Annotated in this window: 51 protein-coding genes, 1 tRNA gene and 2 pseudogenes; 11 read left to right on the top strand and 43 right to left on the bottom strand. The window is 72.2% G+C overall.

The window, feature by feature from the left end; all coding sequences use genetic code 11:
* Positions 1-154: 154 nt before the first annotated feature.
* Positions 155-1,072, bottom strand: a complete 918-nt coding sequence (locus tag MXD60_RS16365) for a tetratricopeptide repeat protein (protein WP_248820085.1) — start codon at positions 1,070-1,072, stop codon at positions 155-157.
* Positions 1,073-1,246: 174 nt separating this feature from the next.
* Positions 1,247-1,543, bottom strand: a complete 297-nt coding sequence (locus MXD60_RS16360; protein WP_248820082.1) for an MTH1187 family thiamine-binding protein — start codon at positions 1,541-1,543, stop codon at positions 1,247-1,249.
* A 227-nt stretch (positions 1,544-1,770) separates the two neighbouring features.
* Here MXD60_RS16360 and MXD60_RS16355 point away from each other — a divergent pair, with 227 nt between their 5' ends.
* A complete protein-coding gene (locus tag MXD60_RS16355) occupies positions 1,771-3,468 on the top strand; it encodes an ATP-binding response regulator (RefSeq protein WP_248820080.1) in 1,698 nt (565 codons plus the stop codon).
* A 292-nt stretch (positions 3,469-3,760) separates the two neighbouring features.
* Here the strand turns inward: MXD60_RS16355 and MXD60_RS16350 are convergent, their stop codons facing one another.
* From MXD60_RS16350 to MXD60_RS16330, 5 genes are all read right to left on the bottom strand, one after another.
* Positions 3,761-4,228 carry a cupin domain-containing protein gene (locus MXD60_RS16350; protein ID WP_248820078.1) on the bottom strand — a complete coding sequence of 156 codons (468 nt, stop codon included), beginning with the start codon at positions 4,226-4,228 and terminating at the stop codon, positions 3,761-3,763.
* 64 nt (positions 4,229-4,292) lie between these two features.
* The gene (gene meaB, locus MXD60_RS16345) at positions 4,293-5,291 is read right to left on the bottom strand and encodes a methylmalonyl Co-A mutase-associated GTPase MeaB (protein WP_248820077.1); all 999 of its coding nucleotides are present in this window, start codon (positions 5,289-5,291) and stop codon (positions 4,293-4,295) included.
* 44 nt (positions 5,292-5,335) lie between these two features.
* The gene (locus MXD60_RS16340; RefSeq protein WP_248820076.1) at positions 5,336-6,520 is read right to left on the bottom strand and encodes an acetyl-CoA C-acetyltransferase; all 1,185 of its coding nucleotides are present in this window, start codon (positions 6,518-6,520) and stop codon (positions 5,336-5,338) included.
* 69 nt (positions 6,521-6,589) lie between these two features.
* Positions 6,590-7,591 (bottom strand): FG-GAP repeat domain-containing protein, encoded by a 1,002-nt coding sequence (locus MXD60_RS16335; RefSeq protein ID WP_248820075.1) that lies wholly within the window; start codon positions 7,589-7,591, stop codon positions 6,590-6,592.
* Complete coding sequence (locus MXD60_RS16330) at positions 7,588-8,145, bottom strand: SigE family RNA polymerase sigma factor (protein WP_044886710.1); 558 nt, start codon at positions 8,143-8,145, stop codon at positions 7,588-7,590. Before MXD60_RS16330 ends, MXD60_RS16335 begins: the two co-directional genes overlap by 4 nt.
* A gap of 175 nt (positions 8,146-8,320) precedes the next feature.
* Here MXD60_RS16330 and ccrA point away from each other — a divergent pair, with 175 nt between their 5' ends.
* The gene (ccrA, locus tag MXD60_RS16325) at positions 8,321-9,670 is read left to right on the top strand and encodes a crotonyl-CoA carboxylase/reductase (RefSeq protein WP_248820074.1); all 1,350 of its coding nucleotides are present in this window, start codon (positions 8,321-8,323) and stop codon (positions 9,668-9,670) included.
* 74 nt (positions 9,671-9,744) lie between these two features.
* The gene (locus tag MXD60_RS16320; protein WP_248820073.1) at positions 9,745-10,464 is read left to right on the top strand and encodes an ATP synthase subunit B family protein; all 720 of its coding nucleotides are present in this window, start codon (positions 9,745-9,747) and stop codon (positions 10,462-10,464) included.
* A gap of 25 nt (positions 10,465-10,489) precedes the next feature.
* Here MXD60_RS16320 and MXD60_RS16315 read toward each other — a convergent pair whose 3' ends face one another.
* The 3 genes from MXD60_RS16315 to MXD60_RS16305 form a co-directional block, all read right to left on the bottom strand.
* A complete protein-coding gene (locus MXD60_RS16315; protein WP_248820084.1) occupies positions 10,490-10,729 on the bottom strand; it encodes an Rv1322 family protein in 240 nt (79 codons plus the stop codon).
* A gap of 35 nt (positions 10,730-10,764) precedes the next feature.
* Positions 10,765-11,349, bottom strand: a complete 585-nt coding sequence (locus MXD60_RS16310) for a YkvA family protein (protein ID WP_248820072.1) — start codon at positions 11,347-11,349, stop codon at positions 10,765-10,767.
* 171 nt (positions 11,350-11,520) lie between these two features.
* Complete coding sequence (locus MXD60_RS16305) at positions 11,521-13,281, bottom strand: 3-hydroxyacyl-CoA dehydrogenase family protein (protein WP_248820071.1); 1,761 nt, start codon at positions 13,279-13,281, stop codon at positions 11,521-11,523.
* On the opposite strand from MXD60_RS16305, the gene MXD60_RS16300 reads away from it, so the two are divergent.
* On the top strand, positions 13,246-13,680 hold the full coding sequence (locus MXD60_RS16300; RefSeq protein WP_248820070.1) for a hypothetical protein: 435 nt from the start codon (positions 13,246-13,248) through the stop codon (positions 13,678-13,680). The two genes, MXD60_RS16305 and MXD60_RS16300, sit on opposite strands and share 36 nt — an antisense overlap.
* A 63-nt stretch (positions 13,681-13,743) precedes the next feature.
* Here MXD60_RS16300 and nucS read toward each other — a convergent pair whose 3' ends face one another.
* The 5 genes from nucS to MXD60_RS16275 all read right to left on the bottom strand — a co-directional run bounded on the left by nucS (position 13,744) and on the right by MXD60_RS16275 (position 18,509).
* A complete protein-coding gene (gene nucS, locus MXD60_RS16295) occupies positions 13,744-14,406 on the bottom strand; it encodes an endonuclease NucS (protein WP_248820068.1) in 663 nt (220 codons plus the stop codon).
* Between the two features lie 222 nt (positions 14,407-14,628).
* Positions 14,629-15,153, bottom strand: a complete 525-nt coding sequence (locus tag MXD60_RS16290) for an HD domain-containing protein (RefSeq protein ID WP_248820066.1) — start codon at positions 15,151-15,153, stop codon at positions 14,629-14,631.
* A complete protein-coding gene (locus tag MXD60_RS16285) occupies positions 15,134-17,158 on the bottom strand; it encodes an ethylmalonyl-CoA mutase (protein WP_248820065.1) in 2,025 nt (674 codons plus the stop codon). The genes MXD60_RS16290 and MXD60_RS16285 overlap by 20 nt, the downstream gene beginning before the upstream one ends.
* A 74-nt stretch (positions 17,159-17,232) precedes the next feature.
* Entirely contained in the window at positions 17,233-17,991 is a 759-nt protein-coding gene (locus MXD60_RS16280) for a hypothetical protein (RefSeq protein WP_248820059.1), read from the bottom strand.
* Between the two features lie 152 nt (positions 17,992-18,143).
* Positions 18,144-18,509, bottom strand: coding sequence for an STAS domain-containing protein (locus MXD60_RS16275; protein WP_248820057.1), 366 nt, complete (start codon positions 18,507-18,509; stop codon positions 18,144-18,146).
* A gap of 294 nt (positions 18,510-18,803) precedes the next feature.
* Here MXD60_RS16275 and MXD60_RS16270 point away from each other — a divergent pair, with 294 nt between their 5' ends.
* Positions 18,804-19,157 (top strand): hypothetical protein, encoded by a 354-nt coding sequence (locus MXD60_RS16270; protein ID WP_248820056.1) that lies wholly within the window; start codon positions 18,804-18,806, stop codon positions 19,155-19,157.
* On the opposite strand, the gene murA is transcribed toward MXD60_RS16270, so the two are convergent.
* The 3 genes and pseudogenes from murA to MXD60_RS29435 all read right to left on the bottom strand — a co-directional run.
* On the bottom strand, positions 19,154-20,428 hold the full coding sequence (gene murA, locus MXD60_RS16265; RefSeq protein WP_248820055.1) for a UDP-N-acetylglucosamine 1-carboxyvinyltransferase: 1,275 nt from the start codon (positions 20,426-20,428) through the stop codon (positions 19,154-19,156). The two genes, MXD60_RS16270 and murA, sit on opposite strands and share 4 nt — an antisense overlap.
* A 79-nt stretch (positions 20,429-20,507) precedes the next feature.
* Positions 20,508-20,639, bottom strand: a complete 132-nt coding sequence (locus MXD60_RS29440) for a hypothetical protein (protein WP_308222508.1) — start codon at positions 20,637-20,639, stop codon at positions 20,508-20,510.
* A 130-nt stretch (positions 20,640-20,769) separates the two neighbouring features.
* A pseudogene (locus MXD60_RS29435) lies at positions 20,770-20,943 on the bottom strand (NUDIX domain-containing protein); the annotation flags it as partial.
* Between the two features lie 295 nt (positions 20,944-21,238).
* Between MXD60_RS29435 and MXD60_RS16255 the strand changes: the two are divergent.
* From MXD60_RS16255 to MXD60_RS16235, 5 genes are all read left to right on the top strand, one after another.
* Complete coding sequence (locus tag MXD60_RS16255; RefSeq protein ID WP_248820053.1) at positions 21,239-22,024, top strand: hypothetical protein; 786 nt, start codon at positions 21,239-21,241, stop codon at positions 22,022-22,024.
* Positions 21,984-22,802, top strand: coding sequence for a PP2C family serine/threonine-protein phosphatase (locus tag MXD60_RS16250; protein ID WP_248820052.1), 819 nt, complete (start codon positions 21,984-21,986; stop codon positions 22,800-22,802). The genes MXD60_RS16255 and MXD60_RS16250 overlap by 41 nt, the downstream gene beginning before the upstream one ends.
* Positions 22,803-22,953: 151 nt before the next feature.
* The gene (locus tag MXD60_RS16245; RefSeq protein ID WP_248820050.1) at positions 22,954-23,526 is read left to right on the top strand and encodes a cob(I)yrinic acid a,c-diamide adenosyltransferase; all 573 of its coding nucleotides are present in this window, start codon (positions 22,954-22,956) and stop codon (positions 23,524-23,526) included.
* Between the two features lie 85 nt (positions 23,527-23,611).
* Complete coding sequence (locus MXD60_RS16240; protein ID WP_248820049.1) at positions 23,612-23,851, top strand: hypothetical protein; 240 nt, start codon at positions 23,612-23,614, stop codon at positions 23,849-23,851.
* A complete protein-coding gene (locus MXD60_RS16235) occupies positions 23,848-24,189 on the top strand; it encodes a type II toxin-antitoxin system PemK/MazF family toxin (protein WP_248820041.1) in 342 nt (113 codons plus the stop codon). Before MXD60_RS16240 ends, MXD60_RS16235 begins: the two co-directional genes overlap by 4 nt.
* A 61-nt stretch (positions 24,190-24,250) precedes the next feature.
* Here MXD60_RS16235 and MXD60_RS16230 read toward each other — a convergent pair whose 3' ends face one another.
* The 23 genes from MXD60_RS16230 to MXD60_RS16120 form a co-directional block, all read right to left on the bottom strand.
* Positions 24,251-24,511: a F0F1 ATP synthase subunit epsilon gene (locus MXD60_RS16230; protein WP_248820039.1), complete on the bottom strand. Its 261-nt coding sequence runs from the start codon at positions 24,509-24,511 to the stop codon at positions 24,251-24,253.
* On the bottom strand, positions 24,511-25,950 hold the full coding sequence (gene atpD, locus MXD60_RS16225; RefSeq protein ID WP_248820038.1) for a F0F1 ATP synthase subunit beta: 1,440 nt from the start codon (positions 25,948-25,950) through the stop codon (positions 24,511-24,513). The genes MXD60_RS16230 and atpD overlap by 1 nt, the downstream gene beginning before the upstream one ends.
* A 252-nt stretch (positions 25,951-26,202) precedes the next feature.
* The gene (locus MXD60_RS16220) at positions 26,203-27,099 is read right to left on the bottom strand and encodes a F0F1 ATP synthase subunit gamma (protein WP_248820036.1); all 897 of its coding nucleotides are present in this window, start codon (positions 27,097-27,099) and stop codon (positions 26,203-26,205) included.
* A gap of 3 nt (positions 27,100-27,102) precedes the next feature.
* Positions 27,103-28,761, bottom strand: coding sequence for a F0F1 ATP synthase subunit alpha (gene atpA / locus MXD60_RS16215; protein WP_248820034.1), 1,659 nt, complete (start codon positions 28,759-28,761; stop codon positions 27,103-27,105).
* A gap of 51 nt (positions 28,762-28,812) precedes the next feature.
* Positions 28,813-29,643 (bottom strand): F0F1 ATP synthase subunit delta, encoded by an 831-nt coding sequence (locus MXD60_RS16210; protein WP_248820032.1) that lies wholly within the window; start codon positions 29,641-29,643, stop codon positions 28,813-28,815.
* Between the two features lie 2 nt (positions 29,644-29,645).
* Complete coding sequence (locus MXD60_RS16205) at positions 29,646-30,233, bottom strand: F0F1 ATP synthase subunit B (protein WP_248820031.1); 588 nt, start codon at positions 30,231-30,233, stop codon at positions 29,646-29,648.
* Between the two features lie 15 nt (positions 30,234-30,248).
* Entirely contained in the window at positions 30,249-30,503 is a 255-nt protein-coding gene (locus MXD60_RS16200) for an ATP synthase subunit C-like protein (RefSeq protein ID WP_248820029.1), read from the bottom strand.
* Between the two features lie 61 nt (positions 30,504-30,564).
* Positions 30,565-31,434 carry a F0F1 ATP synthase subunit A gene (atpB, locus tag MXD60_RS16195; RefSeq protein ID WP_248820026.1) on the bottom strand — a complete coding sequence of 290 codons (870 nt, stop codon included), beginning with the start codon at positions 31,432-31,434 and terminating at the stop codon, positions 30,565-30,567.
* A gap of 721 nt (positions 31,435-32,155) precedes the next feature.
* Positions 32,156-32,290 carry a F0F1-ATPase subunit family protein gene (locus MXD60_RS16190; RefSeq protein ID WP_248820024.1) on the bottom strand — a complete coding sequence of 45 codons (135 nt, stop codon included), beginning with the start codon at positions 32,288-32,290 and terminating at the stop codon, positions 32,156-32,158.
* A 347-nt stretch (positions 32,291-32,637) separates the two neighbouring features.
* Positions 32,638-33,072, bottom strand: a complete 435-nt coding sequence (locus MXD60_RS16185) for a Cg1360 family ATP-synthase-associated protein (protein WP_248820023.1) — start codon at positions 33,070-33,072, stop codon at positions 32,638-32,640.
* The gene (locus MXD60_RS16180; protein WP_248820021.1) at positions 33,069-34,175 is read right to left on the bottom strand and encodes an MraY family glycosyltransferase; all 1,107 of its coding nucleotides are present in this window, start codon (positions 34,173-34,175) and stop codon (positions 33,069-33,071) included. The genes MXD60_RS16185 and MXD60_RS16180 overlap by 4 nt, the downstream gene beginning before the upstream one ends.
* An 80-nt stretch (positions 34,176-34,255) precedes the next feature.
* Positions 34,256-35,512 (bottom strand): serine hydroxymethyltransferase, encoded by a 1,257-nt coding sequence (gene glyA / locus MXD60_RS16175; protein WP_248820019.1) that lies wholly within the window; start codon positions 35,510-35,512, stop codon positions 34,256-34,258.
* Positions 35,513-35,617: 105 nt separating this feature from the next.
* Positions 35,618-36,268 (bottom strand): L-threonylcarbamoyladenylate synthase, encoded by a 651-nt coding sequence (locus MXD60_RS16170; protein WP_248820017.1) that lies wholly within the window; start codon positions 36,266-36,268, stop codon positions 35,618-35,620.
* Positions 36,268-37,278, bottom strand: coding sequence for a peptide chain release factor N(5)-glutamine methyltransferase (gene prmC / locus MXD60_RS16165; RefSeq protein WP_248820015.1), 1,011 nt, complete (start codon positions 37,276-37,278; stop codon positions 36,268-36,270). Before prmC ends, MXD60_RS16170 begins: the two co-directional genes overlap by 1 nt.
* The gene (gene prfA / locus MXD60_RS16160) at positions 37,275-38,342 is read right to left on the bottom strand and encodes a peptide chain release factor 1 (RefSeq protein WP_248820013.1); all 1,068 of its coding nucleotides are present in this window, start codon (positions 38,340-38,342) and stop codon (positions 37,275-37,277) included. The genes prmC and prfA overlap by 4 nt, the downstream gene beginning before the upstream one ends.
* A 163-nt stretch (positions 38,343-38,505) precedes the next feature.
* Entirely contained in the window at positions 38,506-38,742 is a 237-nt protein-coding gene (rpmE, locus tag MXD60_RS16155) for a 50S ribosomal protein L31 (protein WP_248820011.1), read from the bottom strand.
* 191 nt (positions 38,743-38,933) lie between these two features.
* Positions 38,934-41,267 (bottom strand): transcription termination factor Rho, encoded by a 2,334-nt coding sequence (rho, locus tag MXD60_RS16150; protein WP_248820009.1) that lies wholly within the window; start codon positions 41,265-41,267, stop codon positions 38,934-38,936.
* Between the two features lie 461 nt (positions 41,268-41,728).
* Positions 41,729-42,715, bottom strand: coding sequence for a homoserine kinase (locus MXD60_RS16145; RefSeq protein ID WP_248820008.1), 987 nt, complete (start codon positions 42,713-42,715; stop codon positions 41,729-41,731).
* Entirely contained in the window at positions 42,712-43,866 is a 1,155-nt protein-coding gene (gene thrC, locus MXD60_RS16140; protein ID WP_248820006.1) for a threonine synthase, read from the bottom strand. Before thrC ends, MXD60_RS16145 begins: the two co-directional genes overlap by 4 nt.
* A 29-nt stretch (positions 43,867-43,895) precedes the next feature.
* The gene (locus MXD60_RS16135; RefSeq protein ID WP_248820004.1) at positions 43,896-45,179 is read right to left on the bottom strand and encodes a homoserine dehydrogenase; all 1,284 of its coding nucleotides are present in this window, start codon (positions 45,177-45,179) and stop codon (positions 43,896-43,898) included.
* Positions 45,176-46,621, bottom strand: a complete 1,446-nt coding sequence (gene lysA, locus MXD60_RS16130) for a diaminopimelate decarboxylase (RefSeq protein WP_248820002.1) — start codon at positions 46,619-46,621, stop codon at positions 45,176-45,178. Before lysA ends, MXD60_RS16135 begins: the two co-directional genes overlap by 4 nt.
* Before the next feature lie 123 nt (positions 46,622-46,744).
* Positions 46,745-48,403 carry an arginine--tRNA ligase gene (gene argS, locus MXD60_RS16125; protein WP_248820000.1) on the bottom strand — a complete coding sequence of 553 codons (1,659 nt, stop codon included), beginning with the start codon at positions 48,401-48,403 and terminating at the stop codon, positions 46,745-46,747.
* 58 nt (positions 48,404-48,461) lie between these two features.
* Positions 48,462-48,848 carry a response regulator transcription factor gene (locus MXD60_RS16120; RefSeq protein WP_248819998.1) on the bottom strand — a complete coding sequence of 129 codons (387 nt, stop codon included), beginning with the start codon at positions 48,846-48,848 and terminating at the stop codon, positions 48,462-48,464.
* A gap of 74 nt (positions 48,849-48,922) precedes the next feature.
* On the opposite strand from MXD60_RS16120, the gene MXD60_RS16115 reads away from it, so the two are divergent.
* A tRNA-Arg gene (locus tag MXD60_RS16115) sits at positions 48,923-48,994 on the top strand.
* A gap of 340 nt (positions 48,995-49,334) precedes the next feature.
* Here MXD60_RS16115 and MXD60_RS29940 read toward each other — a convergent pair.
* A pseudogene (locus tag MXD60_RS29940) lies at positions 49,335-50,297 on the bottom strand (recombinase family protein); the annotation flags it as partial.
* On the bottom strand, positions 50,185-50,943 hold the full coding sequence (locus MXD60_RS29935; RefSeq protein ID WP_368861237.1) for an integrase core domain-containing protein: 759 nt from the start codon (positions 50,941-50,943) through the stop codon (positions 50,185-50,187). The pseudogene MXD60_RS29940 and the gene MXD60_RS29935, both read right to left, overlap by 113 nt.
* Positions 50,944-51,023: the final 80 nt, after the last annotated feature.

Below are 51,023 nucleotides of genomic sequence, written 5' to 3'. Positions count from 1 at the left end.
CGAGCGCGTCGACGCCGACGCCGACGGTACGGTCGTCGAGGCCAGCGGGCCTCCACCCGTTGTGCCGTGCGGTCACGGCCCCCCCGGCGGCGGGGGGCCCCCCCCCCCCCCCCGCGCGCCCCCCCCCCCCCGCCCCCCCCGCGAGCGGGTCCACTCAGAACAGCGCCGCGGCCAGCGAGCGGCGGGCCGGGCCGACGGCCGGGTCGGCGTCGCTGAGTGCCTGGAAGAGATCCACGAGGTGGGCGCGGGCACGGTCGCGCTCCGGACCGGACGCGCGGCGCACGAAGTCGACGAGCCCCGCGAGGGCACCGGCGCTGTCGCCCTCGGCGATCCCCAGGTCCGCGGCCGCGATCGCGGCCTCGACATCGTCGGGGTTCGCCGCGGCCCGGGCGCGGACCTGCGCCGGGTCGAAGGCGTTGACGCGGCGCAGCAGCTCGGCGCGCGCGAGTCCGGTGAGTGCCTCCTGGTCTCCCGGCGCCTCCTCGAGCCGGGCCCGGTAGGACTCCGCCGCCGTCTCGATGTCGCCGCGAGCGAGCGCGGCCTCGGCGGCGGACAGGTGCGGGTCCTGCGCCTCGGCCGCCGAGGCGCCCGGCAGCCCGCCCGTTGCCTCGGCCACCATGGCGAGCAGCTGGTCGAGCCAGGAACGCACCTCACGCTCGGGCACCGCGCCGGTGAACTCGCCGATGATGCGCCCGCCGACGACCGCCTTCACCGCGGGGATGCCCTGCACGCCGGCCGCCTGGGCGAGGCCCGGATTGGCATCCACGTCGACCTTGGCGAGGATCCAGCTGCCGCCGTCCGCCACGGCCAGCTTCTCCAGCACGGGGCTGAGCTGCTTGCACGGGCCGCACCAGGAGGCCCAGAAGTCGAGCACGACGGGGACCTGCATCGAGCGGCTGACGACGTCGGTGGCGAAGCTCGCCTCGGTGACGTCGATGACGAGCGGGCCCGCGGCGGGCCCGGCGGCGCCGTTCGCGGCGGGGGCGGGACCCGCCGGCGGGGGCGGGGTCGCCGGCTTGGGGTCCAACGGGACCGCGCCGGCCAGACGCAGGCCGCCGAGGCTGTCGGGCAGGCGCCCGGGACCTCCCGGGCCTCCCGCACCTCGCGGCAATCCGGATGGGACTGGTGGCCTTCGTTGCATGCCTCCATGGTGACATCCGGCTGACCCCACGGACGCGCCGGCAGACGACTTTTCCGGGCCCGTAGTAACCCCTACCGGACCACGGGTGTTTCGCCGGACCGGCCGTCAGTCGCCGTCCAGGAGGCGGTCGACCCGCTCCACCTTGGTGTGCAGCGCGTCGGTGGCGCCGGGACGCAGGTCCGCCTTGAGCACGAGGCTGACCCGGCCCGAGCGGGCGGAGACCGCCTCGGTCGCCCGGCGCACGACGTCCATCACCTCGTCCCACTCGCCCTCGACGGTGGTGAACATGGCGTTCGTCTCGTGTGGCAGGCCGCTGGCCCGCACCACGCGGACCGCCTCGGCGACGAGTTCGGCGACGCCCTCGCCGGCTCCGATGGGGGTGACACTGAAGGCAACCAGCATGCGGTCAGACGTACCACGCCAGGGCCCCTGCCAGCCACGGTCCCGACGGCGCGCCTCACTCCCGCTACACCGGCAAATCCGGAGGGTCGGTAAGCTGTTGACATGTCACCAGAAGTCGCCGGTGGCACGCCGTCCGGGCGGCAACGCAAACCCGGGACAACGGGCTCTGACGGCACGCCCTACCATTGCCCGCCGTGGGGTGGAAGAAAACGGATGACGAGGCGTAGGTGGGGCCACGCACGTTGCTGGATGCGCTGACGGATCTGGCACTGATCGCCGGCGCGGACGGCCATGTCACCGACATGGGCGCCACCGCGCGCGAGTTCCTCGGCGAGCGGGTGCCGCGCCGCCCCCATCTACGCGACCTTCTCGAGGTGGTCGACCCCGCCCTGCGGGTGGCCCTGTCCGACGCGGTCGCTGCGGGCCTGGCCCAGGCGGGGCTGTGGCGGGGCTCGGTCGGGCTGGTCACCCTGGCCGGGATCACGGCCCCCCACCAGGTCACGGTGCGGCGTGATCCCGACGGCGGCGGCCTGGTCGTCATCGCCCGGGACACCTCCGACCAGCGCGCCCGGGAGATCGCCGAGACCGAGTCGCGGGCCAAGGACGAACTGATCGCACGCCTCGGCCACGAGCTGCGCACCCCGCTCAACGCGATGCTCGGCTTCGCCCAGCTGCTGGAACTCGAACCGCTCACCCCCGACCTGCACGACGACGTCGAGCGGATCATCACCGGCGGCCGGCACATGCAGGCGCTCATCGACGACGTGCTGGACCTGGCCCGGCTGCGGGCGGGGCGCGGCGACATCAACAAGGGCCCGGTGAACGTCCTCGACATCGTCACGGGCGTGGTGGAGCTGGTCGAGCCGCTCGCCGCCCAGCGCAGCATCCGCCGGGTGATCAGCCCGGCGGCGCCGCTGGTCGCCGACGCGGACCGCCGCCGGCTGTGGCAGGTGCTGCTGAACCTGGTCGGCAACGCGTTGAAGTACGGCCGGGAGGGCGGCTGCGTGCGCGTCGGCATCGTCCCGATCACCGGCTCCCGCATCCGCATCGAGGTCGAGGACGACGGCGTGGGCCTGTCGCCGCGGGCCATCGACCGGTTGTTCCGCCCGTTCGAACGGCTCGGCGCCGAGCGCAGCGGCATCGAGGGCAGCGGCCTCGGCCTCGCGCTGTCCCACGCCCTGGTGACGGCGATGGGCGGCGTGCTCACGGTCGCCAGCCGGCACGGCGTGGGCAGCGTGTTCGCCGTGATCCTCGACGCCGTCGACATGCGGTTCGAGGATCCCGATGCCGACGACGATGACGGCTTCGACGACCACCTCAACGGCTCCTACCGCGTCACCGGTTACGACGCCGGAGCCCACCGGTCGGGCGGCTACGGCAGCTACCACGGCTACGGCACCGGTGGCCCCTCGGCGGCTGGTCCCACCCACCTCTCCGGCCACGGTCCCGGGTTCGGCGGTGCCGCGCACGCCGGCGGTCCGGGCGAAGGCACCGCGGGCGGGGCGGGCCTGGGTGCGTCGGCCCGGCGCCCGGCACCGGAGGGCCTGCGGGTCGTGCACGTCAGCGGCGACCCCGCCGTGCGCTCGGCCGTCGCGCAGACGCTGGCCGAGACCCTCGGCGCCGACACCGTCACCGTTCCGCGCGCCGGCCTCGCCCTCGACGCGGTCCGCCGGGCCCGCCCGGCGTTCGTCCTGCTCGACCACGAGCTGCCGGACGCGACCGCACCGGAGCTGCTCGCCGAGCTCGCCGCGGACCCGACCGCGGCCGCGATCCCCGCGCTCGTCCTCACCGAGGACGCCGATCCGCAGGAGCGCGCCGGGCTGCGCCGCGCCGGGGCGCTCGACGTCCTCGACCTTCCGCTGGTCCCGGCGAGCCTGACCGCGGCCACGACCGCCCTGACCGTCGTCGCGTCAGCACCCCGCTAGAGGGACCGCGCACGCTTCCAGCTGGTCGCTCCAGGGGCACGGCGTCCGGTTTGCCCACACGGAACGGCCAGCCGCGCTGTCGGCTGGCCGCATGCCCCCGCCATGATCGGCCGGACCCGGCCTAGCGCCGCGCCCACGGCCCTTCCCGGGTCACGTTGGTTCCTCTGTATGGTTTCCGGGTCCGGTTTGGCCGTACAGAGCGACCATGGCGACCCAGGGCCCTGATCGACCAGGCCGATCACGCCCGGTCATCCCAACCGGCCGGCGACGACCCTCGCCCCGCCAGCAGGGGTCAGTCCGGCGGGGCGGACTCATCGAGCAGTTCGAAGTCGGCGAAGTCGAAGCCGGGCGCGACGACGCAGCCGACGAGGACCGCCCGCCCGCCGGTGGGCACCGCGGTCTGCCACTGCCCGGCCGGCACGACGACCTGCGGCACCTCGCTGCCGGAGGCGTCCGGGCCGAGCAGGGCGATCTCCCCCGGCACCGGCCGCTCGCCCGCGCCGCCGAGGGTGAGCTCCAGCCCGCCGCCGCCCTGCCAGAGCCAGATCTCCGCGGAGGCCACCCGATGCCACCGGGAAATCTCTCCCGGGGGCAGCAGGAACAGGATGGACGTCATCACGGGCCGACGGCCGCCGTGCGCGTCGATGAGATCGGGGCTGGCCCATGTCCGCCGGTACCAGCCGCCCTCGGGATGCGGTACCAGGCCGAGCGCGGCGATCAGATCGCCGGCGGGGACGTCCGGATCGTCGAGTCGGACCATCGTCAGCTCCTCTCCGCCGGTGTCGGTTCCGCCGGGGTCCTCCAGCGGCTCAGCTCCGCCGGGGTCAGCGAGTCGCCGGTGGTTCGCCGGGCGCCGTCGCCATCTCGGCCAGCAGCCGGCGGGCGGCCGACCACGGGTCGACGGTACCGGCGGTGGCCGCGCGGGCGAGCTCGGCCAGCCGGGCCTGGTGCTCCGGGGCGGCGAGGCGCTCCCGCACGGCGTGCAGGGTCAGGCCGCGGATCTCGTCGGCCGCCCGGGTGAGCCGCCGGCGGTCCAGCCCGCCGGTCGCGACAAGGTGGCGGCGGTGCTCGGCGATCCGCTCGACCAGGTCGTCGACGCCCTGCCCGTGGGCGGCGGCGAGCCGGACGACGGCCGGCCGCCGGTCGTCGTCGCGCATCCGGGTCATCGCGGTCAGGTCCGTGACGGTGCGTTCGGCGCCGGGCTGGTCGACCTTGTTCACCACCAGCACGTCGGCGATCTCCAGCAGGCCGGCCTTGACCGCCTGCACGCCGTCGCCGGCGCCGGGGGCGAGCAGCACGCAGGTGGTGTCCGCGAGCGAGGCGATGTCGATCTCCGCCTGGCCGACGCCGATCGTCTCGACGATGATCAGATCGAACCCGGCGGCGTCCAGGACGCGCAGCGCCTGCGCGGCGGCGATGGCGAGCCCGCCGAGGCTGCCCCGGCTGGCGAGGGAGCGGACGAAGACGCCGGGGTCACCGGCGTGCTCGGTCATCCGCACCCGGTCCCCGAGCAGCGCGCCGCCGCTGAGCGGGGAGGACGGGTCGACGGCGAGCACGCCGACGCGGCGCCCGGCGTCCCGGTAGGCCCGTACCAGCGCGCTCGTGGTGGTCGACTTGCCGACGCCCGGGGCACCCGTGAGCCCGACGACCTCGGCGGCACCGCTGTGCGGCGCCAGGGCGGCACCGATCGCCTGCCAGCGGGCGGGGGCGTTCTCGACCAGGGACAGCAGCCGGGCCACGGCGAGACGCTCACCGCCGACCGCCCCGGCAACCAGCCGCGCCAGCTCGTCGCACCGCCCGCCCGCGGCCGGACTGCCAGCCACCGGACTGGCATCCACCGCGCTGCCATCCACCGGGCGCGGGGCGATCAGGCCGGGACGCGCAGCACCAGAGCGTCGCCCTGGCCGCCGCCGCCGCACAGACCGGCGGCACCGATCCCGCCGCCGCGCCGGGCCAGCTCCTTGACCAGGGTCAGTGCGACCCGCGCGCCGGAGGCGCCGAGCGGGTGGCCGATGGCGATCGCGCCGCCGTTGACGTTGACGATGTCCGCGCTGATCCCGAGTTCCCGCAGCGACTGGATCGACACCGCGGCGAACGCCTCGTTGATCTCCACGAGGTCGAGGTCGGCGGGGGTGAGCCCCTCCTTGGCCAGCGCGGCGAGGATGGCGTTCGACGGCTGGGAGTGCAGCGTCGCGTCCGGGCCGGCGACGAAGCCGTGGTGGCCGACCTCGGCGAGGATCGGCAGGCCGAGCTCCTCGGCCTTGGCCCGGCTGGCCACGACGACCGCGGCGGCGCCGTCGGAGAGCTGCGAGGCGGAGCCGGCGGTGATGGTGCCGTCCTTGCCGAAGGCGGCGCGCAGCCGGGACAGGCTCTCGACGGTCGTGTCGGCGCGCACCCCCTCGTCGGCGCTGATCACCAGCGGCTCACCGCGCCGCTGCGGCACGGTGACGGGCACGATCTCGTCGTCGAACAGGCCGTTCTTGGCGGCGGCGGCGGCCCGCTGGTGCGAACGAGCGGCGAACTCGTCCTGCGCGGCCCGCTCGATGCCGAGGCGGCCGTTGTGCCGGTCGGTGCTGGCCCCCATGGAGACCTGGTCGAACGCGCAGACCAGACCGTCGGCGTCGATGGTGTCGACGACGCCCGTGTCGCCGTACTTCACCCCGCCGCGCAGCGAGCGCAGCAGGTGCGGCGCCGCGGTCATCGACTCCATGCCGCCCGCGACGACGAGGTCGAACTCGCCGGCGGCGATGTAGGTGTCGGCGAGGGCGATCGCGTCGAGGCCGGACAGGCACAGCTTGTTGATCGCGATGGCCGGCACGCCCATCGGAATGCCGCCGTTGACCGCGGCCTTGCGGGCCGCGTTCGGACCCGCACCGGCCTGGAGCGCGTGACCCATGATCACATAGTCGATCTGGTCGCCACCGAGCCCGGACCGCTCCAGCGCGGCCCTGATCGCGAAACCACCCAGGTCAGCCGCGGAGAAGCTCTTCAGCGCTCCGGACAGCTTCCCGATCGGTGTTCGCGCGCCGCCCACGATCACGGAACCTGGCATGGCTGCCTCCTCGTCGTCGCCCCTCGACGACGAGGATAACCTGATCTTCCTGCCGGTGCCCGCTCCGGCTCAGGACAGGGCTCCGCAGGAGGCGACGAAGGGCGAGGTGTCCGAGGGCAGTCGCACGGCGCTGGAGGCGGTGTCGCCCGGGGACAGGCCGTCCGCGGTCAGGTCGAGCGTGGTGGTCGTCACGGTGAACTGGCTGCCGTCGGTGGACGTGCCCGCGGCGATCTGCAGGGTGCGGTCGCCGCAGCGGAAGCCGCTGGCCACGTTGCCGTGGACGCCGGCGGAGAGGGCGAGACCGTCTGGCAGGGCCACCAGGACGACCTGGTCGAGGCTGACGTAGCGCAGCAGGGCGTAGCTCCTGACCCCGTTACTCGCCCCGGTCTGCACCAGCAGCTCACCGAAGCCGTCGCCGTCGATGTCGACGACCGCGCTGTTGAGCGGGGTGCTGATGGAGGTCAGGGGGATCTTCGCGACCTGGTTGTCCCGGGAGAACCCGATCTGCAGGGTGGTGCCGTCGGTGGCCACGCCGACGGTGTCGGGATGGCCGTCACCATCGATGTCGTTCACCCCCGCGGGCTTCGCCGCCGGCGTCGGAAGCTGCGGGCTGTCGAGGCCGCCCGGCCCCGCGGACGCCGAGGCAGCGGGCCGGGACGGGCTGATGGTCGGCGTCGCGGGCGTGGTCGCCGGGGCCGAGCTGCGCGGCGTCGCCGGGTTCGTCGGCAGGTGGGTGGCCGACCCCGAACCGCCGCCGGAGCCGCCGCCCTGACTCGATCCGCCGGGGACCTGCACTGCGCCGGTGCTCGACGGTTCGGTGTAGTAGGTGGGCATCACCGGCGGCGCCGCGGGCTCGACGACCTGGTTGGAGGGGCTCGGCCGGATCGCCACCACGGCCAGCCCGATGAGCACGGCCATCACCATTCCGCCGACGGTGAAGACCGGCAGGCGCCACCGACGGCGGCGGGCGACCCCGGCCTGGATGCGCCGGTAGGCATCCGGAGAGGGCCGAACGGGCTCGACCGCCTCGCTCAGCAGGCGGGCGAGCTCGTCGGGTTCCAGCGCACTCACCGCAGGCCCTCCAGCTTGCCGCTCAACGCGGACAACCCTCGGGACGTGTACGCCTTCACCGAGCCGACGCTGCACCCCATCACGGCCGCCGCGTCCGCCTCGGACATGTCGGCGTAGTAGCGCAGGACGACCGCCTCCCGCTGGCGCCTCGGCAGCTCCCGCAGTGCCTGGATGACGGCGGCCCGCTCGACCAGAGAGTAGGCCCCCTCCTCCGCGCTGGCCGCATCGGGCATCGGCTTGGGGGCGTGCTTGAGAGCCACGAGTCGACGACGCAGCGTGGAACGTGCGAGATTGACGACCGTCTGGCGAAGGTAGGCCAGGGCCTTGTCCCGGTCCTGCAGGCGACCCCAGGCCCCGTGAACCCGGATATAGGCGTCCTGGACGACCTCTTCACACAGGCCGACGTCATCCAGCAGCAGCGCGGCGAGACGCACCAGTGACCGGTAGTGCTCGGAGTACAAGGCGGTCAGGGCGGCATCCGCGTCCCGCGCGACGTCGCTACGGGCGGCGTCGCTCCGCGCAGGCACGGGCCGCCACCCCTCCACGACTGTCATGGGCACGGTCACACCACGTTGGACGCGGGCCTCGCCCTCGAAGTTGTCCCGAACGTTCTATCGCGTCGCGCACGAAACAGACAGCCCCCACATCCCGCGACACCACTGGACCCATTGGCAACTCCCGCTGCAGTACGTCCCGCCACACCCACACCCACACCGCCGGAGGTCGACCGTGAAGGAGATCGTCGAGGCGATCATCGCCGCGAACCCGCCGTCCGATGCCCGGCGGGCGGAGTTCGCCGGGTTCGAGATACCCGAGTCCTACCGCGGCGTGGTGGTGCGCCGCGGCGAGATCGGAATGTTCGACGGGACGCCGTCGCGGGAGAAGGACCCGCGCCGCTCGCTGCACGTCGACGAGGTGCCCACGCCCGAGGTCGGCCCCGGGGAGGCGCTTGTCGCGGTCATGGCCTCCTCGGTGAACTACAACACGGTGTGGACGTCGATCTTCGAGCCGGTGCCGACGTTCGGCTTTCTGTCTCGGTACGGCCGGACGTCCGCCCTCGCCGCCCGACATGACCAGCCTTACCACGTCGTGGGGTCCGATCTTGCCGGAGTCGTGCTGCGGACAGGGCCGGGCGTGCATGTCTGGTCCCCCGGGGACGAGGTGGTGGCGCACTGCCTGTCGGTCGAACTGGAACGCGCGGACGGTCACAACGACACGATGCTGGATCCGGAGCAACGGATCTGGGGTTTCGAGACGAACTTCGGTGGCCTGGCCGAACTCGCCCTCGTCAAGGCCAACCAGCTCATGCCCAAACCCACCCATCTCACCTGGGAGGAGGCCGCGGTACCCGGTCTGGTCAACTGCACCGCCTACCGCCAGCTCGTGTCGGCGAACGGCGCGGGGATGAAGCAGGGCGACGTCGTGCTCGTCTGGGGCGCCTCCGGCGGACTGGGCTCGTACGCGACCCAGCTGGCGCTGCACGGCGGCGCGATCCCGGTCTGCGTGGTCTCCTCGCCGCGCAAGGCGGAGATCTGTCGGTCCCTCGGCGCCGAGCTGATCATCGACCGGGCGGCCGAGGACTACCGGTTCTGGCGCGACGAGCACACCCAGGACCCGAAGGAGTGGAAGCGGTTCGGCCAACGCATCCGCGAGCTCACCGGCGGTGACGATCCCGACATCGTCTTCGAGCACCCCGGCCGGGAGACGTTCGGTGCCTCGATCTACGTCACCCGCCGCGGCGGGACCATCGCGACCTGCGCGTCGACGAGCGGCTTCCTGCACGAGTACGACAACCGCCATCTGTGGATGAACCTCAAGCGGATCGTCGGCTCGCACTTCGCCAACTACCGGGAGGCATGGGAGGCCAACCGGCTCATCGCCCGGGGGGCGATCCACCCCACCCTCTCCCGGGTGTACCGGCTTACCGAGACGGGCCAGGCCGCCTTCGATGTGCACAGCAACACACACCAGGGCAAGGTCGGGGTACTCTGTCTCGCGCCGGCCGAGGGGCTGGGTGTACGCGACACTGCGTTGCGAGCCCGTCACCTGGCCGCAATCAACCGTTTCCGCGGCGTGTAGCCAGGGAAATCGCGACGAGCCCGAAGGCCGGCTGGCGGCACGAACGCCCAGGCGGTCTGGGATGCTGAGGTCCTATGACCGAACACACCGATCTCATCCCGATGGCCGGCGAGACCGATGGGCCCCCAGCCTTTGATCTGGTGCGCCGTGGCTACGACCCCAATCAGGTAACCCACCATGTCAACTGGCTCGTCGAGCAGCTGCGCGAGGCCGAGGCCCACCGGGCGGCGGCCGAGGCCGCCGCGTCGGAGGCAGCCAGCGAGGCGGCGCGCGTCCGTGACGACCTGGCCGCCAACCGCCCCGCGTGGGAGGAGTTCGGCGGCCGGGTGACGCAGATCCTCCAGCTCGCCGAGGAGGAGGCGGCCACCGTCCGCGCCGAACGAACCCGCGAGGCGGAGGCGCAGCTCGAGGAGGCCCGCCGGATCGTCACCGAGGCGGAGGCCGCGCGAGAGAAGACCCTGCGCGACGCCGACGGGCAGGCCGCCTCGATCGTGTCCACCGCCCGCGGCGAGGCCGAGCGGATCGTGGAGATCGCCCGGTCCACGGCGGCGACGGCCGAGGACGAGTCCAAGCGGCGCCTGGCCGACCTGGAACGCCAGCGCGAGCAGGTGAACACGCAGCTCTCCACGCTGCGTGACCAGGTCACCACGCAGCTCGGCGCGCTGCGCGACAAGCTCACCGCCGCCAGCGCCTCGATCGCCTCCATCGAGGCCGCGCCAGAACACCGGGCAATCACCGCCGAACCGACGGCCGCGCTGCCGGCGCCCGCCAGCGCCAGCGTGCGCGGGGTCTGATCGGCATCGCGGCGCCGGCTCGCGGTCAGCCCGCGTCCGGCGGGAGCCGGGCCGCCCGGCAGCGCCGGTCCCAACATGGCCGGTGCCAGTGCCGGCGGTTGTCGACCCGGTCGGGCGGCCACACGACCAGATGGGGCGTTCCCGGGTTGATCTCATGATCACACCCGGGACACCGGTAGACCTTCGTCGACGCGGCCCCGCTGAGCGGGCGCACCGTCCATTCGCCGTCCCGCAGCCGCACGACCGGATCCGGCGTCCACCAGATTCGCGGCCGCTCGGGGCGGCGGCGCGCCCGGCGGGTCACTTCCCGCGCGAGAATCCACCCGGCCGGCCGGAGCGCCCCCGCCGCGCCCCCCGCTCCCGCCCGTCGGCCGTGCCCGCGTCGCTCGCGCTGGCCACGTCGGCCCGGCCCAGCACCTCGCCGTCGACGATCCGGTCGGGGTCGCCCGCCGGCCCGGCGGGCGTGGACGTCACGCCCCGGAACCGGTCCAGGCCGGCCGTGACGAGGGACCGGGCAAGCTTCGCCTTGCGCACCGCTCCCGCCGGGCTGGCGAGCGCCGACGAAGCGCCGATCAACACCTGAAACCCGCGGTCACTGCCCCGCCAGTGCTCACGCAGGATCGGCTCGCCGGCACCGACGACGAGGCGACGGAACGCGAAGGCCACGATGGCGACATCGTCCAGCTGGCCGACGACCGGGATCATGTTCGTCAACCGGTTCTTCGGCGAGGCCAGGTAGGCCAGCGCCGCGGCGGCCTCCACCTTCGCCGAATGGGGCACCCGCGGATCGGCCACCACCCGACGCAGCATGAGCACAAGATCGGGAACGAACATCGCGATCTCCCGGCCCAGCGCTCGCGCAGTGTCCTTGTCGAGCGTCACCATGCCGCCGAGTCGCCTCCCGCATCCGCCACCAGTCGGACCTTCCCGCCGGACGCCGGCACCCGCGCCGTGCGCCGTGCGCCGTGCGCCGACTCTTCCCGCCAACCGCTGACATTGTAGTAGGCCAGCCGATCGGACCGGGACGGCGCGACCACTGATGATCTGGCGCGACGGTCAGCGCCGAGGATGCTCGCGGAAACCCCGTCCGGCCTTACGACCGAGGAAGCCGGCCCGGACGAGGTGCTCCAGCAGCGGGGCGGGAACGTAGGCGGGCTCACGGAACTGCTCGTACAGGGAACGGGTGATCGCCAGCGTCACGTCGAGGCCGACCACGTCGGCGAGGGCGAACGGGCCCAGTGGATGACCGCAGCCGACGGTCATCGCCGTGTCGATGTCGTCGATGGTCGCGTAGTTCGCCTCCACCATCCGCACGGCGTCGTTGAGGTACGGGAACAGCAGCGCGTTGACGATGAACCCGGCCCGGTCGGCGCAGCGCACCGGATGCCGCCCGGCCGCGCGGGCCAGTCCGAGCACCGCCGCGATCGCAGGCGCTCCGGTCAGCACGGTCGGCACGATCTCGACGAGGCGCATCGCCGGCGCGGGGTTGAACCAGTGCATGCCGACGACGTCCGCGGGCCGGCTGGTCGCCATGGCGCAGTCGATGACGGGTAGCGACGACGTGGTGGTCGCGAGGATCGCGCCCGCCCGGGCCACCTTGTCGAGGTCGGTGAACAGCTCACGCTTGACCGCCAGATCCTCGACGACGGCCTCGAGGACGAGATCGCAGGTGCCGAGATCGCCGAGGTCGGTGGTGGCCCGCAGCCGGCTCACCGCGCCGTCGCGATCCCGCTCCGAGAGCCGGCCCTTCGCGACCGCCGCGTCCAGCGACGCCTGCACCCGCGCCCGCACCCCGTCGGCGGCGTCCGGGCGCCGGGCCCGCACGACGACCTCGTGGCCCGATCGGGCGAGGACCTCCGCGATCCCCAGCGCCATCGTGCCGCTGCCGACCACGCCCACCGTCCGCACCGGCGGCCCCGCCTCGCCGCTGCCCGCTCCCCCGGCCGCCGCCGCGGCCCCGGTGGCGACCCTTGCCCCGGTGGCGACCACCTCGCCGGAATCCGGCGCCGCGTAGGTGTAGAAGCCGCGGCCCGCCTTGCGTCCCAGCAGGCCGGCGGCGACGAGCTGGCCGAGCAGCGGTGCCGGGGCGTGCCGACGGTCGCCGGTCTGCTCGTACATCGACGCCAGGATCGCCTGCGCCGCGTCCAGGCCGATCAGGTCGAGCAGGGCCAGCGGACCCATCGGATGCCCGCAGCCCAGCCGCATCGCCGCGTCGACGTCCTCCTGGGTGGCGAAGCGGGACTCGACCATCCGCACGGCGTTGTTGAGGTAGCCGAACAGCAGCGCGTTCACGATGAACCCAGCCCGGTCCGCCGCGACGACGGCGGTCTTGCCGGCCGCCTCGGCCAGCGACACCACGGCCGCGAGGGCGTCGGGATCGGTCACCACCGTGCGCACGACCTCGACCAGGCGCATCACCGGCGCCGGATTGAACCAGTGCATGCCCAGTACCCGGGCGGGCCGGCCGGTCCCCGCCGCGAGCTCGGTCACCGACAGCGAGCTGGTGTTCGTCACCAGCACGGTCGCCGGCGGGCAGAGGGTGTCCAGCCGTGCGAGCAGGGCCGCCTTGGCGTCCATCCGCTCGTCGATCGCCTCGATCACCAGGTCGCAGTCGGCGACGGCGGCCAGGTCGGTGCCCAGGTCGAGGCGGGCGAGCAGGTCCTCGCGGGCCGGTGGATCGAGCTGGCCGTGGCCCTGCGCCCGGTCCAGGGAGTGCGCCAGGCGCGCGCGGGCCCGGCGCAGGGATTCGAAGTCCCGTTCCACTCCGACCACGGCGAGGTCATGGCGGGCGAGGGCTTCGACGATCCCGGCGCCCATCGTGCCGAGGCCGACCACGGCGATCCGCCGGCCGCCGGCACCACCGTGCGCACGTTGCTGGCGAGACTCGTGCTGGTGGGGGGACTCGTGCTGCGGAGAGGACCCGTGCTGCTGCGAAGACCCGTGCTGCTGGGCGGACCCGTGCTGCTGGGCGGACTCGGCCATGCCACGCTCCTGCACGTCATCGCCGGCCGCGTGGTCGCGCACGCGGGGCGGTCGGAGGCGAACCGCGGACGCGCCGATTCTCGCAGTGTTTCCACGAGCCGGCCCGAGATCGGCCGCGGTGGTATCCGGCCCGCAATCACCTGGTTCGACCCGGCTATTCACCACCAGATCCGGCTGGCCTGGGCGCCGGAATTAGTGCACCAGGTATCAGGAAAACGCGCCGGAAAGACCTGACGGCCTGTCGGAAGCGCGCCGCCCGACGCCTTCCCCACGCCCCCCGGAAAACCGCCGAAACCCTCAGAACAGGGTCGGAATGGACGGTTCCAGGCCGCGTAGTTCGTCGTAGTCGACGGTGGCACAGCCCAGGCCGCGGTCAGCGGCCAGCAGCCGCGCCTGCGGGGTGATGGACTGGGCGGCGAGGATTCCCCGCACCGGATGCGGCAGGGCCGGGTCGTCCTCCAGGCGGGCGAGGTAGCGGGTCAGCTGCTCGACCCCGTCGATCTCGCCCTTCCGCTTGATCTCGACGGCGACCGTGGCGCCGTCACTGTCCCGGCAGAGCAGGTCCACCGGTCCGATGCCGGTCTCGTACTCGCGGCGCACCAGGCTCAGGCCCGGCGCGATCGCGTCCGGCCGATCCGCGAGCAGGACCTGGAGATGGGCCTCGACGCCGTCCTTGCGCAGCCCCGGGTCGACCCCGAGCTCGTGCGACGAGTCGTGCAGGATCTCCTCGACGGTGATGACGAGCTGCTCCGCGGCCTTGTTCGTCACCCGCCAGACGCCCTCTTCCTCGGCGATGACGCACGGCGGACTCATCCAGTTCAGCGGCTTGTACGCCCGGCCGTCGGCGTGGATCGACACCGATCCGTCCGCCTTGACGAGCAGCAGTCGCACCGCGCTCGGCAGATGGGCGGTGAGCCGCCCCACATAGTCCACACTGCACCGAGCAATGACGAGCCGCATGCGGTCACGGTATCGCGGGCGGTCCGTCCCCCTCCGACCAGGCGGCGGGCCCACCGGGTGGTCCATCTCCCGGACCGGCCCGGATCTCCATGCAACAACTCGTTCCGGTCGCGGGTCAGGCGCTGGCACTCCGTCTCCCCGCCGGGCGGTGGCTCCCGGCGATCACTGCGCCTCGGCACCGCCGGGTGCCGCCGGCCGGGCCTGGATCTCCCGACCCTGGATCTACCGACCCTGGATCTTCCGGCCTTGGATCTCCCGGTCAAGGACGAGGTCGTCCAGCAGCGCGCGCCGGTCGACGTAGCGGGCGGCGAGCCGCGCGGACTGCTCGGCGTCGAGGCGGCCCAGGCGGCTCGGATTGGAGTTGTCCTGCATGTCGGCCAGCTTCACGACCACGGCCAGCGGATCCGCCGCGACCCTGGCCAGGTAGTCCCGCGTCGACTCGTCGGGCCGGTGGGACAGCGCGTCCACCGCGGCCACGACCCGTGCGGGGTAGCCGGCCGCGGTCAGGTCGGCGATGGTGGTGTCGCTGTCCTCGACGACGTCGTGCAGGATCGCGGCGAACCGGGCGGCCAGCGGGTCGACGCCGGCCGGCCCGGCGGTGCGGGCGACGGTCGCCATGACCCGCAGCGGATGGCCGATGTACTCGTCACCAGCCTTGTCGACCTGCCCGGCGTGGATCCGGGTAGCGAAGGCGATCGCGTCGTCCAGGGTCGGTGCGGGAACCGGGTCAGCCGTGGTCAAGACCATGCCTCGACCGTACGACGCGTAGAATGTCACGGATTATGGCGTCCAGCGCGTAGTCGCGAGGAGTGAAGATGCCGGCGACGCCGAGCTCTTCGAGCCGCCGCGCGTCGGCCGGCGGGATGATCCCGCCGACGACCACGGGTATCTCCTGGGCGCCGGCGGCCCGCAACCCGTCGAGCACGTCGGGCACCAGGTCGAGATGCGCGCCGGAGAGAATCGACAGCCCGACCAGATGGACGTCCTCCTCCACCGCAGCCGCCACGATCTGCGCCGGGGTCAGCCGGATGCCCTGGTAGACGACCTCGAATCCGGCGTCCCGGGCACGCACGGCGATCTGCTCCGCGCCGTTGGAATGCCCGTCGAGGCCGGGCTTGCCGATCAGCAGCTTCACCGGCCGGCCCAGTTCCGCCCGGGTGCGCGCGACGAGGTCCCGCAGCTCGCCGGACCCGGTGCCGGCCGTGGCGCCCGCCGCGCCGCTCACCCCGGTCGGTGCCCGGAACTCACCGAAGACCTCCCGCAGGGTGTCCGCCCACTCCCCCGTGGTCACCCCGGCCCGCACACAGGCCAGCGTCGGGGGTACCAGGTTCGCCGTCGTCGCGGCGGTGGCCCGCAGCCGCGCGAGCGCCTCGCGGACGGCCGCCGGGTCGCGCCGCGCCCGCCAGCCCGCGAGCGCGTCGACCGCGGCCTGCCCGGCCGCCGCGTCGACCGGCTGGACAGCCGCGTCGAGCTCGGCGAGCAGTGGGTTCGGCTCCGTCTCGACGAACCGGTTCACGCCGACGACGACGTCCTGACCGCCCTCGATCCGGGCCCGGCGCTCGGCCTGCGCGGACACCAGCGCCGACTTGAGGTAGCCGCTTTCGACCGCGGCCACCGCGCCGCCCATCGCCTGCACCCGGTCGATCTCCTCCCGGGCCTGGCCGACCAGCTCGTCGACCCGCTTCTCGACGACGACGGAACCGGCGAACAGGTCCTCGTGCTCCAGCAGGTCGGTCTCGTAGGCGAGGATCTGCTGGATCCGCAGCGACCACTGCTGGTCCCAGGGCCGGGGCAGGCCCAGCGCCTCGTTCCAGGCCGGTAGCTGCAGCGCCCGGCACCGCGCGTTCTTCGACAGCGTGACGCCGAGGGTCTCCAGCACGATCCGGATGATGTTGTTCTCGGGCTGGGCCTCGGTCAGGCCGAGCGAGTTGACCTGCACGCCGTAGCGGAAGCGCCGCGCCGCCGGGTCGTCCACCCCGTACCGGCTGACCAGCAGGTCGTCCCACAGCCGCACGAACGCCCGCATCTTGCACATCTCCTCGACGAAACGCTCCCCCGCGTTGACGAAGAAGGAGATGCGGGCACAGATGTCCGCCATGCTCCGCGCGGGCGCGTTCCCCCCGGCCGGCGCCGGGGCGGCGGCGACGGCGTCGAGCACGGCGATCGCCGAGCAGATCGAGAAGGCGAGCTCCTGCACCGGCGTCGCCCCGGCCTCCTGCAGGTGGTAGCTGCAGATGTTGATCGGGTTCCAGCGGGGCAGTTCCGCCACCGTGTAGGCGATCAGGTCGGTGACCAGCCGCAACGACGGCCCGGGCGGGAAGACGTACGTCCCGCGGGAGAGGTACTCCTTGATGATGTCGTTCTGCGTCGTGCCGGCCAGCGCCGCCGGATCGGCCCCCTGCTCCTGCGCGACGACCTGGTAGAGCGCGAGCAGCCACATCGCCGTCGCATTGATTGTCATCGACGTGTTCATCCGGTCCAGCGGAATGCCGTCGAACAGCTGGCGCATGTCCCCGACATGCGCGATCGGCACGCCGACCCGGCCGACCTCGCCGCGGGCCAGCGGGTGGTCGGGGTCGTAGCCGGTCTGGGTCGGCAGGTCGAACGCCACCGACAGGCCCGTCTGGCCCTTCGCGAGGTTGCGCCGGTACAGCGCGTTGCTCTGCGCCGCGCTGGAATGGCCCGCGTAGGTCCGGAAGATCCACGGCCGGTCCCGATCCCGCTGCGCCGCGCCGCTGGACACCTCGGTCATCGCCACCGCCTCCCTGGATGCCAGATCGCAGTGAGACTAGCTCCGCCCCGCCGGGCGCGCCCGGCGACCGGGGATCACGCGCCGCAGGGTTGCGGCGGGCCCCCGAAGACCGCGAGCATCCCGGCCGGGACGTTGTTGTTACCGCAGGCTCCCGGGCCGTGGCTCACGATCGTCCACGGAGCGGCGCCCACCCGGCGCCACACATACGTGTCCGCCGTCGGGGTGGCAGTGCCCCCGACCTCGATGCGGCCTATCGCCCAGTACACGTCGTGAGCGGCGTCCACGCCCTCGACGGCCCCGAAGTACAGCATGTTCTTCACGACCGTGACGTTCTGGGCGGTGACCTTGCTGGCGCTGTTGGCCGCCTTGAGCTGGTCGGCGACCGCCCACTGCAGGGCCAGGCGCAGCGCCGCCGGGTCCGGCTCGGCGGTCACCAGCATCTGGTTCGCCGCGCCGGGCACGCGGTTCGCCGTCCAGGGTGCCGGCCGCTGCGCGGGCGACAGCTCGGGTACCGGCACGTCCGCCGCGGCAGTTCCGCCCAACCCGGTGCCCCGGTCCGCGGTGGCGTACCCGATGCCCACACCGAGCAGGACCGCGACGAGGAACGCCGCGACCACGGCGATCAACGGCAGCTCGCGCGTCCCGAGCAGGCCCACGGGACGCGCACTGCGTTCACCGGCGATATCCACCCGCGCGGGCACCTCCACGTCCTGCACGCCTCCGTTCGCCAGGCACCATGCCGCCAGCCACCATGCCGCCAGCCACCATGCCGCCAGCCACCATGCCGCCAGCCACCATGCCGCCAGCCACCATGCCGCCAGCCGGGCCGTCACCCGAAATGCAGTACCCGATCAGCACGTACCCGCAAGCATGCCGCATCGCACGGCCGGGTGGCGCGCGGGCGCGCCACGGGTGACGCAACGCGCTCGTTTCAGTGCGTTGCGCTCGAATGTCCGGCGCCCACCCACCCAGCGCGATGCCGCCCTCACACCTGTCCCACCGCGGCCAGATCCGGGCCCTCCCTGCCGCTGCGCAGGCGGCCACGCCGATCGGCGGCGCACATCCGGCCCAGCGCCCTCGGCTCGTCGACGAACACCATCGTCCGGCCCGCCGCGCGCGCCCGGCGCGTGCCACCGAACAGCACCGCGAGCGCCGCGTGGTCGCCGAGTTCCAGCCCGGCGACATCGACCCGCAGCGGGCCGGTCCCGCCGTCGATCGCGGCGTGCAGCAGGGACCGCAGGGTGCCCACCGTGCGCACGTCCACCTGACCGACCAGCCGGACCGCCGCGCCCGCGCCGCCCCGCCCGGTCGCCGGCAGACAGCGGACATGCGTGCCACCGTCGTCGTTCATGGTGATCTCCCGTCCCCGGGCCGCCCGCGACGGGCGCCGGTACTTTCGCCCAGCCCGCGTCGATCACGCGAGTGGTCGTGAGGCACCGTCTGCCTCGTCCGAACTGTTGTCCGTCGGCCGCAGGTGTCGGGGCCGGGTACCTGAATGATCGCAGCCGCGACGTCCGGATGTTTCGTCAGCCGAATTCCGTGGCGCAGTCGTGGCGAGAACGCGGTGGCCGGGCCGCCGATTTCTGCGACGATGAACATGGATGACAAACGCGGGGGGTCGCGAGGCGGGAGGTGTCTTTCAGCCGTGGTCACGGCGGAATACGTCATCGAACCGGTCATCGCGCTGATGGCCGTGGTCGGGCTGATCGTCGCCGCCCGCTGGGCGAGCCTGCCCGGGCGGGCACTGCCCAGCGGGGTCGTGTTCGACCTCGACTTCGGGCTGCTCGTCGCGGTCGCCGTCGTCGACACGGCGGCAGAGGTGAGCCTCGCCCAGGCGGCGCTGCGCGCCCAGGGCATCCGGTCCACCTGGGCGCTGGCGATGGTGCCGCTGCACATCGACGCCGCCGGCAACATCGTGTCCCGGCCGCGGCGCCGCCGGCACGTGCTGGTGTTCGACTCCGACGCGGACCGGGCCGCCCACGCGCTCGCCGGTGCCTAGGCCGCCCGGTCGGTGGTGACCCGGCGGATGTCCGCGCCGAGCGCCGTGAGGCTCTCGACGAAGCTGGCATAACCCCGGTCGATGTGGTGCACGTCGGTCACCTCGGTCTCGCCGTCCGCGACCAGACCGGCAAGCACCAGGGCCGCCCCCGCGCGCACGTCGGAGGCCATCACCCGACCGCCCGTGAGGCGCTGCGCCGGCCGCACGACGACGTGATGGCCGTCCGTGCGCAGGTCCGCGCCGAGCTTGTGCAGCTCCCGGCAGAACACGAAGCGGCTGTCGAAGACGTTCTCGGTGATCAGCGAGGTCCCGGAGCTGATCGACTCCAACGCGATGATCTGCGGCAGCAGGTCCGTCGGAAAACCGGGGTACGGCAGGGTCACCACGTCGATCGACCGCGGCCGCTCCCGGCCGACCACGCGGAAGCCGTCCGGCAGGACGTCGATCTCCGCACCGGCCTGCGTCAGCTTCTCCAGCACGATCCCGAGATGGCCGGCCCGGCCGTCACGGATCATCACGTCGCCGCCGGTCATCAGCGCCCCCACCGCGTACGTACCGGCGACGATGCGGTCCGGCACCGTCCGGTGCTCGACCGGAGTGAGCGCGTCCACGCCGTCGATCACCAGCGTGGAGGAGCCCGCACCGTCGATCCGGGCCCCCATCGCGGTGAGCATCGCGCACAGGTCGGCGATCTCCGGCTCCCGGGCCGCGTTGTCGATCACGGTCGTGCCCTTGGCGAGCACCCCGGCCATCAGCAGGTTCTCCGTGGCACCGACGCTGGGGAAGTCCAGCCAGATCGTCGCGCCCTGCAGTCGCCCCGCGTTGCGGGCGACCAGCACGCCGCCCTCGATGTCGATGACCGCCCCGAGCTTGGCCAGCCCGTTGACGTGCAGGTCCAGCGCCCGCGACCCGATCGCGTCCCCACCGGGCAGCGCCACGCGAGCCTCCCCGCACCGGGCCACCAGCGGGCCGAGGACCGCCACCGACGCCCGGATCCGGCGCACGAGGTCACCGTCGGCCGCGGCGCCGGGCTCGTCCGGGACGTCGAGGCTCAGCCAACCGCCCGGCACGTCGCGCGCCATGGACACGCCGAGCCCCGCAAGCACGTCGCCCATCACAGCGACGTCGAGGATGTCGGGAACCGCGGTCAGGGTCGTGCGACCGGCGGCCAGCAGGCTCGCGGCCATCAGTTTGAGGACAGAGTTCTTCGCACCCGGCACGGCGACCTCGCCGATCAGCCGGGTGCCACCTGTCACGACGAAGCGCTCCACGGACCTCGATGCTAGGTCCTGGCGTGAAGATCTTCACCGACCCCCACCCTATTGACCGTCATCACCGTGCGCGCCGACTTCATCCCACAGCGTCCGCGTCGAGCACGGACACACCATCGTGCGTGCGTACCCACGGCTCATCCCGCCCGGCCAGGGCATCCGTCACCCGCACCGCGAACGCCGGCACGAACGTGGCATCGACCTCGTCCACCGTGAGTCAGCGGACCTCCCGCGACTCCTCCGTACTGGCCTGGAGCACCCCGCCAGCCCACGCACAGAGTAAAGACCATGGCGACGACATCGCGCGGGAGGTTCAGGTAGACCCCGGTCAGCCGGACGGGCCGGACCGCCGCCCCGGTCTCTTCCGCGATCTCCCGACACAGTCCCTGGTGGAGCGTCTCACCCCGCTCAAGCACTCCCCCTGGAATCTGCCAGTCGCCGGTGTCCCGACGCCGAATCCCAAGAATCGTCCCGTTCTCATGAAGTACCACGCCGGCTACGCTCACTGAATGCATGCGCGGAACGTACTCTTTGCCACCCGGCAGTCGGGGTGACCGGAACGCTGTCTGAACGGTTGTCGGGGCTCCCGGCCGAGACCCTCCAGGCTTCGGCTCGGCAGCACGCATCCTGCTCGCCCAGCCCGACGCGACCGACGAGGCCCTGACCACTATCGCCGAAGATGCCGAGCTGGCCGAACAGACCCGGTTCAACGCCTTCTACTGCCTACAGGCACGCGCTTGGCGACGGAAGGACTATCGACGGCATCGGGCGAACACCGACCGGTATCAGTCCAGCTTCGGTCAACACCCGATGTACTTCTTCCTCCAGGCCGAGTACTACGCGACGCTGGACGACGACCCGGCGAACCTTGATGCCGCGCTGATCTTCGCGGTCGAGGCGGTCGAGCGGTTACCCGGGGTCCCAGGAGTTCTTCACCTGGCCGCCCAGATCATCGCGGACCGGTACGAACGCGAGCCGGACCAGGAGCGACGCCAGCTGCTCGACGCCGAGCGCTATATCAGACAGGCGATAGCCCTCAGCGAAGGTCAGTACGCCCGCTATCACGCAACCCACGCGCGGATCGCCACCCTGCGGGGCGCGTTCGCCGCCGCCCGCGCCAGCATCGCCCGGGCAATCGAGGACGAGGACAGCACCGGGCCGGAATACGCTTTGCGGGTGGGCGACTACCAGCTCATCCGGGCACGCATTCACTTCGCTCAGGAGGGCGAGCGACTCGCCGCCCGGCAGGAAGCCGCCGTACAGGAGCTGCGCCAGGTCCGCGGCCAGGTCCTGGAGGTCATGGGCCTGCTCGCCGCCGTGATTGCCTTCATCACCACGGCGGCCAATATCGCGGCGGGCCAGCCAGCCCAACCGGCGGCGGGACTGCTAACCCTCGCCGGCGGTGTCGCGCTGCTGGTCTTCTGGGGTTTCCACGTCCTGTTGGTGGGCGCCTCCGACGGTGGATCGGCACGGCGTCGGCTCGTGCCGGCGATCGTCGGGGTGATACTTGTGTCGGCGGGCTTCGTCATGACTGGTGGGGGGCCGACGAGTGCGGGTGCTGCGCTCCATCAGTCGGCCGGGCAAGGCGGACAATGAGGACGCCGCCGGGGCTCGCGAGGGCGCGCTCTGGGTGATCGACGGCGCGACGCCGCTGGGTGGCGAGGCGCAGGTCGACGGCCGCTCCCCGGCCGCCTGGCTGTCCTCGACGGCCGATGCGTTTCTGGCCGGGGCGCCCTGGGCGGGCGAACCGCTTCGGGCGGTGGTGCGCAGACTCATCGACCACCTCCGGATCGAGGGACGGCGCGCCGGCCTTGGTCCCGGCGCCTTCCCCACCGCCACGCTGAGTCTCGCCCGGCTCTCGGGGCGGGAGCTCGAACTGTGTCTGCTGGGCGACAGCCCGGTGGTGCTGCGGCGTCCCGGTGCGGCGCCGGTCGTCTTCGGTGATCCGCAGTTCGACGGCGTCGAGGAGGCGCTGCTGCGCGAGATCGGCGCCGAGCTCGACCGGGGGACCGATCCGGTCGAGGCGTACGGCCGCGCCCGCGCCCGCAGTCGCGAGCGCCGGGCGCGGCGCAACACGGCGGCCGGTCTGTGGGTTCTCGCCGATGTGCCGGCCGCCGCCGAGCACGCCTTCGTCGCCTCGGTTCCGGTCCCCGCGGGCACCGAGCTGGTCGTGATGTCCGACGGGTTCGCCCGGGCGCTCTGCCCGTTCGGCCTGGTCGCCGATGAGGACGCGCTGCTCGACGAGATCGCCGCCGGTCGGGACGCCGACCTGCTGGACCGGCTGCGCGCCGCCGAACACGCCGATCCCGCCTGCGTGCGTCACCCCCGCTTCACCCGCAGCGACGACGCCACCATGCTCTACGCCCGCCTCTGACCGCCCCGCCGCTCCCGGCGACCGGGCTGAGCGGCTTGGGGCCGCTTCTGTACGGGCAAAGCGGGCGCGGAGGGGTACCGAAGCGGCCCGAATCCCCGCTCCAGCCGCGCGGGGACGGGCGCCTGATCGTCGGGGTTCGTAGAGTGGGCGCATGGCGGTGCACCTCACTCGGATCTACACGCGGACCGGCGACGACGGTACGACCGCGCTCGGCGACATGTCCCGGGTGGCGAAGACCGACCCGAGGCTGGCCGCCTACGCCGACGTCGATGAGGCGAACGCCGCGATCGGGGTGGCGCTCGCCCTCGGCGGGCTGGCCGAGGACGTGCGCGCCGTGCTCGACCAGGTCCAGAACGACCTGTTCGACGTCGGCGCGGACCTGTGCACGCCCGTGACGCCCGAGCCCGCCTATCCGCCGCTGCGGATCACGAACGCCTACGTCGAGCGGCTGGAGGAGGCGTGTGACCGCTTCAACGCCGACCTGCCGAAGCTCGACTCGTTCATCCTGCCGGGTGGCACCCCGGGTGCCGCGCTGCTGCACACCGCCCGCACGGTGGCCCGCCGGGCGGAACGTTCCGTCTGGGTCCTGCTGGATGCCGACGCCGAGCGCACCGGCCCGCTGCCCGCCCAGTACCTCAACCGGCTCTCGGACCTGCTGTTCATCCTCGCCCGGGTGGCCAACCCGCAGGGTGACGTGCTGTGGCGACCGGGAGCGCACGCCTGAGCCACGGCCGCCCGCATCACGGTCGAGCGATGCGCGCATACCGGAGGGTCGACAGCCCAGTCAACCCAATTGTAGACTGGCGATCATGAGTACCACGGTGCGCGTGAGCGACAGGACGCGGCAGCGGGTCGCGGCCATGGCCGCGTCCACCGGCCAGCAGATGCAGACCATCATCGACGAGGCCGTCGAGGCCTACGAGCGCGAGCTGTTCTGGCGTGGCTTCGAGCAGGGCTACGACCAGCTCGCCGGCGATCCGGACAGCTGGGGCGTCGTCGTGGCCGAGCGTTCGGCCGAGTCGCCGGCGTTGCGGGACGACCTCGGGTGATCTCCCCTCGCCGCGGCGAGGTGTGGATGGTCGACTTCGGCGAGCCGATCGGGCATGAGCAGGGGCTGCGCCGGCCGGCGGTGGTCGTGTCCGCGGATCGCCTCAACCGCAGTCGCGCGGGCCTGTCGATCGTCGTCCCCGTCACGAGGACCCGCCGCGGCCTGCCCTCCCACGTCGAGCTCGCCCCCGGTGGCACCGGCCTGCGCGAGACGAGCTTCGCCAAGGTCGAGGACGTCAAGTCCGTGTCGCAGCAGCGGTTCACCCGCCGCCTCGGCGTCGTGGGCCCGGATCACCTGCTCCGCATGACCGAGGCGCTGAAGTTCCTGCTGGAGATGTGAAAGGCGCGCCTCCCCTGCTGGGGAAGCGCGCCCGTGTGCTCGGTTGGAGATGTTCCGCCGTTCAGCCGTTCAGCGTCGCCGTCTCGGCCAGGATGCTGACGCCCTGGCGGGTGACGGAGATGAAGCCGCCGTCGACCTCCGCGGCGATCTCCCGACCGCCGGTCTTGATCCGGACCGTGCCGCCGGGGACGAGCACCCCGAGCAGCGGCACGTGGCCGGGCAGCACGCCGAGGTCGCCGTCGGTGGTCCGGGCGACGACCATGTCGGCGTCGCCGGACCACACCTCCTGCTCGGGCGAGACGATCGCGACCCGGATCGGCATCAGAGGTTCTCCGCGTTCTTCTCCGCCTCTTCGATGCCACCGCACATGAAGAACGCCTGCTCGGGCAGGTGGTCGAAGTCGCCCTTGGTGAGCCGCTTGAACGAGTCGATCGTCTCGTCGAGCGGGACGAACTTGCCGGGGATGTTGGTGAACTGCTCAGCCACGAAGAACGGCTGGGACAGGAACCGCTGGATACGACGGGCCCGGTTGACGAGGATCTTGTCCTCTTCGGAGAGCTCGTCGATACCGAGGATGGCGATGATGTCCTGCAGGTCCTTGTAGCGCTGCAGGATCCGCTGGACCTCGCGGGCGGTGTCGTAGTGGTCCTGCCCGATGTAGCGCGGGTCGAGGATCCGGGAGTTCGAGTCGAGCGGGCTGACCGCCGGGTAGATGCCCAGGTCGGAGATGGCCCGGTCGAGCACCGTCTGGGCGTCGAGGTGGGTGAACGTCGTCGCCGGCGCCGGGTCGGTCAGGTCGTCCGCGGGGACGTAGATCGCCTGCAGCGAGGTGATCGAGTGACCGCGGGTCGAGGTGATCCGCTCCTGCAGCACACCCATCTCGTCGGCGAGCGTGGGCTGGTACCCCACGGCCGACGGCATCCGGCCGAGCAGCGTCGACACCTCGGAACCGGCCTGGGTGAACCGGAAGATGTTGTCGATGAACAGCAGCACGTCCTGCTTCTGGACGTCCCGGAAGTACTCGGCCATGGTCAGCGCGCCGAGCGCGACCCGCAGCCGGGTGCCCGGCGGTTCGTCCATCTGGCCGAACACGAGCGCGGTGTCCTCGATGACGCCGGCTTCGGTCATCTCGAGGAACAGGTCGTTGCCCTCACGGGTGCGCTCGCCGACGCCCGCGAACACCGAGACGCCACCGAACTCCTTGGCGACCCGGCGGATCATCTCCTGGATGATGACGGTCTTGCCGACGCCGGCACCGCCGAACAGGCCGATCTTCCCACCGCGCACGTACGGCGCGAGCAGGTCGATGACCTTGATGCCGGTGGTGAACATCTCCGTCTTCGACTCGAGCTGGTCGAACGCCGGGGCCGTGCGGTGGATCGGCCAGCGCGTCTCCGCGTCGACCTTGTCCACGTCGAGCGGGTTGCCGAGCACGTTGAACACGTGCCCCTTGGTGGCGTCGCCGACCGGCACGGAGATCGGCGCACCGGTGTCGCGCACCGGCGCGCCACGGACGAGGCCGTCCGTCTGCTGCATCGAGATGGCCCGCACGGTGTTGTCACCGATGTGCTGGGCGACCTCGAGCGTCAGCGTCAGCGTCTGGCCGCCGATCGTGCGATCGACCTCGAGGGCCTGGTAGATCTCGGGGAGCTCGTCCGGCGCGAACTCCACGTCGACGACCGGTCCGATGACTCGGGCGACCCGGCCGACGCCCGGAGCCCGGCCCTCCGCCGGGGCCGGCGAGCTGGTGGTGACGGTCATGGCGTCCTCAGTTTCCCATCGTTGCCCGTCGCCGCAGCCTCGGGCTAGCCGTTCTCTGGCACCTCCGACGCGCCCGGTGCGGCGGGATCGTCCCCGCCCGCCGCACCTGTCCGCGCCGTCCTACTAGGTTGTGGTCGCTCTACGTCATGGCCGGTCGCGCTGGCCGGGTCGGAACCCTCCCGCGCGAGGACTCTCCGACCTCAGTGTCACCCAATGTGGCGAACAAGGCGATGACAAGCCGGCCGTTCCCGTTCAGGAGGCCGAGGCCAGGGCGTTCGCGCCGCCCACGATCTCGGAGATCTCCTGGGTGATCGCGTCCTGGCGGGCACGGTTCGCCAGCCGGGTGTAGCTGCGGGCGAGGTCCTCGGCGTTGTCCGTCGCGGACTTCATCGCCCGCTGCCGCGCCGCCGACTCCGAGGCCGCCGACTCCAGCATCGCCGCGTACAGCCGGCTCTCGACGTACCGGGGCAGGAGAGCGTCGAGCACCGCCTCCGCGGACGGTTCGAACTCGTACTGGGGCAGCGGACCACCGGCCGGCGGCTGGTCGGTCTCCGTGAGCACCATCGGCAACAGCCGCCGCGCGACCGGCGTCTGGGTGAGCGCCGAGACGTACTCGGTGTGGACGACGTGGATCTCGTCCACACCGCCGTCCTCGGTGGCCGCGACGAACGAGGAGATCAGCGCGTCCGCTACCGACTTGGCGTCGCCGTAGGACGGCTGCTCGGAGAAGCCGGTGTACTCCCCGTCGATCGCCCGGTCACGGAAGCGGTAGTAGCCCACTCCCTTGCGGCCGACGACGTGCAGTTCGACCGACTTGCCCTCCGAGCGCAGCAGCTCGATCAGCTCGTTCGTGCGCTTGAGCGCGTTCGAGCTGTAGCCGCCCGCCAGCCCGCGGTCGCTGGTGATCACGACGACCGCGGCGCGGGTGGCCTGCGCGTGCTCGGTGGTCAGCGGGTGGCTGATCGTCGTCTGCGACGCCACCGCCTCGATCACCCGGGTGATCTCCTCGGCGTAGGGGCGGGCCGCCGCGACCCGGGCCCGCGCCTTGGCGATCCGGGAGGCGGCGATCAGCTCCATCGCCTTGGTGATCTTCTTTGTCGACTGGACCGAACGGATCCGCCGGCGGTACTCACGAAGCTGCCCCGCCATGGATCAGCCCTCGGCCGGCTTGCGCGGCGCGGGCCGGTGCACCGAGATGCTCTCCTGGCCCACCTCGGCACGGTCGAGCGGGCTCGCCGCCGCCTCGTTGACCAGCGGCGTGCCGTCCGTGAGCGTGAACTGCCTCTTGAACGTGGCGATCGCCGACTCGAGCTCCGCGATCGTGTCGTCGCCGAGCTTGCCGGAGCCCAGGATGGAGTCGTAGATCCGCCCGGAGCTACGGCCGACGTGGTCGAGGAACTCCGACTCGAACCGGCGCACGTCACCGACCGGCACGTCGTCGAGCTTGCCGGTGGTGCCGGCCCAGATCGACACGACCTGGCGCTCGATCGGGTACGGCTGGTTCTGCGGCTGCTTGAGCAGCTCGACGAGGCGGGCACCTCGGGCGAGCTGGTCGCGCGAGGCCTTGTCCAGGTCGGAGCCGAACGCGGAGAACGCCTCCAGCTCGCGGTACTGGGCCAGGTCCAGGCGCAGGCGGCCGGCGACGGACTTCATCGCCTTGGTCTGCGCGCTGCCGCCCACTCGCGACACCGAGGTGCCGACGTTGATGGCCGGGCGGACACCCTGGTTGAACAGGTCCGACTCGAGGAAGATCTGCCCGTCGGTGATCGAGATGACGTTCGTCGGGATGTAGGCCGAGATGTCGCTGGCCTTCGTCTCGATGATCGGCAGTCCGGTCAGCGAGCCGCCGCCGAGCTCGTCGGACAGCTTCGCGCAGCGCTCCAGCAGGCGGGAGTGCAGGTAGAACACGTCGCCCGGGTAGGCCTCACGGCCCGGCGGGCGGCGCAGCAGCAGCGAGATCGCCCGGTATGCCTCGGCCTGCTTGGACAGGTCGTCGAAGACGATCAGGGAGTGCTGGCCGTTGTACATCCAGTGCTGGGCGATGGCGGAGCCCGAGTACGGCGCGATGTACTTGAAGCCGGCCGGCTCGTCCGCGGGGGCGGCGACGATCGTGGTGTAAGCCAGCGCGCCGGCCTCCTCGAGGGTGTTCACCACCTCGCGGATGGTCGTCTTCTTCTGGCCGATGGCCACGTAGACGCACTTGACCTGCTTCTTCGGATCACCAGAGGTCCAGTTGTCCCGCTGGTTGATGATCGCGTCGATGGCCACCGTGGTCTTGCCGGTCTGCCGGTCGCCAATGATGAGCTGGCGCTGGCCGCGGCCGATGGCGGTCATGGCGTCGATCGCCTTGATGCCCGTCTGCAGCGGCTCCTTCACCGGCTGGCGCTGGACGACCGTGGGGGCCTGTAGCTCCAGGGCACGGGTGCCCTCGGTCTGGATCTCACCGAGACCGTCGATGGGGCGACCCAGCGGGTCGACGACCCGCCCGAGGAAGCCGTCACCGACCGGGACCGCGAGGATCTCGCCGGTGCGGCGGACCTCCTGGCCCTCCTCGATGTGCTCGGACTCGCCGAGGATGACGGTGCCGATCTCGCCGACCTCGAGGTTCAGCGCCAGGCCCAGCACGCCGCCCTTGAACTCGAGCAGCTCGTTGGTCATCGTGTGCGGGAGGCCCTCGACCCGCGCGATTCCGTCGCCGGTGACGACGACCCGGCCGACCTCCTCCCGGCCGGCGGAGGTGGCCTGGAAGGAGTCGACGTACTCCCGTAGGGCGTCGCGGATCTCCTCCGGCCGGATGGAGAGCTCAGTCATCGCTTACGTCCTTCGTCGTTCATCGCTGACATGGTCATCATCGCCGCCGGACTACCGGAGGATCGCCCGGCGCGCGGCGACCAGACGACGCAGCACGCTGCCGTCCACCACCTCGTCACCGACCTGGACCACGACCCCACCGAGAAGACTGGGATCGAGGTCGACCTGAACCTGGATCTGGCGGCCGAAGTACCGGCTGACCGCGACGCCCAGGCGAGCCTGGACGTCGTCGCTCAACGGCACCGCGGTCCGCACGATCGCCACGACCCGACCCCGGCGGGCGGCGGCGATCCGGCTGAAGTCCGCCAGGCGCCGCTCGACGTCGCCGTGCACGCGGTCCGCCGCGGCCTGCTGGGCAAGCCGGACGGTGACCGAATGGGCCCGACCGGCCAGCAGCCGGCTCAGCAGCGCGTCCTTGACCTCCGCCGGCGCTGCCGGGTCGGTCAGGGCCAGGGCGAGCTGCGGGTTCTGGCCGAGGATGCGACCGAACCGGAACAGCTCGTCCTCGACCTCTTCCAGCGAGCCGTCCCGCTCGGCCTCGACCAGCAGCGCCTCGACGCTCAGTTCGTGCAGCGCGAAACGCAGGTCCCCTGGTCGCGACCAGCGCGAGCTGACCGCGGTGTGCACGATCGCCAGGCTTTCCCCGGCGAGCTGGCTGCCGAGCAGCCGGGTGGCGAGCTCCGTGCGCGCCGTCGCCGGCGCGCCCGGGTCGGTGAGCGCCCGGCGCACGGTCGGCTCACTGCTGAGCAGCTCCGCGACAGCTCGCAGGTCGCCCGCCACCCGACCAGCGTCCGCGCCGGCGACTGTCCCGGGCGCCGTCGCCATGACCTGGTCGAGTGTTGCCCGCGCGGCGGCGAGCCCGTGCCTCGAGGCTCCCTCCACCGTCAGCCCCCCGGCCCGACCGGCGCCACGGCGGCGCCCTCAGCCGAGTTGTCCAGCGCGGCGATGAAGTCGTCGATCATGCGGGTCTGGGTGGTGCTGCTCTCCACCTGGTAGCCGACGATCTTCGAGGCCAGGTCGATCGCGAGCTCACCGACCTCCCGGCGAACCTGGGCGACGATCTGCGCCCGGTCGGCCGCGAGCTGGGCGTCGGCGCGCTCCTTGATGTCGGCGATCTCCCGCTGAGCCGAGGTCCGCAGCTCATCGACGATCTGACGACCCTCGGTGTGCGCGTCCTCGCGGATGCGGCCGGCCTCGGCGCGAGCCTCGGCCAGCTGCGTGCGGTACTGCTCGAGCAGCGCCTGCGCCTCGCGTTGCGCCGCCTCGGCGCGGGCGAGCCCGCCCTCGATGCGCTCGGTGCGCTGCTCGTAGACCTTGCTGATCTGCGGCCGGATCTTCCAGAAGAAGAAGGCCACCAGCAGACCGAAGGCCAGGGTGCCGATAAGCAGTTCACTCAGCGGCGGAATCAGGACGTTCTCGTCAGAGTGGCCGCTTTCGGCAGCGGCGACAAGGAAGGTGGCTGTTGCGCTCATGGTCGCTCCGCCGATTTACGGGAACACGAAGGGAACGACGAAGCCGATGAGCGCGAGGGCTTCGGCGAGGGCGAATCCGATCAGCATGTACCGGAAGGCGACCTGCTCCGCCTCGGGCTGCCGGGCGATTGCCTGGACGCCGAGACCGAAGATGAGGCCGATGCCGATACCCGGGCCGATGGCCGCAAGACCGTAGGCCACGGCGCCGAGGCTGCCGGTCACAGCGTCCTTCGAGGCGAGGACGGTCGAGAACGTGGTGGGGTCGGGCACGGTGCTTTCCTATTCAGTCGGGCACCGGTACACGGCCGGTGCAGGAAGGGAGGAAGGGAAACTAGGCGTGCGCCGCTACGGGCACGCCCACCGGGGCGTGCTCGGCGAGATCCTCGGACGGAGCAACCTCGTGCTCTCCGTGCGACATCGCGCCGCCGATGTACGCGGCGGTGAGAATGGTGATGATGTACGCCTGGAGAGCGTCGATGACAAGCTCGAACGCGGTGAGGACGATCGCCACGAGCAGAGACAGGACGCCGATCACGTAAGGGGGCTTGGGTAGCAGGTAGTCCGCGCCCAGCGAGAAGACCAGCAGCAGGAGATGGCCGGCGAACATGTTCGCGAACAGTCGGATGGCCAGCGTGAACGGCCGCACGATGAGTGTCGAGAGGACCTCGATCGGGGCCAGGATCAGCCGGATGCCGAACGGCGCCGTCGGCGCCGGGTCGACCATCTCCTTGAAGTAGGCGCGGGCGCCGTTGGCCTTGATCCCGGCGTAGTTGAACATCACGTAGGTGATGATCGACAGGACCATCGGCACCGCGACCCGCGCGGTCGCCGGGAACTGGGCGCCCGGGATGACCGCGAGGGAGTTGCTGACCAGCACGAAGCTGAACAGAACCAGCAGGTAGGGCGTGTACTTGGCGCCCTGCTCCCCGATCACGCCGCGGGCGATCTGCAGATCGACGAAGTCGTACGCGGACTCGCACAGGTTCTGGATCCCGCGAGGTATGATTTTAGCTCGACGGAAACCCAGCCAGAAGATCACACCAACAAATGCGGCGGCGAAGATCGTGAGTGCGGTGGCCTTGTTGAGATAGAAGTTGGCCGAGCCGATCCCGATGTCGAACCAGTGCGGGGTCTGGAAGACCTCCTTGGTGGGGCCCTGGAAGCCCTCATCAGCGAGGACCGGCACAGCTAACACCTCCATGATCAGTTAAGTAAGGCACCCACGGCTCAGCGAGCTCGCCGCGCCGGCAGCAGATTGCCACCACCCTACCGGGTTCGCACGACACGCCCACACCGAAGAACGACCCGTTGCCAACCGGTGGCAGCGCTTCGAAGAGCACTCCGCCAGCGCCGAACCCGGATGGGTGTCGGCGGGCCGGCGCCCTGTTGCCCGCGATACTATCCACACCGGCACGCCACAGGCACGAACTCGGTTCGAGGTTCACCCTGGTTCATGTGCGCGTTGTCCGGGGGTTTCACTCCGTTGATGACGTTTCCACATTGCGTGACCATCTCATGACGTCCCGTTTCGACTCGCAGCCCACCGTCGGCCGTGGGTCGACTTCGTGGCGGGATGTGCACCTTCCGCCACCGTACCGCTACTCCCTTCGTCGATGCACCGCCTGTCCCCACTGTTACCGATATCGGCCGCCCCGTCGATGACCTGCGAGGTCATGACTGCCCGAAGGCGTGAGTGGGCGGACGTTCGCGGCAGATTTCCCGCTGGCCGGTGAGATCCCGACGAATCCGACCGACCGCACCCATCGAACAGCCGGCAATGGTCGACAACCTAGGTCCACCCGGCGGGAACGCTCAGGTCCATTCGGGGCGCGGAGGTCGGGACTATCGGAAGCTCCGCGCGGGACGACTGGCGCACTCACCCAAAAACACCGACAAAAGGGTCAGCCGCCTAGCCAAGCGGGCTAACGGCGAGTGACCTTGTAGATCACCAGATACATCGACGCGGCGATGCCCAGAGCCAGCCCGATCGGTAGGAAGAGCGCCCGAAAGCCGAACAACCGGTCCGCGCCGAACCCCACCAATCCCCAGAACGCCATCCCCGCGATCAGAGTTCCGAAGATGTTCCAGGCCTCCGAAGGCTGCGTGGAGCTCGCGGGCCGGGCTGGCTGGCCGGACCGCGCGGACCGGGCCGGCCTCGCGGACTGGACGAGCCGCGCCGACCGGACGGGCCTCCCGGACCGGGCGGCGCGGCGGACCGGCGTGTCGGCGGCAGGCGGCCCGGCGGCCTTCGGCCCACCGCGGCGGCCGGGGACACCGGGCGAGCCGGGATCCTTCGCTGATTCGGCGGGCCCGGCCGACCCGGTGGAAATTCCGTCAGCGGGGGCACGTTTGGGCGAGCGCCGGCCCGCGCCACCGGTGGCGGGACCGTCCGATCCAGCGCTCGTCACGCCGGCGGCCGGTGCGCGGGATCCCACGCGCCCGGGCGGTCGGGGTCGTAGAACGGCACCCGGGTGTGGGTCGCGACCCACAGCTCCGCGCCCATCCAGACGAACACGCCGACGAAGATCGTCCAGGCGAGCGCCGGCAGGTCGAGGGCGGAGCTGTCCTGGATGGACAGCAGCAGCCCGCCGAGCACCGCGATCTTGAAGATGTAGGTGCCGAGCGCGGCGGCCAGCAGATGCTGGGGCGCCCGCCGGGCGACCGCGCCGACCGCCAGTTTGCTCACGCTGAAGAACACCACGACGATTCCCAGCCCCAGCGCCGCACTCGCGGCGCCGGACCCGCCGCGCAGGATCGCGCACAGGCCGACCGCGGGCAGCGCGAGCGCGGCGGTGAGCACCAGGCCGAGCCGGATCACCCGGGCCGCCGGCACAATCATGTCCGCGCCGACTTCTGCGTGCGGACCAGCAGCGCCAGCAGCGCCGCGAGCCCGACCCCGACGGTGGCGACGAGGATCGGCAGTGGGGACGCGGAGAACGACGCCGCGACCCCGCCGAACCCGACCAGAGCCGCCCAGAAATACATGAAGAGAACCGCCCTCACGTGCGAATTGCCGATCTCCAACATGCGGTGGTGGAGATGCATCTTGTCGGCCGCGAACGGTGACCGGCCCGCCCGGGTCCGCCGGATGACCGCGAGCCCGAGATCGAGAAACGGAACCGCAAGGACGGCCAGCGGGATCGCCAACGGAATCAGCGACGGATACGACCGGGAGGGTCCAGCGTAACCCCCGTAGGCGACCTGGCCGGTAACGGAGATCATCGAGGCGGCGGACAGCAGGCCGATGAGCATCGAGCCGGAGTCGCCCATGAACAACCGCGACGGGTTGAAGTTGTGCGGCAGGAAGCCGATACAGACTCCGGCGGTGACCGCGGCGAGCAGGGCCGCGGGCGACGCCCGGTAGAACCCGTCGATCACCGCGATCTCGTAGGCGAAGTAGAACGTCGCGAGCGACGCGATCGCCGCCACGCCCGCGGCCAGCCCGTCCAGGCCGTCGATGAAGTTCATCGCGTTGATCATGACGACGATGGCCAGGATCGACAGCGGGACCGCCGTCTCCGGGCCGAGACTGAGCGTCGTCTCGCTGTCCCGGTTGATGGCGAAAGACCACTGGACGCCGAGCAGAACCATGATTCCGGAGGCGGCGACCTGGCCGGCGAGCTTGGTCAGCGAGTCCAGCTCCCAGCGGTCGTCCGCGACGCCGAGCAGGCAGATCAGGGTTCCGGCAACGAGGACCGCGCGGGTTTCCGACCAGTCCTGGGAGACCACGGACAGGAACGGCAACCGGTCCGCCACCTCCAGGCCCGCGTAGAGCCCGGCGAGCATCGCCAGTCCCCCGAGGCGCGGGGTGGGGGTGGCGTGCACGTCCCGGGCGCGGACCCCGGCGACGGCGCCGATGCGCAGAGCAAAGGCCCTGGCCAGCGGTGTCGCGAGAAACGTCACCGCCGCTGAGACCACGAAGACGAGCAGGTACTCGCGCACCGTTCGGGAACTCCCACCGCCGAGGAGAATGGAACCGGGAACTGCTGCAGGTCTTACGTCCGGACCGCCGCGCGGGCCCCCTACCGGGGATACGCCGGATGTCTCGCGACGAGCACGGACACCGCCGTGGCGACCTCCGGCGCCGCCGCGGGATCACGCACCGCCCGGGCGATCAGCGTGGCGATCTCCTTCATGTCGTCCTCGCCCATGCCCTGGGTGGTGACCGCCGGGGTGCCCACCCGGATCCCGGAGGAGATCGCGGGCGGCCGCGGGTCGTAGGGGATCGCGTTCTTGTTCAGGGTGATGGCGGCCGCGCCGCACCGAGCCTCCGCATCCCGCCCGCTGACGTCGAGCTCACGCAGATCGAGCAGGGCGAGATGGGTGTCGGTGCCACCCGCGACCGGCCTGATGCCCTCGGCCGCGAGACCGTCGGCGAGAACCTGGGCGTTGGCGACGACCTGGCGAGCGTACCGGGCGTAGGCGGGGGTGGCCGCCTCACGCAGCGCGACCGCCTTGGCGGCGACGGCGTGCATCAGCGGGCCGCCCTGGCTGAACGGGAACACCGCCTTGTCGATGCGGGCCGCCAGCTCCTCCCGGGCCAGGATCATTCCGCCGCGCGGGCCGCGCAGCACCTTGTGGGTGGTGAAGCTGACGACGTCTGCATAGGGCACCGGGCTCGGGATCACCCCACCGGCGACGAGGCCGATGAAATGCGCCGCGTCGACCATCAGCCAGGCACCGACCTCGTCGGCGATCGACCGGAACGCGGCGAAGTCGATCAGGCGGGGATAGGCCGTCGCACCACAGATAATCATTTTGGGGCGGTGTTCCCGGGCCAGGTCCCGAACCTGGTCGTAGTCGATGAGCTCGGTGTCCTCACGCACGCCGTAGGCGGCGACGTCGAACCACTTTCCGGAGAAGCTCACCTTGCTGCCGTGAGTGAGGTGACCGCCGTGCGGCAGCGACATCGCGAGCACCGAGTCCCCCGGTTTCAGCAACGCCGCGTACACCGCGAAGTTCGCCGACGCGCCGGAATGCGGCTGAAGGTTGGCATGCTCGGCGCCGAAAAGTTCCTTTGCCCGGGCGATCCCGATTTCCTCCGCCCGGTCCACGACCTGGCAGCCGCCGTAGTACCGACGGCCCGGATAGCCCTCGGCGTACTTGTTCGACAGGGTCGAGCCGAGCGCGGCGAGCACCGCTGGCGAGGTCAGGTTCTCGCTGGCGATGAGCTGCAGGCCGCCGCGCAGCCGGGCGAGTTCGTCCAGCACCACATCGGCGATCTCCGGGTCGGTGTCGGCGAGCTGGCCGAAGTCCGGGCCCCAGAACGGGGTGCTCATGGCGTGTCCACCTCCAGCGTTCGTCCCACCCGATCCGCCTCGATGGTCCTCTCCCCCGCCGCCGCACTCCACTCGGCGTCGGGGGGTTGGCTCCCGGGCGGGTCCCTAGCGCGCGGCTGGCTCGCGGATCAGCGGGAGAACCTCACGCAGCGTCTCGAGGCCGACCGCCCCGGCGCGGACCACGACCGGCACCTCGCCGGTGCAGTCCACGATCGTGGACGGTGTCGCGTTCCGGCACGGGCCGCCGTCGAGGTACACCTCGGCGGCTCCGCCGAGCTGGGCCAGCGCCTCGTCGGCGGTGGCGGCCGGCGGCTGGCCGCTGATGTTCGCGCTGGAGACCGCCATCGGCCCGGTCCGGCCGAGCAGTTCGATGGCGACCGGGTGCAGTGGCATCCGCACCGCCACCGTGCCCCGCGCGTCGCCGAGATCCCAGCGCAGGGACGGCACGTGGCGGACCACCAGGGTCAGCCCACCTGGCCAGAACGCCTGGATCAGGTCCCGTACCTGCGGGGTGACCCGGTCGATCAGGCCGTCGAGGGTCCGCCAGGAGCCGATCAGCACCGGCACGGGCATGGTGCGCCCCCGCCCCTTGGCGGCCAGCAGGCCGGCAACCGCGTCGCTGTCGAAGGCGTCGGCACCGAGACCGTAGACGGTGTCGGTGGGCAACACGACCAGCTCCCCGCGGCCGACGACGGCGGCGGCCGCCTCCAGCCCACGGGACCGCTCGGCCTCGTCGGAGCAGTCGAAGCGCTGCATCAGCCGTCCTTCCAGTCACCCGGGCGGGCCGCCCGGCCCGCGCCGCCATCCTGGCGCGCGGCACCGCTGCCGGCCGCAGCGCGCCGAGCTGTGATGAAACGGTCCCGGCCGGCCAGGTCGGGGTGGTCACCGATGTCCGTCCAGCGGCCGTCGGCACGCGCCAGCGCCACGGCGGCGGCGCCATGGCCGTCGGCGTGCTCCACGACGAGCCCGCCGCCGGGCCGCAGCAGCCGCGCGGCCAGCTCCATCACGGACCGCACCACGTCGAGGCCGTCGGGGCCGCCCCACAATGCCAGCGCCGGATCGTGCTCGCCGACCTCCGGCTCCACCGCGGCCCGATCGGCGTCGGGCAGATACGGCGGATTGCTGACGACCAGGTCGACCGAGCCGGCCAGCCGGGCCAGCGATGCCGGCGGCTCGGCGCGCACGTCGGCCTCGTGCACCTCGACCGCCCGGCCGCTGGCCGTCACATTACGCCGCAACCACGCCAGCGCCGCCGCGTCCACCTCGACGGCGTGCACCTGGGCTCCCGGCACCTCGCTGGCCAGGGACAACGCGATCGCGCCGGAACCAGCGCACAGATCCACACATACCGGGCCCGCGCCGGCCCCGGCCCCGGCCCCGGCGCGGTTCCGCAGCCAGTCGATCGCCCAGCCGACCACCGACTCCGTCTCCGGTCTCGGGACGAACACCCCGGGACCGACGGCCAGGTCGAGGTAGCGGAAGCCCGCCACGCCCGTCAGGTGCTGCAGCGGCGCCCGGGCCGCCCGCCGGCGCACCAGTTCGGCGAACCGCTCGGCGGCGGCGGCCGGTAGCTCGGTGACGAGCACCAACCGGGAACGGTGGACATCCAGGACGAAGGCGGCGAGCTGCTCGGCGTTGGCCCGCGGGCTCGCCACGCCGGCCAGGCGTAGTCGTTCCGTCGCGTCCGCGAGCAGCGCGGCCAGCCCCGCCGCTGCCGGCACCGGCGCCGCGGAGCGGGGTCCGCGGGTCGCCGCGGGACCGGTCACGATGACTGGGCCGCCAGCCTGGCCTCGAGGTCGGCGGCGGTGAGCGCGTCGAGCACCTCGTCGAGCTCGCCGTCGAGAACCTGGTCGAGGTTGTGCGCCTTGTAACCGACCCGGTGGTCGGCGATGCGGTTCTCGGCGAAGTTGTACGTACGGATGCGTTCCGAGCGGTCGACGGTGCGCACCTGGCTCGCGCGGGCCTGCGACGCCTCGGACTCGGCCCGTTCCCGCGCCGCGCTGAGCAGCCGGGCGCGCAGGATCCGCAGCGCCGACTCCTTGTTCTGCAGCTGGCTCTTCTCGTTCTGGCAGGACACCACGACGCCGGTCGGCAGGTGGGTGATGCGAACCGCCGAGTCGGTGGTGTTCACGCTCTGCCCGCCGGGGCCCGACGAGCGGAACACGTCGATGCGCAGGTCGTTCGGGTCGATGTCGACGTCGACGTCCTCGGCCTCCGGCAGCACCAGCACGCCGGCCGCGGAGGTGTGGATCCGCCCGGCCGACTCGGTGACCGGCACCCGCTGCACGCGGTGCACGCCGCCCTCGAACCGCAGCCGGCCGTACACCCCGTCACCGGACGAGCCGCGGGACTTCACCGCGACGCTGACGTCGCGGTAGCCGCCGAGATCCGACGGGTTGGCGTCGAGGATCTCGGTCTTCCAGCCGCGCCGCTCGGCGTAACGCAGGTACATCCGCAGCAGGTCACCGGCGAACAGGGCCGACTCCTCGCCGCCCGCGCCGGCCTTGACTTCGAGGATCGCGTCGCGGGCGTCGTCCGGATCGACCGGCACCAGGTACGCGCGCACCCGCTCGTTGAGCCCGGCGAGCTCGGCGTCGAGTTCCACGGCCTCGGAGCGGAAGGAGGCGTCCTCGGCGGCGAGCTCGCGGGCGGTGGCCAGGTCGTCCGTGACCCGCTCCAGCTCCCGGGCCAGGTCGACGACCGGGGCGAGTTGCGCATAGCGGCGGCTGAGGGCGCGAGCCTTCGCGGGGTCGTTGTGCACCGCCGGATCGGCGAGCTGCCCCTCGATCTCGGCATGCTCCGCGACGAGGCCGTCGAGCGGGGACGTCATGGTGTTTCCTCTTCGCACGTCTCGGCCCCGGAAACGCCGCGCTCTCCCGGGAGCCGGAGGGTTTCGGGAACCCGAGGCTTCGGGTCCCGACGTCGGGACGGCGCTGACCGCCCCAGGACGCAAACGGCGCCCGTCCGGGATCCGGACGGGCGCCGCGACCGCGCTACTTGGCGCCGCCGACCTTCTCGCCGGGGCGCCGCCGGCCGAACCGGCGCTCGAACTTCTCGACCCGCCCGCCGACGTCGAGGATCTTCTGCTTGCCCGTGTAGAACGGGTGGCACTGCGAGCAGACCTCGGCGTTCACGACGCCGTTGTCCTTGGTGCTGCGGGTGGTGAACGTGCTCCCGCAGGTACAGGTCACGGTCGTCTCGTGGTAGGTCGGGTGGATGTCAGGCCTCATGGTCCCTCTTTCGATATGGCCGCCGGGTCGCCGTCCCGTGTGGAGGGCGTGAACCGGAGCCGGTCCGTTCCAGTCTGCCAGAGCGGGACGCCGCAGCCGTCGGCCCGCGCCCCGCCGATCCGAACGCCGCGACCGGCCGGGGTGTTCCCGCCCGCGGCGGGTCCGCCCCACGCTGGTCGAGGCGCCCGGCACTAGTCCTGCGGCGGAGCCGTCTTCGCGATCTGCATGAGGAACTCGTAGTTCGTCCGGGTCTGCTTGAGCCGGTCGAGCAGCAGCTCCAGCGCCTGCTGGTTGTCCCGGGTGTGCAGCACACGGCGCAGCTTGTGCATGATCGCGAGCTCGTCCGGAGCGAGGAGGATGTCCTCCTTGCGGGTGCTGGAGGCGTCGACGTCGACCGCGGGGAAGATGCGCTTGTCGGCGATCTTGCGGTCGAGCTTGAGCTCGGCGTTACCGGTGCCCTTGAACTCCTCGAAGATGACGGTGTCCATCGTCGAGCCGGTCTCGACCAGCGCGGTGGCGATGATCGTCAGCGAGCCGCCGTTCTCGATGTTCCGCGCCGCGCCGAGGAAGCGCTTCGGCGGGTACAGCGCGGTCGAGTCGACACCACCGGAGAGGATCCGGCCGGAGGCGGGGGCGGCCAGGTTGTAGGCACGGCCCAGCCGGGTGATCGAGTCGAGCAGTACGACGACGTCGTGGCCGAGCTCGACCAGGCGCTTGGCCCGCTCGATGGACAGCTCGGCGACGTTGGTGTGGTCCGCCGGCGGGCGGTCGAAGGTCGAGGCGATGACCTCGCCCTTCACCGACCGCTGCATGTCGGTGACCTCCTCCGGGCGCTCGTCGACGAGCACGACCATGAGGTGGACTTCCGGGTTGTTCGTGGTGATCGCGTTGGCGATCGACTGCAGCACCATCGTCTTGCCGGCCTTCGGCGGGCTGACGATCAGCGCCCGCTGGCCCTTGCCGACCGGCATGACCAGGTCGATGACCCGGGTCGTCAGCAGGTGCGGCTCGGTCTCCAGGCGCAGCCGGTCCTGCGGGTACAGCGGGGTCAGCTTGGTGAACTCCGGCCGACCGCGGGCCTCCTCCGGCTCCATCCCGTTGATGGTGTCCAGCCGGACCAGCGCGTTGTACTTGTCCCGGCGCTGCTCGCCCTCCTGCGGCGCCCGCACGACGCCGGTGATGGCGTCGCCGCGGCGCAGGCCGTTGCGACGGACCTGGGCCAGGCTGACGTAGACGTCGGTCGGACCGGTGAGGTACCCGCTGGTCCGGACGAAGGCGTAGTTGTCCAGAACATCCAGGATGCCGGCAACGGGGACGAGGACGTCGTCCTCGCGCACCACCGGCTCGTTCTCGGCCGGGCCGGCCTGGCCGCCACGGCCGCGGTTGCGGCCCCGCTCGCGGAAGCGGCCCCGCCGCCCGCGGGCGAAGTCGTCGTCGTTCTGGCTGTTCGGGCCGCTCTGGCCGTTCTGGTTGGCCGACCGGTCCCCCTGCGACCGGTCCGCGCGCTCACCGCGACCGGGCCGGTCACCCGACTGTCGGTCCGCGCGCTCGGAACGGTCCGCGCGCTCGGAACGGTCAGGACGCTCGGACCGGTCCGAACGGTCCGGGCGGTCCGAACGGTCCGGGCGGCGGTCCGAGCCCTGGCGGTCGTTGCCGCCACGCTCGCCGGCCTCGCCGCCCGCGCGCCCGCCCTCGCTGGAACGCGAGTCGCCGCCGGAGCGGGAGTTCTCTCCGGAGCGGTCCCGCCGGTCCTCGCGACCGCGGGAGGTTCCCTCGTTCTGGCGGCCCGCGGCGGGCGCCTGCTGGGTGGGAGCGGCCGCCTGCGCGGTGACCGGCGCGGCGGCGGTGGCAGTGGCAGTCGCCTGCGCGGGCGCCGCGGTGGCGGCCGGGCGGGTCTCGACGGCCGTGTCACCGGTTGCGCCGGGCAGGGTCTGCTGCTCGGCGGCCGGGCTGGCTACCCCGCGGGAGGCGCCCCGGCGGGTGCGGGTCCGCGTCGGGTTGCCGGCGGCGGCCGGGGTGCCGGCGGCGTCGCCGGACTGGCGAGCCTGCGTGGGCGCCGGGGCCGGCGCGTCGCTCGGCGCCGGGATGTCGGCGGGCGGCGCGGACTCGGCGGGGGCCTGCGACGCGCCGGACGCGGCCGGGGCCGAGGCACCGCCCGCGGCGTCGTTCTGCAGATTCTGAATCGCGGCGATCAGCTGGCCCTTGCGCAGCCGGCCGACGCCCTGGATGCCCATGGACTGGGCCATCGCCTGCAGCTCCGGCAGCAGCATCGCGGACAGCCCGGTGCCCTGCCGACGCCGGCGAGTCCCGGCCGCGGCCGCAGCCGCGGCTGCCGCGGAGGGCTCGTCGGCCGGCCGCGAACCACGGCTCGTCCGGGCGCTGCCGTTCTCGACCGCGGGCGCGGAGGCGAGGGCGTCTGCGGACGCGCCGGCAGCCGCCAGCCCGCCCTCGTGGGGCGTCGCGGGCGTTGCGGGCGCCGCAGACTCACGTGCGCTCGGTGGCAGCACGTTGGTGGTGTCGCTCAAGGTTTTCCTTCCCTGAAGGAACTGGCTCGACAGACGAGCCGGGCGTAGCGTCTGAACCTTCTTCGCCTGCACACAGATGCCGGATGAAGGGGATGTACAGCACCGGATGGGCGACAGGTGCGCCCGTCTACGGCGCCAGCGGCCGACTGCCGCGAGCGAACTCGCCGATCCCGCCCAGGTGTGCCGGTGTGGAGCCGAGGCAACGACGACGAGGCCGTAACACCGGAGTCCCGAACCACGGTCCATCTGGCAGAGCCAGAGCGATGCAGCGGGAGCGAGCACGCGCCGCGGTGGCAGCGGGTGCAGTCACCAGACTATCCAGCGGCAGACACCTCGGCAACAACCTTGAGACGTCAGGACTTCCCGATGTGACACATCACCGCGACCAAGGGCTCAGTCGGCGAACCGTCCGTCCGTAAGATCCCCTTATGGGGCTATTACCCTGCGGGCGGCCCGCGTCCTCAGTGGGAGTCGAGGCGGTCAACCCGGGCGCCGCCGAGGTCGACCGTCAGCGGCACGACCGAAAACTCCGCGCCCGCCACGCCCACCGCCGTGGCGGCCTGCCCGCCGCCGACCGCGAGCGCGAGCACGGACGGACCGGAGCCGGACAGCGTCGCCGGGATTCCCAGTTCACGCAGCCGGCCGACGAGCGCGCCCGTCGCGGGCGCGGACGGCAGCCGGTAGGGCTGGTGCAGGAAGTCCTCGGTGGCCCGCAGCAGCAGTTCCGCCCGCCGCGCGACGGCGGCGGGCTCGGTCGCGGCCAGCGTCAGCGCGAGCAGCGTCGCCCGGCCCACCGTGCGGGCGGCGTCGGTCAGCGGGACCCGTTGCGGCAGCGCACCGCGCGACGCCTCGGTGGACTGCCGCAACGTCGGCACGAAGACCACCGGCCGTAGCTCCTCGAACGGCGCCACCCGCAGGCTCGACGCGCCGGCCGGATCCTGCCAGGCGACGGTGAACCCGCCCGCCAGCGCGGCCGCGACGTTGTCGGGATGCCCCTCCAGCTCGTTCGCCAGCCGGAGCATCCACCCGGTCCGCGCCGCCGCCGAGGTGTCCACGGCCGGCCCAGCTGCCGCGGCCAGCCCAACCTCGGCCAGCCCAACCTCGGCCAGCGCGGCCGCGGCGGTGATGCCGGCGACGATCGCCGCCGCAGAGGAGCCGAGCCCCCGCCCGTGCGGGATCCGGTTCACGCAGCGCAGCGCGAGCCCGGGCTGCGTACGCCCGAGCGCGTCGAAAGTGGCCCGAATCGCCCGAACCACCAGATGTGTCTCGTCCTGCGCCACGACGTCCTCGCCGACGACGTCGACGCTCAGGCCAGCCCCGGTCAGCTCCACCTCGACCTCGTCGTACAGGGCCAGGGCCAGGCCGAAGGAGTCGAAGCCGGGGCCGAGGTTCGCGCTCGTCGCGGGCACCCGCACCCTGACGCGGCGGGCCGGCGCCCGCGTCGTCACGAGGTTCGCAGCCCGAGTGCCTCGGCGGCACCCGCGACGGTCGGGCGGATCGTCTCCGGCTTCTTGGCACCACTGATCGCCCACTCGGGGTCCTTGAGCCCGTTGCCGGTGACCGTGCAGACGATCCGCTGGCCCGCCTCGATCCGACCGTCGGCGCGCGCCAGCAGCAGGCCGGCGACGCTGGCCGCGCTGGACGGCTCGACGAACACGCCTTCCCGGGTGGCGAGCAACCGGTAGGCGGAGAGGATCTGCCGGTCGTTGACGGCGTCGATCAGGCCGCCGGAGGAGTCACGCGCGTCGACGGCGAAGTCCCAGGAGGCCGGATTGCCGATGCGGATCGCGGTCGCGATCGTCTGCGGCGAGGTGACCACCTCGCCGCGCACGATCGGCGCGGCACCCGCCGCCTGGAACCCGCACATCCGCGGCCGGCCCGAGCCGACGCGCTTGTCCTCCTCGAGATATCCCCGCCAGTAGGCGGTGATGTTGCCGGCGTTGCCGACCGGCAGACAGTGCACGTCGGGCGCCCGGCCCAGCGCCTCGACGATCTCGAAGGAGGCCGTCTTCTGCCCCTCCAGGCGGAACGGGTTCACCGAGTTCACCAGCGTGACGGGCGAGGTGTCGGCGAGCTCGCGGGCGACCCGCAGGCAGTCGTCGAACGACCCGTCGAGCTGTAGCAGCCGCGCGCCGTGCACCAGCGCCTGGGCAAGCTTCCCCAGCGCGATCTTCCCGCTGGGGACGAGCACCGCGCAGGTGATGCCGGCGCGGGCGGCGTAGGCGGCGGCCGACGCCGACGTGTTGCCGGTCGACGCGCAGATCACCGCCTGCGAGCCGGCGCCGACGGCGCGGCTGATCGCCACCGTCATGCCGCGGTCCTTGAACGAACCGGTCGGGTTCGCCCCTTCAACTTTGAGATGAACCTCACAGCCGGTCAGCTCGGACAGGTGCGGCGCGGGCACGAGAGGGGTACCACCCTCACGCAAAGTGACGACCGGGGTGGTGCTGTCGACCGGCAGCCGGTCCCGGTACTCCTCGATGATGCCCCGCCACGGCCGGTGCGACCGCTCGGTCGACGTGGCCGTGCCCGTCCCCACCACGGCCGGACCGGCCACAGTGGTCGGCCCCGACCCGGTCGATCCGGACACGGTTGACATGGACGCCGTTGACATGGACGAAGCCGTGGTCACGGTTCACCTCCCTCGACCCGGAGCACGCCGGACACCGCCCGCACCCCCGCGAGGCTGCGAAGCTCCTCGACGGTGGCGGACAGTGCGGCGTCCGGGGCGGCATGGGTCACCAGGACGAGGCTCGCGTCATCGCCGCGGCCGTCCTGACGGACGCTCCTGATGGACACATCGTGACGCGCGAAGGCACTGGCGACCGTCGCAAGCACGCCGGTCTTGTCGGTGACATCGAGGTTCACGTGATACCTCGTCACGGTACGGCCCATCGGCAGCACAGGCAGCGCCGCGTAGGACGACTCACCTGGGCCGCGCCGTCCGGCGAGCCGGTTGCGGGCCACGGCGACCACGTCACCGAGCACCGCGGAGGCGGTCGGCGCACCGCCCGCGCCCTGGCCGTAGAACATGAGCTGCCCAGCTGCCTCGGCCTCGACGAACACGGCGTTGAACGCCTCGCGCACCCCGGCCAGCGGATGGGTGCGCGGGATCATCGCCGGGTGGACGCGGACGCTGATTCCCTCGGTCTCCGCCGACCGCTCGGCGACGGCCAGCGCCTTCACCGTGCAGCCGAGTTCCCGGGCGCTGGCGATGTCCGCGGCGGTGACGTCGCCGATGCCGACGCGGTACACGTCGTCGATCGTCACCGGGGAGTGGAAGGCGAGCTGCGCCATGATCGCTGCCTTGGCGGCGGCGTCGAAGCCGTCGATGTCCGCCGACGGATCGGCCTCCGCGTACCCGAGCGCGCCCGCCTCGGCGAGCGCCTCCGCGAACGACGCGCCGGTCTCGTCCATCCGGGTGAGCACGAAGTTGGTCGTGCCGTTGACGATGCCGAGCACGCGGCGCACCCGGTCGCCGGCCAGGCTTTCCCGCAGCGGCCGGATCAGCGGGATCGCCCCGCCGACCGCGGCCTCGTAGTACAGGTCCGTGCCGGCGGCGGCGGCCGCGTCATGCAGCGTCGCGCCATGCGAGGCCAGCAGCGCCTTGTTGGCGGTGACCACGGGCTTACCGGCCCGCAGGGCGGCCAGCAGCCACCCGCGGGCCGGCTCGATCCCGCCGACCACCTCGATCACCAGGTCGACGTCGTCGCGGGCGACGAGCCCGGCGGCGTCGGCGGTGAACAGCGCCGGGTCGATGTCCGGGTCGCGGACCCGGTCCGGGTGGCGCACCGCGATCCCGGCCAGCCGCAGCGGCTCGCCGACCCGCGCGGCGAGGTCGTCGGCGCTGGTCCGCAGCAGCCGGACGATCTCGCTGCCGACCACTCCGCATCCGAGCAGCGCGATGTTCATCGGGCCTCCGCCGGGCGGGTCGCGGCGGAGCTGCCCGGGGAGGTCGCCGGGATCGGGGCTGGCTCGGCCTCCGGGTCGGTGTCGAGACGCAGCAGGTCCTCCTCGGTCTCGCGGCGGACGATCACCCGGGCGGCACCGTCGCGCACGGCGACGACCGGCGGGCGGGTGACGTGGTTGTAGTTGCTCGCCATCGACCGGTGGTAGGCACCGCTGGCCGGCACCGCGACGAGGTCGCCGGGACGCACGTCCACCGGCAGCGGCACGTCGTGCGCCACGACGTCGCCGGACTCGCAGTGCCGGCCGACGATGGTGACCACCCCGGGGGTGGGCGCACCGGGTCGGGAGACCAGCCGCGCGGTGTACCGGGCGTCGTAGAGCGCGGTGCGGATGTTGTCGCTCATTCCGCCGTCGACGCTGACGAAGGTGCGCAGGCCGGGCAGTTCCTTGACCGTGCCGACCTCATAGAGGGTCACCGTCGTCGGGCCGGCGATGGCGCGACCGGGTTCGACGGCCAGCCGGGGCACGGCCAGCCCCGCGGCGGCACACTCCTTGCCCACCACGGCGGCCAGCCGCTCGGCGACGTCGTCGACGTCGAGCGGGGCGTCCTCGCCGGTGTAGGCGATGCCGAGGCCACCGCCGAGATCGAGTTCGGGCAGCTCGAAGCCGTGGGTGTCCCGCACCCGGGCGAGCAGGCCGACCATGCGGTGCGCGGCCAGGCCGAAGCCCGCGGTGTCGAAGATCTGCGAGCCGATGTGCGCGTGCAGGCCGACCAGGTGCAGGCCGTCCGCGGCGAGGACGCGTTCGACGGCCTGCGCGGCCGCGCCGCCGGCCAGCGAGAAGCCGAACTTCTGGTCCTCCTGGCCGGTGGAGACGTAGTGGTGGGTGTGCGCCTCCACGCCCGGGGTGACCCGGATGAGCACCCGCTGGCGCACCCCCGCCTCGGCGGCGAGCGCGGCGAGCCGGTCGATCTCGGCGAAGGAGTCGACGACGATCCGCCCGACGCCGTACGCGAGCGCGGCCCGCAGCTCGGCGACGGACTTGTTGTTGCCGTGGAACAGCAGCCGCTCGGGCGGGAAGGCGACCGAGCGGGCGACGGCCAGTTCGCCGCCGGTGCAGACGTCGAGGCTCAGGCCCTGTTCCTCGACCCAGCGAGCGACCGCGCGGCACAGGAACGCCTTGCCGGCGTAATAGACGTCACAGTCGGCGAACGACCGCCGCCAGGCCGCGCAGCGGGCCCGGAAGTCGGCCTCGTCCAGGATGTACGCCGGTGTCCCGAACTGCTCCGCCAGCGCGTCGACCCGGACGCCGCCGATCCGCAGCACGCCGTCGGGGTCGATCGCGGCCGTGGCCGGCCAGAGGTTCTCCTCCAGGGCACCCGCCCCGGGCTCCGCCGAAGCTGTCGTCGCCCGGCCTGCCGACGTCGGGTTGTCGGTGTCGCTCATATCGCCTCTGCCTGTCTGCGGGCCTGCCCGCGGGTGCCTTGCCTGCGGGTGCCTGCCCGCGCCGCCGCGCCGCGGCGCGCGGGCGGTCGATGTGCCGCTGCCGACGTCATGCCTCGCCCGCCCTCACATCCGCTCGGGCGCACTGACGCCGAGCAGCCCGAGCCCGTTCGCGAGCACGACGCGGGTCGCCGCGACCAGCAGCAGCCTCGCGTCGGTGAGCGGGCCCGCCGGCTCGTCCCCCTGGGGAAGTACCCGGCAGGCGTCGTAGAACCGGTGGTAGATGCCGGCGAGTTCCTCCAGGTAGCGGGCCACCCGGTGCGGGCCGTGCAGGGCCGCGGCGGCCTCGACCACCCGCGGGAACTCGCCGAGGGAACGCAGCAGGTCGACCTCGCGGGAATGGGTGAGCAGCGCGACGTCGGCGCTGTCCGGCGCGACGACGAGCCCGAGCGCCTCGGCGCCCCGCAGCAGCGAACTGATCCGGGCGTGCGCGTACTGGACATAGAACACCGGGTTGTCGCTGGTCTGGCGGGTGACCAGGTCCAGGTCGAGCTCGATCGCCGAGTCGAGGGAGGAGCGCACCAGCGAGTAGCGGGCCGCGTCGACCCCCACCGCGTCGACGAGGTCGTGCAGGGTCACGAACGTCCCGGCCCGCTTGGACATCTTCACCGGCGCGCCGGCCCGGGTGAGCGAGACCAGCTGGCCGATGATGACGTCGAGGCTGGTCGCCGGGTCGTCGCCGAAGCAGGCGGCGATGGCCTTCAGCCGGGCCACGTAGCCGTGGTGGTCCGCGCCGAGCAGGTAGACGAGCTGGTCGAAGCCGCGTCCCCGCTTGTCGCGGTAGTAGGCGGCGTCGGCGCAGAAGTAGGTCGTCTCGCCGTCGCTCTTGACCAGCACCCGGTCCTTGTCGTCGCCGAAGTCGGTGGTGCGCAGCCACACCGCGCCGTCGGAGTCGAACACGTGCCCCTGCGCCCGCAGGTCGTCGACGGCGGCCGTGAGCGCGCCGGCGTCGTGCAGCTCCTTCTCCGACGCCCAGCGGTCGAAATGGACCCCGAAGCCCTCCAGTGTGGACCGGATCTCGGTGAGCATCAGCGCCAGACCGGTCCCCGCCGCCGCGGCCAGCGCCTCGTCGGCCGGCAGGTCCAGCAGGTCCGGCCGGTCGGCCAGCACCGAGGCGGCGATCTCCGCGACGTAGGCGCCGTGGTAGCCGTCCGCCGGGATCTCCCCGCCCACCGCCGCGGCCAGCACGGACGCGCCGAACCGGGTGATCTGCACACCGGCGTCGTTGACGTAGTACTCGGCGCCGACGGAGAACCCGGCCGCGGTGAGGATCCGGGCCATCGCGTCGCCGACGGCGGCCCAGCGCGCGGAGGCGAGCGTCACCGGCCCGGTCGGGTTCGCGCTGACGAACTCGAGGTTGACCCGCACGTCACGCGGCTTGGCCGCGTGCCCGTAGCTCGCCCCCGCCCGGACCACGCCGCGGGCGATCTCACCCAGCGCGGAGCCGGCCAGCGTGAGGTTCAGGAAGCCGGGGCCGGCGATGTCGACGCGCGCGATGGCGCTCTCGGCGGCGAGACGACCGGCCAGCACCTCGGCGACGGCGCGCGGCGGGCGGCGGGCGGCCTTGGCGAGCTGCAGCGCCACCGGAGTCGCGTAGTCCCCGTGCTCGGGGTTCTTCGGACGCTCCACCGTGACGGCACTCGGCACTGTCACGTCCAGGTCGCCGTCGGCGACCGCGCGACCGATGGCCGCGAGGATGACATCGGCGAGATCGGCGGGGGTCATGTCGCGATGCTATCGGCGCGGCAGCACACCGGCGCCGGCCGCCGACCCACCGCGCCGGTCAGACCGGCTGACCCGCCGCCAACCTCTGCACCACAGTGATCAACTCGTCGGGATCGAACGGCTTGGTCAGGTAGTAGTCGACACCGATCCGCGAGCCGCGGCGGACGTCGGCCTCCTGCGCGCGGGCGGTCAGCATGATCAGTTTGATGTTGGCGGTCACGGGATCCTCGCGCAGGTGGGCGGCCACGTCCCAGCCGTCCATCCTCGGCATCATGATGTCGAGGGTGATCACCTGCGGGTCCACCTCCCGCGCCATCTCCAGGGCGTCGACACCGTCGACCGCCGTGTGGACCTCGAATCCTTCCAACTCGAGGTTCACGACCACAAGCTGACGGATCACCGCGTCGTCGTCGACGACCAGGATCCGGGGGGCGGCGGGGTACACACCGGAAGCTTACGGCCGACCCGGTCGCACGATCCGCCGTTCCCTCCTGGTAACGTAAGTCGCGTCAGCCCCGAGCCCCCGTAGCTCAGGGGATAGAGCACCGCCCTCCGGAGGCGGTGGCGCAGGTTCGAATCCTGCCGGGGGCACGTACAGCATCCTCAGGCTGTCGGGGCCAGCGTGGCCTGGTTCGGACTCCTCCGCCGTGTCAAGGTCCTCGATTCTCGCCAGTGCGGCGGTGCGTTCCGCGTCGAGGTCGTTGTAGTTGCGTCGTAGTCCCTGGGTGAACGGGTCAGCTGGGTCTCCTTCCTGCGCCTGTCGCAGGATGTTGTCCTGCCTGCGCGCGAGGTCGTCGACCTTGCGTTGGAGTCTGTTTCTCTCGGCTGCCCGTTCCTGGGCGGCCCGGTCGTCATAGGTCGCCAGCTCGGCTGTCAGCAGAGCCACTCGACTGCGGCCGAACACCCGCTCGGTGTAGAAGGTCGCGATCGCGCCGAGCAGGACGTCCTCTCGAATGCGATCCGTTCTGGGATGGTCGGCCAGTTTGTCCTCGCGCCCCCGGTTGTTCGCCTTCGGCCAGCAGATGTAGTAGACGGGGTTCCCGGGTCGGCGGAGATTACCGGACATACGCCGCCCACAGGCGCAGAGGATCATGCCTCGGAGGACATAGGTACGCAGGGCCGCGGGATGGGCGTTGAGGGCATTTCCCGCCCGGGAACCCCGCCTGGCCTGCCGCCGGGCGTTGAGCTCGTCGAACATCCACTTCGGGATCAGCGGCTCGTGGACGGGTTGCGGTGACCAGACCCATTTCTCCGGCTCGTTGACCGCCCCGTGCCGGGAGCGACTCGCCCGCCGGTTGAACACCTGATAGCCGGTGTACTTGGGATTACGGAGCAGGTCGGACACCGTGGACTTGGACCAGGCCCCCCGTGCCTGGTGGGCTCCGCCGACTGGTTGGGGTGGCGGATAGCGCTCAAGATCGGTGTTGAGCTGCTCGGCGATCGCGCCGTAGCCGAGCTGCCGGTAGTAGCGCCAGTGTGCGATCTGGGTGACGGTCTCCCCGCGTGCCCCGTCCGGCTCGAGCCGGTTCTTCGTCGCTCCGCGGTCGGCCTTGGCCGAGTTGGGGTGCCGGTAGCTCTTGGCCCGGTAGCCGTAGGGCGCCTTGCCGATGTTCCAGCCGTCCCGGACATGGGTGCACAGTCCACCCCAGGAACTCTCCAGGGTGTTCCACACCTCATATTCAGCGACGGACTGGTTGATCCGCCGCTGCAGGATCTGCGAGGCTCGGGGCCCGTCGATCTTGATCGGCTCGTTCCAGGCGAACAGCGGGATCCCGGCGCGCTCAAGCTGACGCTCGATGGAGAGGTTCTCGAACATCCGCCGGGCGATCCTTGACATCGACTCGCAGATCACCACATCGAACCGGCGGTTCGGATGAGCGGCCTCGGCGAGGAGATCGTCGATGCCGCCGTCCCGCGGGATCGGGATGTCGAAGCGGGAGACGTCGGCGCCGTGGCCGCGCTCCGCCAACTCCTTGCGTCCGGACTCCACGTCGTAGAAGTGGGCGACGATCATCCAGGACTCGGGCAGCGCCGACTTGGCCCGGCCGAGCTGGCGGATCAGCGACTGGCGCGGATCCCGTTGTTCCTCGGTGGACGTGCGCCCGGCGAAGGCAACGCGGACCTCTCCGTGCAGCAGTGATAGCGGCATCGCGAACGGTGACACGGCCAGATCCGACACTCGTCGGTTCCGGGTCTGGTTGCTCCTCGTCCGGTGGCCGGTTGATCCAGGCGGGTGCCGGGAGCTTCGGTGGGGTCGGGGGCCGGCGGATGAACCGTTCCGGGTGGGCGGCGTAGGCGGCGTCGAGGACCGCGGCGCGGGCCTGGCGGACGCTGTCGGCCAGGCCGTGGTGGACGACCGTCGGGGTGAGCATCCCGATCCCGGAATGGCGATGGTGGTTGTTGTAGTGGTCGAAGAATCGCCGGCACCAGGCACGGGCCGCCTGCAGGTTCTCGAACGACCCCGGATAGTCCGGCCGATATTTAAGGGTCTTGAACTGGGATTCACTGTACGGGTTAGTGTGTCCTGAAGGGAACTGGATGGGGTTCTGATGTAGAAGACGGAACGCTCGGCAGCGACCATGCTGTTGCGGAGATGAAGGTAGGCCCTTCGGTATCGGCA

Origin of the sequence: Frankia sp. AgB32 (assembly GCF_023243045.1) — a bacterium.
GTDB lineage: Bacteria > Actinomycetota > Actinomycetes > Frankiales > Frankiaceae > Frankia.
This window is presented reverse-complemented; position numbering and strand designations above follow the sequence as displayed.

Excerpts from the sequence above, each read along its gene's own strand:
- MXD60_RS16360 (WP_248820082.1), bottom strand. The coding sequence starts at position 1,543 with ATGCTGGTTGCCTTCAGTGTCACCCCCATCGGAGCCGGCGAGGGCGTC.
- MXD60_RS16350 (WP_248820078.1), bottom strand. The coding sequence starts at position 4,228 with ATGGTCCGACTCGACGATCCGGACGTCCCCGCCGGCGATCTGATCGCC.
- MXD60_RS16340 (WP_248820076.1), bottom strand. The coding sequence starts at position 6,520 with ATGCCAGGTTCCGTGATCGTGGGCGGCGCGCGAACACCGATCGGGAAG.
- MXD60_RS16330 (WP_044886710.1), bottom strand. The coding sequence starts at position 8,145 with ATGACAGTCGTGGAGGGGTGGCGGCCCGTGCCTGCGCGGAGCGACGCC.
- MXD60_RS16320 (WP_248820073.1), top strand. The coding sequence starts at position 9,745 with ATGACCGAACACACCGATCTCATCCCGATGGCCGGCGAGACCGATGGG.
- MXD60_RS16310 (WP_248820072.1), bottom strand. The coding sequence starts at position 11,349 with ATGGTGACGCTCGACAAGGACACTGCGCGAGCGCTGGGCCGGGAGATC.
- MXD60_RS16300 (WP_248820070.1), top strand. The coding sequence starts at position 13,246 with ATGGCGGGCGAGGGCTTCGACGATCCCGGCGCCCATCGTGCCGAGGCC.
- MXD60_RS16305 (WP_248820071.1), bottom strand. The coding sequence starts at position 13,281 with ATGGGCGCCGGGATCGTCGAAGCCCTCGCCCGCCATGACCTCGCCGTG.
- nucS (WP_248820068.1), bottom strand. The coding sequence starts at position 14,406 with ATGCGGCTCGTCATTGCTCGGTGCAGTGTGGACTATGTGGGGCGGCTC.
- MXD60_RS16290 (WP_248820066.1), bottom strand. The coding sequence starts at position 15,153 with ATGGTCTTGACCACGGCTGACCCGGTTCCCGCACCGACCCTGGACGAC.
- MXD60_RS16285 (WP_248820065.1), bottom strand. The coding sequence starts at position 17,158 with ATGACCGAGGTGTCCAGCGGCGCGGCGCAGCGGGATCGGGACCGGCCG.
- MXD60_RS16275 (WP_248820057.1), bottom strand. The coding sequence starts at position 18,509 with ATGAACGACGACGGTGGCACGCATGTCCGCTGTCTGCCGGCGACCGGG.
- MXD60_RS16255 (WP_248820053.1), top strand. The coding sequence starts at position 21,239 with ATGTACTTCTTCCTCCAGGCCGAGTACTACGCGACGCTGGACGACGAC.
- MXD60_RS16245 (WP_248820050.1), top strand. The coding sequence starts at position 22,954 with ATGGCGGTGCACCTCACTCGGATCTACACGCGGACCGGCGACGACGGT.
- MXD60_RS16240 (WP_248820049.1), top strand. The coding sequence starts at position 23,612 with ATGAGTACCACGGTGCGCGTGAGCGACAGGACGCGGCAGCGGGTCGCG.
- MXD60_RS16230 (WP_248820039.1), bottom strand. The coding sequence starts at position 24,511 with ATGCCGATCCGGGTCGCGATCGTCTCGCCCGAGCAGGAGGTGTGGTCC.
- atpD (WP_248820038.1), bottom strand. The coding sequence starts at position 25,950 with ATGACCGTCACCACCAGCTCGCCGGCCCCGGCGGAGGGCCGGGCTCCG.
- MXD60_RS16220 (WP_248820036.1), bottom strand. The coding sequence starts at position 27,099 with ATGGCGGGGCAGCTTCGTGAGTACCGCCGGCGGATCCGTTCGGTCCAG.
- atpA (WP_248820034.1), bottom strand. The coding sequence starts at position 28,761 with ATGACTGAGCTCTCCATCCGGCCGGAGGAGATCCGCGACGCCCTACGG.
- MXD60_RS16205 (WP_248820031.1), bottom strand. The coding sequence starts at position 30,233 with ATGAGCGCAACAGCCACCTTCCTTGTCGCCGCTGCCGAAAGCGGCCAC.
- atpB (WP_248820026.1), bottom strand. The coding sequence starts at position 31,434 with ATGGAGGTGTTAGCTGTGCCGGTCCTCGCTGATGAGGGCTTCCAGGGC.
- MXD60_RS16190 (WP_248820024.1), bottom strand. The coding sequence starts at position 32,290 with ATGGCGTTCTGGGGATTGGTGGGGTTCGGCGCGGACCGGTTGTTCGGC.
- MXD60_RS16185 (WP_248820023.1), bottom strand. The coding sequence starts at position 33,072 with ATGATTGTGCCGGCGGCCCGGGTGATCCGGCTCGGCCTGGTGCTCACC.
- glyA (WP_248820019.1), bottom strand. The coding sequence starts at position 35,512 with ATGAGCACCCCGTTCTGGGGCCCGGACTTCGGCCAGCTCGCCGACACC.
- MXD60_RS16170 (WP_248820017.1), bottom strand. The coding sequence starts at position 36,268 with ATGCAGCGCTTCGACTGCTCCGACGAGGCCGAGCGGTCCCGTGGGCTG.
- prfA (WP_248820013.1), bottom strand. The coding sequence starts at position 38,342 with ATGACGTCCCCGCTCGACGGCCTCGTCGCGGAGCATGCCGAGATCGAG.
- rpmE (WP_248820011.1), bottom strand. The coding sequence starts at position 38,742 with ATGAGGCCTGACATCCACCCGACCTACCACGAGACGACCGTGACCTGT.
- thrC (WP_248820006.1), bottom strand. The coding sequence starts at position 43,866 with ATGTCAACCGTGTCCGGATCGACCGGGTCGGGGCCGACCACTGTGGCC.
- MXD60_RS16135 (WP_248820004.1), bottom strand. The coding sequence starts at position 45,179 with ATGAACATCGCGCTGCTCGGATGCGGAGTGGTCGGCAGCGAGATCGTC.
- lysA (WP_248820002.1), bottom strand. The coding sequence starts at position 46,621 with ATGAGCGACACCGACAACCCGACGTCGGCAGGCCGGGCGACGACAGCT.
- argS (WP_248820000.1), bottom strand. The coding sequence starts at position 48,403 with ATGACCCCCGCCGATCTCGCCGATGTCATCCTCGCGGCCATCGGTCGC.